Source organism: Streptomyces sp. NPDC028907 (assembly GCF_055564995.1).
Window position 1 is genome coordinate 226,209 of record NZ_JBVHVE010000014.1, and the last position, 46,058, is coordinate 272,266.

Below are 46,058 nucleotides of genomic sequence, written 5' to 3' on the forward strand. Positions count from 1 at the left end.
CCGGCTTGGGCCGTACTCGACTGCCCCGCCGCCCGGCCGTCTCGATGACCCCGCGCTCGCGCAGGATGCGGTAGGCGGCCGCCACGGTGTTGGGGTTCACGCCTAGCTCGACCGCCAACTCCCGCATAGGTGGAAGGAGTTGACCCGGTTCCAGCTCACCGGCACCCACCGCACGCTCGACGCTCGCCGCAATCTCCGCTGCGCGTCGCCCTTCGATCCGATATCCTCCTAGCACAAAGCAGATTATGCACTAGTGCAATGAACAGTGCAAGAGCGCACCAGAACCCAAGGGAGACCGTCATGCAGGGGACCGAGACGTCGACATCGACGGCCGCCGCCTACACGCCGACCGATCGCACCGTCCCCACCCGTTCCCCGAACCGGGCGTCGTACGACAAGGAACTGGTGCACGCGATACTCGACGAGGCCTACGTCTGCCACCTCGGCTTCGTCCGCGACGGCGCGCCGGTCGTGCTGCCCACGCTGTACGGCCGGGTCGGCGAGACGCTCTACGTGCACGGCTCGACGGGCTCGCGCCCGCTGCGGATGACCGGGCAGGCGGACCCGGGGCTTTCGGTGTGTCTGACGGTCACACATGTCGACGCGCTGATCCTGGCCCGCTCGGCGTTCCACCACTCGATCAACTACCGCTCGGTGGTGGTGCACGGCACCGCGTACGACGTGACGGACCCGGAGGAGAAGCGGGTGGCGTTGGACGCGCTGGTCGATCACGTCGTCGCGGGCCGCTCCCGTGACTCGCGGCCCGCCAACAAGAAGGAGCTGGCCGCCACCGCCGTCATCCGCCTCGACCTGAACGAGGTCTCCGCCAAGCTCCGCACCGGCGGCGTCAACGACGAGCCCGAGGACCTGGCCCTTCCCCACTGGGCCGGCGTCGTCCCGCTGCGCAAGGGGTACGACACGCCGGTCGGCGACCCCGACCTGGCCCCCGGCACCGAGCTCCCCGCCTACCTGGGGGCCCTGTGATGCTGATCCACCCCTGGGACGCGCCCCACGACGACGCCGAGTGGCAGCGGTGGCTGGCCGACCACGACTTCGGGCAGCTCGTCGTCAACGGCCTGGACGGCGAACCGCCGCACGTCCAGCCGCTGCACTTCGCGTACGACGGCGAGCGCGGCGAGGCCGTCACCCATCTCGCCCGGCCCAACCCGATGTGGCCCGCGCTGCTGGCGAACCCCGAGGTCGTGCTGAGCGTGGTCGACGACTACGTCTATGTGCCCGGCCCTTGGCAGGCGGACCCTGACGTCCCGTCCGAGCACGGTGTGCCGACCAGCTTCTACGCGGCCGTCCAACTCCGCTGCCGCGCCCATGTCGTGGACGACCCGGCCGAGAAGGCCGAGCTGCTCAACCACCAGGTCGGCCACTTCCAGCCCGAGGGCGGCTCGGTTGAAGTGGCGGTCGGTGAGGCTCCGTTCGGCCGTCTCCTGTCCGGCATTCGAGGCCTCCGCCTCGAAGTCACCGGCGTCCGCGCCAAGTTCAAGTACGCGGGCAAGCGGACGGAGGACGTCCAGGACCGGATCGCGGTGCGGCTGACACAGCGGGCCGGCCCGGGTGACGTCGAGGCGCGCGAGCATCTGCTTCGCCGACGCCCGGCCTGAGCGAAGGGGCTCAGCAGCGCGTTGCGGGTCGTCGACGGCACGCGAGGAGCCCCACACCCGTGGGGTGCGGGGCTCCTCGGGCGTCACGCCGGCAACTGCCTCGCGCCCCGCGCCTCCGCCACGGCCAGCCCTGTGACCGACCCCAGCATCAGCAGGGTGCCCGCCAGGGTCGGGGTCGTCAGGTGTTCGCCGAGGAGGACGACGGCCAGCACCGTCGCGCTGACCGGCTCCAGCAGCATGATCACGGACACGGTGGCCGACCGTACGGCGGCCGCGCCCGCGAAGTAGAGGGCGTACGCGAGAGCCGTGGGGACCGCCGCGATGTACGTCAGGAGCCAGACGAGCCGGACGGGTTCGGTGGTGTGCGGCACGAGGCCTTCGGCGAGAGCGAAGGGCAGCAGGCTCAGGCTGGTGACCGCGAAGGCCCACAGCGACGTACTGGCGGCGTCGGCCCCGCCGTCGCGGCCCCACTTGCGGGTCAGCAGGGTCATCGCGGAGTAAGCGGCCGCCGACACCAGCGCCAGCAGCACACCCCACGGCCGTACGGTCGCGCCCTCGCCGCCGAGTGCCAGCACCGCGAGACCGGTGAGCGCGCCGGCGACGGCCGCTACGCCGCCACGGCCGAGCAGCTCGCCCAGGGCCAGCCGGGCGCCGAGCGCGATGAACACGGGGCCGGCGCCGAGGGTGACGACGGTGCCGACGGCGAGCCCGGTGACGTCGACGGCGGCGAAGTACGCCGTCTGGAACACGGCGAGCCCGATGCCCGTGACCCCGGCCCGCAGCGCCTTGCGGCCGAAGGGCTCGGACACACCCGTGACCCGAAGGCGGCGCGGGCGCAGAAGGTGGACGGCGAGCAGCAGCGCGAAGCCGGCCGCGCAGCGCCAGAAGGACAGGGCGATCGGCCCCATGTCACTGGCCCGGTAGACCAGGGAGGCGGCGGCGCCCGCGGTGCCCCAGGCGGCACCTGCGACGATCAGACAGAGAAGGCCACGCCCGATGGGCAGGCCGGAGACAGCAGCGTTCGACACGAGTTTCTCTCCGCAGACATGCAGAAGTTCTGGAAGGACCGCGGCTCAGCGGGGTCCGTGGACTTCGTCTGCGGGCAGCACCGTTCCGCCCGGCGTGATGCCGGGCGTGTTCCGGAGGGCCCGCCTCAGGCGGCCGGAGGCGGAAGAACGAGCGTCGAAGGCATGTTCGGCACCTTATGCGAGCGTCGAGCGGGTGGACAAATCCCTTTCCGGCCCGCCGCTCGCCACCGGCTCGGGGGAGCCCTTAGCGGGCGCCGACGACTGCGCGATGAAGGCGCCGGCCAGGACGATCGCCCCGCCGACCAGCTGCGGGGCGGAGAGGTGCTCGCCGAGCAGGATCCAGGCGAGGACGGTCGCGATGACCGCTTCGAGGCAGGCGACGACACCGGCGACCTGCGGCGAGAGCCTGCGTACGGAGACGACGCCGGTGACGTAGGCGATGACGGTCGCGACCAGGACGATCCAGGACAGCAACAGGGGCGCCGCGACCGGGGTGCCGTTCATCTGGGCGGTGCCGCCCAGCACGGACCAGTCCATCGTCCAGGGGCGTGCCACGACCGTGAGGACGCCCGCGCCTACCAGGAGGCCGTACGCGATGACGCCCAGCGGGTCGGGGGCGTCGGCGCCGGAGTCGCTGCCCTGGTCGGACAGGACGAAGTAGCCGACCTGGCAGCAGGCGGCGCCGAGCGCGAGAAGCAGGCCGAGCGCGTCGAAGCTCAGCCCCGACCAGACCTCGACGACACAGGCGAGCCCGCCGACCGCGAGGACGACACCGAGCGCGGCGGCGGGCGTGACGGGCCGTCGCTGCACGAACCGCACCCAGCCGAGGACGAGCGCCGGGGCGAGGTACTCGACGAGCAGCGCGACACCGACCGGGATGCGGGATATCGAGGCGAAGTAGAAGGCCTGGACGCCGGCCACGCCGAGCAGTCCGAACCCGGCGAGCAGCGCGGGCCTGCGACGCAGAAGTGCCCGATGGCGCACGGCGAGCGGCAGCATCACGAGAGCCGCGCCCGCCACACGCAGCCACACCACGTGGAGCGGGTCGAGCCCCGCCTCGATCAGCGGCTTGGCCGCGACCCCGGATCCACCGAAGGCGACCGCCGAACCCATCGCCAGACCTAGCCCGACGCCCTTGCCCCGGCCGGCCCCACTGCTCTCAGACATGCGCACGGGCACATGATGACAGGCGATGACATGAGCGTCATCCCCAATGGCACCTGTCTCGCCGAGTGGACAGGGAGGGCGAGGGACGTCGCCCCTAGCGAGCCGTGTCGCCGCCCCCGGCCCCGCCATCGCCGACGCCACCGCCGCCGACGTACTCGTCACGTGGTTCGCCGGTCCGCGCCCGCAGCGCGGTCGTGTCGACGCCGGCCCGGGTGAGCACCTCGACGGCACGCGCCTGCGGGTCCGCCACGATCGCCGCGAGCAGGTCGACGCCGCGGGCCTGCGGGTCACCGCGCCCAGCGGCCCGTCGGGAGGCGTGTTCCATCGCGCTCGCGGCCAGCGGGGAGAAGCCCTCGCCGTCCCTCATCACGGGTACGGCACCGGAGTCCTCGACGGTGCCCTGCCAGCGCAGGCCGTAGCCGATGGTGCGTTGCACGAGGTAGCCGAGGAGACGTGCGATCTGGGGGCCGTCACCGAGGACGGCGTAGACCTCGGGGTCGTGCTCCAGGAGCGAGTGCAGCAGATGGGCCGTGTCGATCTGCCGGTCCCCGTCCCTGACCGCCCGGCGACGGGCACCCGAGACCACCGCTGCCAGCTCGTCGCTGAGCCCGGCATCGTCCGCGGTGGCGGCCGGACGCCGAAAGTCCTGCTCCTGGGCCGACTGCCGGGGAATACGGGGTTGCACATCCCCTACCCCATCAACCACTTCGAGCCGGGTCATCCCCGGGAGGAAGCATTTTCGCGTCCCACACAGAGTGGACTCCGACGGCCGATATCTCCTCCCTACGGAGGAGATCACGCCGAACACCCCCAAGGGGCGCGCGCCGCCTTGCCCTGGACCCTCTGGGCGTCTCCACATTTTCTGACGGTTCATCAGTATTGAATGTTCCAGGCCCCAGGGCTACGTTCCGCGACACCGTAGCCCGAGACGAAGGGGTGGTCGCATGGCCGAAGTCAGCGCGGAGGCACGCATCGAGGCACCGGCCGAGAAGGTCTGGGCACAGCTGACGGACTGGTCGGCGTACGGCCAGTGGAACGCGACCCACACCAGCTTTCCGGGCGGCGGCCCCTCGGCCCTCGAAGTGGGCGGGACCTTCCAGGAGAACATGAAGCTGATGGGCTTCCCGGCCGAGGTCGAGTGGACCATCGAGGAACTTGAGTCGGCGCGGGTACTCGCCATACGCGGCAAGGGGCCGATGGCGGTGACCGTGGCCACGCGTTACACACTGACGCCGGTCGGCGACGGGGGCGCCACGACGGTGCGGATCGACGGGGAGTTCACGGGCGCGGCCGTGTCGCTGATGGCGGGCAAGCTCAAGGACTCGGCCACGGCGGCGCTGAACGAGTCACTGCGCAAGCTGGCGGGCCTGGTGACCTGAGCGCCCTCGGCGCACACCCCTGGCCCCGGCCGGCACTCACCCTGAACACCCTGGCCGCACACGCGGCACACCGCACACGAAGGCGCCCCGCGGTTCAGCCCACGGGGCGCCTTCACTCGGGGCGGACCGGCCGCCGACCTGGCTCAGTCCTCATCGGCGAGGATGAGGTACAGCCTCTTGCGGGCGTCGTTGATGACGGTGAGCGCCTTCTCGCGCTGCTCCTTGCTGCCCGTCTTCCAGACCTGCCCGAAGGCCTCCATCAGACCGAAGCCGGCCTGCCGGATCTCGCCGAGGGCCTCCCAGTCGACACCGCGGGAGGCTTCCTCCCAGGGCGCCTCGGGCCCCGCCTCGGCCGCCTCGCGGCCGGACTCCGTGAGCGAGAACAGCTTCTTGCCGCCTTCGCTCTCGCTGACGATCAGGCCCTCGTCCTCCAGCAGCTGGAGGGTGGGGTACACCGAGCCGGGACTGGGCTTCCACGCCCCGCCACTGCGCTCGGCGATCTCCTGGATCATCTCGTAGCCGTGCATGGGGCGGTCCTTCAGCAGAGCGAGGATCGAGGCACGCACATCACCGCGCCGCGCCCTCCCTCGCGGGCCACCGCCCCGGCCGCCCTTCGGCCCCCAGGGGCCGGGCCCGAATCCAGGCCCACCGAAACCACCCGGCCCGCCCGGACCGAAGGGCCCGAACGCACCGCGAAGGCCCTCGAAACCGCCTCGGCCGTGGTGACCGTGTCCACCATGCCCACGCTCGAATCCATGGGAACGCATCGCAATCACTCCATTCCATCGTTGATCTGTCGCGATGCCTCAACGATATATCGGAACAGCTCGCATAGCAAGACCCGCCGGCGTCCACGCCTGACGCGTGACAGCGATCTTGGGTCAGTTGTCACTGAAGCTGAGTCGACGACGGTTCGTGTCAGCGAAGATGGGCTACTGCTCTGTTTGTGACACCGAACATGGGCCACCTTCCTTTGCCTTCGGTTGTTCAGGCCATCCTCGGGACAGCCGGTAGCACGTGAGTGAGCACCAGCGCCGGTCCCTGCCGTCTGCGTGGCGTTCGAATGGCTTCTGGCATTGTTCGCAGATCAGCGGGTTGAAGAAGGTGGCCGGGTCGTGTCCGTGGGATGCCCATGTGCGGCATCGACGGCTGCACCAGCGTCGATGTGGGTCGGCCGGTGATTTTGTCGCCATTGGGCTTCCGCAGAACGCGCACGTTCCTGAGGGCAGAGGAAGCCCGTAGTCCTCGATCATCCAGCCCCAGCGGGTGACCTGGTCCTTGCACTTCTGTGAGCAGGTGCGTTCGGAGGCCGGGGAGTTCGACGGCAGGGGTTTCTCGCAGGCGTCGCAGATTGGGTGTTCGTCCTGCTCAGAGGCGTTCTTCTTGCGGAGTTGGCGTTCGATGTAGGCCGCTCGGCGGCAGGCGGAGGAACAGTACCGGTAGCGCTGGGCGAACTGGACCTTCATGGGCTGCTGGCAGATCCGGCAGGGTTCCATGAGCTGTGATCTGCGGACTCGGGCAGTGCGGCATCGAGCAGAGCAGTAGTGGGGCAGGTTGCCGTACGACCGGTTGACCTGGAAGGGGGAGTCGCACTCTTTGCACCTGATTGTGTCGAGGGTCTTCCGCAGCTGGCCGGCGTCACGGCCGGTGATGGCAGCGAGCCGTTCCCACGATGTGCCGCCGCGGATTCCGGGCATTCTTGCGAGGAAACGACGCAGGTAGGCGGGCGGGAGGCAGTTGGCGCGGGCGAGACGGACGATGAAGGCGGAGCAGCCTTCACCGGCGATCGGCCGGACCTGGAACGGGAGTCTTGCGACCGGCTCCCCGTTCGTGCCGGGCTGTGTCACGTGCTCGCGTCCGTGTCCGGGCGGCCGGGGCGTTTGCGGTGGGAGGCGATGTCCAGGTCGACGGCCAGGAGACCGGCTTTGGTGATCTTCTCGGTGCCGGTGAGGATGGCGTCGACGGCGGCTCCGCGGAGCTGATGGGACAGCGAGCCGATCATGCCGCTGGTGCGGGTGTGGAGGAAGCGGTCCAGGCGGGACAGGGTGCCGCGTTTGTGCTGGTGAAGGAGAAGGGTGGCTTCCATCTGTGCGACCAGCGCTTTCCATTCCGCGTTGTAGGGGAAGGGGTGGGTGGCGACCGAAGTGAAGCGGGCGGCGATCTGGTCGCCGCGGGTGCCGGACAGCAGACCGCCTTCCTCGATGTCGATGCCCGCGTAGGCGAAGGTCGCGGGGAGGCGCTCGGAGAAGTACTTGAGCGTGTCGGACGCCTCGGCTCCCGTGCGGGTGTGCAGGGAGATGTTGTGGATCTCGTCGACCAGGATGAGGCCGGTGCGGGCCTTGGTGCAGACGCCGACGACGGCTTCGGTGAGGTCGGTGATGTTGGAGGTTCGCAGGACGGGCAGCCCGAGGAAGCGGGCGAACTCGGCGGCGATCATGCGGGGCGTCGCGGCGGGCGGGACCGTGATGTAGATGACCGGTATGCGTTCGTCCTGGCCAGGGTGCCGACGGCGGTCCTGGAGTTCATGGGCCAGGCCGAGCTGGGTCAGAGCGATCGTCTTGCCCGTGTTTGCCGGCCCGGTGACCATCAGGCCGCGGCGGGCACTGACGGCACCGCGGTTGAGGATGACCAGGCGGCGGCCGCAGGTGACGGTGTGCCGGACCGTGGAGGTGGCGACGACCTGCAGGCGAGCGTGATGGCCGAGCCGGTCCTCGTCGTAGTCGTACTTCTCTTCTTTGCTCAGGGAGTCGTACTCGGCCTGCGTCAGCATGGCCATCGCCTCGCTCGTCGTCACCGCGACGAACTCGCGCCATCCGGGCAAAGTTGTCAGGTAGCGGCCGAGATCGTCGTCCGGCGGCGTGCTCACGGTCGTCTCCAGGGGTCCTCAAGCGGATCGAAGAGCCCCAGTGGGATCACTTCGGCCAGCGTCTCCTCGTCCTCCTCCGGCACTTCCGGTGAGGGCTCGTTCTTCGGCTCCGAAGGGGATGGTGCCGCTGCCGTCGGCGGCGCGGTGGCCTTGGTGCGTGCCGCGACACGACGGTCGCCCTTGGCCTGCTTGGTCTTCCCGTCCTTCTTCGGGGCCTGCTGGTCGGGACCGGCGTGGGCGCGGGTCAGCAGGGCCGCGACCGCCTTGGCGAGTTCTTCCTCGGTGGCCTTGGGCAGTTGGTGGCTGACGTGGTCCCAGGCCAGGTCACCGAAGGGGACCGGAGCCCGGTGCAGGTATTTCCAGGTCGCCTGGACCCATTCGCCGTCTCCGCGGTGGTTGCGTACCCAGACACGGGAGACGTCGTAGGGGTCGCGGTGGACCTCCCAGAGTCCGCGTTTGGCGGTGACGCCGGAGTTCCGCCGGCGCATCGGTCCGAGCTCGGGGGCGTCGTAGGTGCGGTTGTTGATGCGGATGCCGTAGGCGTTGACGGCCCGCCAGGCCGCGGGCAGCAGCTCGATGTAGTCCTGGCCGCCGAGCGCGACCGGAACATAGCCGGATGCCTCCACCAGGGCCGCGTACTTCTGGTTCGGCGTGAACAGCTTGCCGGGGTGATCAGGGTCGCGGAGTCCCTCGTGGGGGCGGTTCTGCCAGTGCGCGACGATCCATTCGTCGAGCAAGTCCTGGAGTTCGGGCAGCGACCACAGGTTCTCGCGTTCGGGGTGTCGGCCGCGGTGATCGGTGTTGCGTCCAGTGTGACCTGGCAGGAACTGCGCGAACAGCGTCGCGACGGAGCCCAGCATTTTTTCGATGTGGCCCTTCTCGAAGGGCGCGCCCTTGTGCGTGGGCTGGAAATCGATCTCCAGGAACCGGCAGGAGGCCCGGAAGTTGTGCGAGACGAACACCTTGCCGTGGTCGCAGACGATCATCTCGGGGACGATCACCGGCTTGGCCGCTGCGTGCTCCAGGCGTTCGTCCAGGGACAGCAGACGACGGTGTGGCAGCACCGACCTTGACATCTTCAGCACGTCCACCCAGCCCGGCCGCATCAGCTCCGGAGTGACTGTGCGGGCCAGTAGCACGCTGGCGTCCACCGACTTCGTCGAGGGCCGCAGCACCGCGGCCGACAGCGTCCTGGTCGCGACATCGATCATGCCGGTCAGTTCGACCTTGCCCACGACCCCGTTGTCGAGGCGGACCATCACGTCCATCGGGGTGGAGTCGATCTGCATGACCTCCCCCGGTGCCGTCACCGTCAGCTGCCCGAACGGTGCACCGGCTCCGTGTGCCTGTGAACGCCGGGTGACGGCGGACCCCGTCGTGTGGGTGCCCGAGGTGAGCTTCGCCAGCAGCCGGTAGAGGGTCCGCTGCGTCGGCAGCTCGATCGCCTCGCCGTCGGCCTCGCGGAGAATCTCGCCGGTCCGCCAGATCAGATAGGCCCCGTTGCGGGTCGAGGTGTCAGTGGCCTCGCCGATCGCCTGACGCATCGCGTCGACGACTGCGTCGGGGACCGAGCCGAATTCCCTGCGTTTGCGGACCGGGCGCAGGTCGACCAGGCCCACCAGGCCCTTTTCCTGGTAGCGGCGGCGCCGGTTGCCGACCGTCTTCGCCGCGACGCGGTGGCCGGCGGCGACCAGTTCCTCCGCTTTGACCCGTTCACGGGACGTCATGGACGTTCCCGGCCCGTAGCCGGGCCGCGGAGACGTGCCCGGTTCGGCGTCCGGCGGCAGTCCGTGCACGACCTCAAGGATGTGCTTCTCCCACCACAGAGCCTGTTTCACCGCCTCGGGCGGGAACGTCTCCAGCAGCCCGACCGGCGGCAGCGGCATGCGCTCGGGCTGGAACAGGACCTCGAAGTCCGCCGCCTCGAACAGCTCGATCAAGGCGACCACCCGGTGCGGTGTTTCCGTGTCCTCCAGCACCGCCGCCTGGGCCGTGACCCCGAGAACCGCTCTCACCTGGCCGTCGAACTGGACCCTCTGACCGGCCACAAGTGCCGACGGCCGCTTCAGCCTGCCCATCCGCTTCCTTCCGTCCAGACGAGACTGGTCCTCTCCATCAGCCCGCCCACCAGGTCCGTTCCCAACAAGCCGGACCACAGCAGATGGAAGAGCACCGGCAGCACCTGCAGCCGGTCACCCGCCAGTCCGGCCCCTTCCCACAAGCCCTTCGGCTCACGGAAGACTTCCGCAAGCCGGTCCGCCACCCAGTCGGGCCGGCCGCACCGGGCCCGCCGGTAACGGGCCAGCCAGCGGACATTCGCCATGAACACCGGATCGGGCCGCCCCGCCCACTCGAACTCCCAGCCCACCGCCCGGCAGGCGTCCTCGGTCGCGGCGAAGGCGTCGCGTGTGTCCTCGTCCATCTCGTCCGCGGCACGGACGTCAACGATCCGCCCCCGCCCGTCGGCCAGCCGGACGAAGTAATCGGGAGCATGACGGCGCTTCCTCGTGCCGTCGTGCCAGTGCAGCCAGAACGGCTGCGACGCGATGGCCACCACCTCCGGGGCCCGGTCCAGCAGGACCAGGCGGTCACGCTCCAGCCACGACTCATAGCCCACGTGATCCCGCGTGGTCACCGAGTAGTACCAGCCCGCGAACCCCCGGGCCTCCTTGCGCCAGCTGAACTCGCGTACGGGCTCAACCACCTCGAACTGCGTGTCCCAACATGAACGCAACGGCATACGCCGACGGACCCCGTCAGCCTGGAAGTCCAGCTCAAAAGCTGTCAGCGCAGCCTGATCGAACACACGGGCAGGAGCCCCCACTACATCCCCCACCTGGCATGACTCAAATACGGCCAACTTCGGTGTCACAAACTAGCGTTGGCCCAACTTCGATGACAACTCACCCAACATCGCTGTCACAGGTCAACGCCCTCCGTCGACGCCCACGCCCCCTCCCGTGCTCTACTGCCGCCATGGCGCTCCTGCTGCTGGACCTCGACAACACCCTGGTCGACCGGGACGCGGCGTTCCGCGACGCCGTCGCCGGCTTCCTCGCCGAGCACGGCCTGCCCGCCTCCGACCTCGGCTGGGTGACGGCCACGGACGCCGGCGGCTACACCCCGCGCCGCGAGCTGGCCGAGGCCATGACCGACCGATACGGGTGCGCGGTGCCGGACAGCGCCATCCGCTCGTTGCTCGACACGGGCGTCGCGGACCGCGTCGTCCTGGCGCACTCCACCCGCCGGGCACTGGCACGAGCCCGGGCCGCCGGCTGGACGTGTGTGGTCGTCACCAACGGGCGGGTCGTCCAGCAGGAGGCGAAGATCCGCAACACCGGGCTGGCTCAGCTGGTCCAGGGTTGGGTCGTCTCCGAAGCCGTGGGGCGCAAGAAGCCCGAACCGGAGATCTTCCGGGCGGCAGCCGCGACCGTCGGCGTCCCCCTGACCGGCGCCTGGGTCATCGGTGACTCACCGCACGCCGACATCGCCGGCGCGGACGCGCTCGGCCTGCGGAGCGTGTGGGTGGCGAACGGACGCGACTGGGCCGAGGACTCCTACCGGCCCACCCTGGTCGCCCAGGACGTCGCCTCCGCCGTCGGCCACGCCGTCACCGCGCCACGCTGAGGACTGGCGAGCGCACCCCGTCGGCACCCGTACGCCTCCCGAAATCGGTCCAGCGCCCCCGGATTGGCCTTGGCCGTCCCCTCCCCCGCACCCCTAGCGTCAGCGTCATGCGGATTCGAATCGTCGACGCCTTCACCGACCGTCCCTTCGCCGGAAACCCGGCCGGGGTCCTGCTTCTCGACGACTTCCCGGACGACGGCTGGCTCCAGAACGTGGCCATGGAGGTCAATCACGCCGAGACGGCGTTCGCGCACCGGCTGCCCGAAGGCGGGGAGGCGGACTGGGCGCTGCGGTGGTTCACGCCGGTCGCCGAGGTGGCGATGTGCGGCCACGCCACCCTCGCCACGGCCCATGTGCTGCACAGCGGCGGCGCCCACGAGGGACGCGTGCGGTTCGCCACCCGCAGCGGGGTTCTGGTTGCCACACCCGGCGAGGACGGCTCGATCACGCTGGACTTCCCGACCGCCCCGCTCACGCCCGTCGAGATACCGGCCGGGGTCGCGCAGGCGCTGGGCGCCGAGCCGCTCGTCGCCTTCGACACCGGCCCGAACGTCGGCGACCTGCTCGTCGAACTCGCCGACGAGAAGACCGTCCACGCCCTGTCGCCCGACTTCAGGGCCCTCGGCGCCTACTCCGAGCGCGGCATCATCGCCACCGCCCGCGCCGAGGAGCCCGCGCGGGGCCACGACTTCGTCTCCCGTTGCTTCTTCCCGAACGTCGGCATCGACGAGGACCCGGTCACCGGCAGCGCCCACACCGCCCTCGCCCCCTTCTGGTCCGAGCGCCTCGGCCGGGCCGGCCTCACCGGCCTCCAGGCCTCTCCCCGCTCCGGCCGCGTCCGCACGGAGCTGCGCGGCGACCGCACGCTGCTGAGCGGGCGTGCGGTGACCGTGATCGAGGGGGAGCTGCTCGCCTGAGCCGGCTCACGCCGTCGGGAGCCACCCGACCTTCCCGGCCAGCAGCGCATACCCGACGAATGCCCCTATGTCGAGCAGGGAGTGCGCCACGACCAGTGGGCCGACCCGGCCCCAGCGCCGGTACAGGTACACGAACACCACGCCCATCGCCATGTTGCCGATGAAGCCGCCGATGCCCTGGTAGAGGTGGTACGAGCCGCGCAGTACGGAGCTGGCCACCAGCGCGGTGCCGGGCGTCCAGCCCAACTGGCCCAGCCGGCGCAGCAGATAGCCGACGACGATGACCTCTTCCAGGATGGCGTTCTGCAGGGCGGAGAGGATCAGTACCGGGTACTTCCACCACACGTCGGGCAGCGCCTCGGGCACCACGGTGAGGTTGAAGCCGAGGCCGCGGGCGGCCAGGTAGAAGGCGATTCCGGTGCTGCCGATCACCGCGGCGACGGCCGCTCCCCGGCCGAGGTCCGGCCAGGGCCGGGTGCGGTCGAAGCCGAGGGTGCGCAGGCTCCGGCCCTCGCGCAGCAGGAAGTGCGCGACGAGGGCGACGGGGATCAGGGCTGTGGTGATCCCGAACAGCTGCCACGCGAGATCGAGCCAGGGGCGGCCGGGCGCGGCCGAGGCGTTGAGCGTGGCCGCCTGGTCCTTGAGTCCGCCCGGCTTGGTGACCGAGCCGACAAAGCTGATCAGGGCGGACACGCCGCTCGCACCGAGCGACAGGCCCAGGACGAGCAGCGTCTCGTCACGGAGGATCCGTCGCGAGGGCCGCTCATACGGAAAAGATTCGGCCATGGGGCCTGCCTCGCCCTGCACACCTGCCTCCAGTGAGTTTTTCCGCCTCATCCGCGACAGGGAGGGGCACCACCGTCATGGGACGTCACAGCTTGCCCGATCAGTATGGGCCGGGCGACGTCGACCCCCTCGACGCGACGGTGCGCAGGACGCGAGGCACCCCCTGCGCACCGCTCCGCGCCGGTCGTCACCCCAGCGGCACCGGCTCCAGCAGACCGACCGGCCAGGTGTGGACCGGATCGCCGCGGTGCATGAGCTCGCGGTAGCGGCGGGTCGTCGCCGCCAAGGCCGCGTCCCTGCTCAGGCCCGTCTCCAGGGCCTGGTGGAAGGTGGCCGCCTGCCACGACGCGCCGTTCGTCCGCCTGCGGCACCGCTCCTCGATGACGCCCAGGTAGAAGTCGCGGTCGGCGCGCTCGACGCCCCACGCGTCGAGGCCGACCTCGGCCAGCGGCAGCAGCTCGTCACGTACGAGGCTCACCGCGTCGACCTCGGTCGTCCCGCCGTACCGTCCGCGCCGGGGCCAGCGCAGCCGCGCGTCGATGCCGTGCTTGCACGCCGCGTCGAAGTTGACGGCGGCCGCCTCGAAGGGGAGCCGGGTCCACGCGGGCCGTGACTCCTCGGCGAGGGCGCGGACGACGCCGTAGTAGAAGGCCGTGTTGGCGATGACGTCCGTGACGGTCGGGCCTGCGGGCAGGACGCGGTTCTCGACGCGCAGGTGCGGGACGCCGTCGGCGACGCCGTAGACGGGCCGGTTCCAGCGGTAGACGGTGCCGTTGTGCAGGACGAGCTCGGCGAGCGTCGGGGTGCCTCCGGCGTCGATGACCTCAAGGGGATCCTCGTCGTCGCAGATCGGCAGCAGGGCCGGGAAGAACCGCAGGTTCTCCTCGAAGAGGTCGTACGCCGAGGTGATCCACCGCTCCCCGAACCAGGTGCGCGGCCGTACGCCCTGGGCCTGGAGCTCGGGCGGGCGGGTGTCGGTGGACTGCTGGAACAGCGGTGGGCGCGACTCCCGCCACAGCTCGCGTCCGAACAGGAACGGCGAGTTGGCGCCCACGGCGACCTGCGCGGCGGCGACCGCCTGGGCGGCGTTCCAGACGTCCGCGAAGCGGCCCGGGGTGACCTGGAGGTGCAGCTGTACGGAGGTGCAGGCGGCCTCGGGTGCGATGGAGCCGGAGGTGCAGGTCAGGTGCTCCACGCCGTCGATGTCGAGCGTGAAGTCCTCGCCGCGGGCGGCCACGATCTGGTCGTTGAGGAGGGTGTAGCGGTCGACGGCGGAGAGGTTCGAGGAGACCAGGTCGTCCCGGTCGAGGGTCGGCAGAATGCCGATCATCACGATTCCCGCGTCGAGCTCACCGGCTTTTCGGTCGGCATATGCCAGTGACGTACGGAGTTCCTCCGCGAGCTGGTCGAATACCCGGCCCTCGAGCCGGTGTGGAGCTATGTTGACTTCCAGATTGAACATGGCGAGTTCTGTTTGGAAATCGCGGCTCGCGATCCGCTCCAGCACCTGCATGTTCAGCATTTTCGGCATGCCGTCGGCGCCGGTGAGGTTCAATTCGATCTCCAGCCCCATCAGGTTCTTGGGGCGGTCGAACCGCTTCTCCTCCAGCAACCGCTCCAGGCCCGTCAGACACCGCCGCAGCTTCTCGCGGTAGTGCTGGCGATCGGACAGATCGAACCGACCTGCCACGACCTTCTCCCCCATCGAAGCTTCCCTCCTCGGATGGGCGGGCCGAGTTACGGCCGCCGGTCTCCCGGGTCAGGTGGGATGATGCCCAGCCGAAGCGATCGATAACGTCCCGCTTCTGCCCGGTGCCCGCTACTCTGGCGGACGTGACCGGCGGCACATTCACCAGGCATGCGGCACTCCGCAGTTGCGGACTCCTCATGAACTCGTGAAAAACGCCGACGAGAATTGGCCGTCCGCGCCCGGGGTATTTTTCGAGGTCATCGCCGTATGATCGGTCGGCAATCAGGATGATTCCCGCATATCACCGGCCGAATGAACCCTTGCCGGGTGCACCGATATCGGCTAGATGAAACATCGTCTGAACACTCGTCGTATAAACTCCGCAATCAAGGCAGAGGGTTGGCGCCCACGGTCCCAGGAGTCCTGCCGTCACGTCACGTACGGCAGACCCCACTCACCCCCCTCGCGCTTCCCGACCCGGCCCCCGCCTCTCTGACCTTGGTGAGCAGACAGCGCCGTCCGCCCCCGCCACGCCCTCGCGCCACCGGCTCTCCGAATGAGAGGCGACCCACCATGCCGCTGCATGTTCCCCCGGCCCCCGCGCCCGCACTTCGCTCCGTCCTCACCGCCCTCGGCTCGCCCACCGCGGTAAGTGAGGCCCGAACGCCCTCCCTGCGCGCCGCCCAGGGGCCCGCCACACCCGAACTACCGCTGCCCTTGCACGTCCTGGACGAGATCACCCCGGCCGGTGTGACCGCGACCCGGCTGGCCGGCTGGCGCTTTCTGATCCGCTGCGGGGAACGCGCGGTGGCCGCGGCCGAGACCCGGCTGACCCCGGACGGCTGGGCCTTCTCGCACTTCTTCGAGGGGCCCTACGTCGCGTCCACCGAACGGGCGCTCCAGCAGGCCGAGACGATCGCACAGCCCTACCAGCCGCGCCTGCTGTCGTTCCCCGGCCTCTACATGCTCACCCTGTGGCTGCACGGCGACTGCACCGCGGACGGCGCCACCGGCCACCCCGCCGCCACGGACATCCTCGTGCCGCTGGCCCCGGCACCGCCCGGCATCGCGGCCCACCTGCCGCTCCGGGTCGCCGAACTCCTCCCGGTGCTGACCCACCGGGCGACGCCGGCCCCCCTGCCGCCGCTGCCTCCGCTGCTGGGCTCCCCCGCCTGACAGCGCACGGCGCGAGCGTCTCCGTACCCCGTCACCCCATTCCGGGCGGCGGGGTACGCCTCTGCTCGCCCCGGGATTAGGCTCGTATCGGACAACACGAAATCGAGCCACACAAACACTCAAGGGTTTCGCTCGCGCGAGCGACAATACGCTCGAACGAGCTTCTCACAGCCTCCGTGCCACCCGGACTAGCCCTATCCGACCACTGCGAACCATCCGAAGTGACAGTGGAGTTGGGATGAACCGTCCGCGCCGGCGATGCGTCATCAACCTGTAAGAAAGCGGTGCTGCGAAATCCCTGCGGATTGACGCCCGTGGGGCAACACTGGGTTCCGACCGACTAATCACAACGGGGGGCGGCCATGAACGAAGCTTCACGCCGCGAAACAGACACGACGACCGTCACTACGGACACGACAGTCACCTCACACATCACAACACAGCGAAAGATCCCTTCCATGTGCCAGCACCAGCCACCGTGCCCCTCAGCCGACTCCGCCGACCGGGAATCCGCCCGTCTCGTGGCGCACCACCCGGAGCAGGGATGGAGCCTGCTGTGCAACGGTGTTCTGCTCTTCGAGGACACCGGTGAGCTCCTGCCGGACGGCCAGATCATCGCCCCGCACCGTCCGCTGGGCACCGGCAAGGTGATGACCGCCGCATAGCACCACCACCGGGCGGAGTGACGAACGCCCGGCGTACTCCCAGGGGCCGGTCGCAGACCCTGACTGCGAGCCGGCCCCCACGTGTGTCGGGAGACGGTCACTCACCGTAGCCGGAAGCTACTTCAGTGCTTCCCGCAGCGCGAAGTACGCCGGCTTCGGGCGCAGCTGTTCGTCCCACGGCAGCGCCGCGCCCTCGCCCGGGAAGAACGCCGGGATCCAGCTGTACTTGTCCGTGTAGTCCCAGACGGTGATTCCCACGCACCGGCGCACCGCCAGACAGGCCTCGGTCATGTCCCGGTACCAGTCGGCCTGCCGGGCCAGCTTCTCCTCGGTCGCGGGCAGCTGCATCCGTACGTCCACCTCGGTGAGCGCCGTGTCGAGGCCGAGCCGGGAGAAGCGGCGGAGGTTGTCCTCCAGGGTGGTCGGATAGCCGTACTGCAGTGCCAGATGGGTCTGGAGGCCGAACCCGTGCAGCGGGACCCCCTGGGCCCTCAGTTCCTTGGCCAGCTTGTAGTAGGCGTCGCTCTTGGGGCCGATCGCCTCGACGTTGTAGTCGTTCAGGTACAGCCTGGCCTTCGGGTCGGCCTGGTGGGCCCAGCGCAGGGCGTCGGCGATGTAGCCGGGGCCGAGCGTCTTGTAGAAGACCGTCTCACGGTACGTGCCGTCCTCGTTGAAGGCCTCGTTGACGACGTCCCAGGCGTAGATCTTGCCCCGGTAGTGCCGCACCTCGGTCTGGATGTGCTTCTTCAGTACGGCCCGCAGTTCGGGCGCCGTCCACTCGCGGCCGGTGAGCCAGCCGGGCAGCTGGCTGTGCCAGACGAGGGTGTGGCCACGCACCTTCTGGCGGTGGGCGCGGGCGAGGTCCACGATCTCGTCGCCCTTGGTGAAGTCGAACACGCCCTGCTCGGGCTCGGTGGCGTACCACTTCATGCCGTTGCCCGGTGTGATCTGGTCGAACTCGCTGCCGAGGAGCGCCTTGTACGGCTCGTCGACGAGTTCGGGGTTGTCGGTCGCGCTGCCGAAGTAGCGGCCGTGGCGCTGGGCGAGGTCGGCGAGGGTGGGCGGCTCGTGCCGTGCCTGGGCGGGCGGGCCCGCGCCGATCCCGGCGGCGACCAGGAGCGCGGCGAGGGCGCCGACGAGTCTGAGACGGTTCTTGCGCATGGTGCGACTCCTCACGTTGCGGATGTGTGGGCAGCCGTACGTCCGCCTGCGCGCGTCACCCCTTGGTGGCGCCGGCGGTGAGGCCGCCGACGAGCTGGCGCTCGGCGACCGAGTAGAAGGCGAGGGCGGGGACCATGGCCAGTACCAGGTAGGCGAAGACGCGGGCGTAGTCCGCGGAGTACTGGCCCTGGAACTGCTGGACGCCGATCGGGATGGTCCACCAGGTGGAGTCGGTGAACACCAGCAGCGGCAGGAAGAAGTTGTTCCAGCTGGTGACGACGGCGAGGACCGAGACGGTGCCCAGCGCGGGCCGCGCCATCGGCAGCAGCACGCGCCAGAAGAACCCGAAGGAGCTGCACCCGTCGAGCGTGGCCGCCTCCTCCAACTCGCCCGGGATCTCCCGGAAGAAGCCGCGCAGGATGATGATGGTCATCGGCAGTCCGAAGGCGGCCTGCGGAAGGATCACGCCGAGCGGATTGTCCAGCAGACCCATGGAGCGCAGCAGCAGGAACAGGGGCAGGGCCGCCACCGCGAACGGGAACATCAGGCCCATCGTGAAGAGGGTGAACAGCCCTTCCCGACCGCGGAAGGCGAACCGCGCGAAGGAGAACGCCGAGAGCGCGGACACGGCCACGACCAGGACGGTCGTACCGATCGCGATCAGCGTGCTGTTGCCGACCAGCCGCCAGAAGTCCCCCGAGCCCAGGATGTCCGTGTAGTTGCCGGTCACCCAGGACTCGGGCAGGCCGACCGGGTTGCGGGAGAGCTCGTCGGTGGACTTGAAGCCGGACAGCACGGCGTAGAGCAGCGGCACGACCATCACCGCGCCGACGAACACGAGGATCACGTGCAGCGGCAGGTTCTTCCTGTACCGCCTGTCCGGCCTTGCCGTCACTTGCCGCCTCCCCGCATCGTCGTGGTGGCTCCCTGGAGGTCGCGGCGGAGCACGAACCGCTGGTAGGCGAGGGCGAAGACGAGGCTGATGCCGAACATGGCCACGCTGATCGCGCTGGCGTAGCCGACCTGGTAGCGCTTGAAGCCGTACTGGAACAGGGTCACGGCCATCGTCTCGGAGTGGTGGTCGGGGCCGCCCGCGGTGGTCACCCAGACCAGGTCGAAGAGCTGGATCGACCCGATGACGGACAGGAACACGCTGATCCGCAGGGTGGGTGCGAGGAGTGGCAGGGTGACGTTGCGGAAGCGCTGCCAGGCGCTCGCGCCGTCGATGAGCGCGGCCTCGGTCAACTCCCGGGGGATGGACTGGAGTCCGGCCAGGTAGAGCATCATGTGGAAGCCGAAGTACTTCCACGTCATGACCAGGAACAGGGTGGCCATCACGGTGGACGGGTCGGCGAACCACTCGCCGCCGAGCCCGTCGAGGCCGACGCCGCCGAGGATCTGGTCGGCGAGGCCGTCGTCGGGGGCGAAGATCATCCCGAACAGGACGCCGGTGATCGCCTCGGACAGGACGTACGGGCCGAAGAACAGCATCCGGTAGACGGCCCGGCCGCGCAGCCTCTGGTTGAGGAGTACGGCCATGGCGAGCGCGAACGGCAGCTGGATCGCGAGGGACAGGACGACCAGGACCAGGCAGCGCCACAGGTCGCCGAGGAAGACGGGGTCGTCGAGGAGACGGGTGAAGTTTTCGGCGCCGATGTAGTCGGACGGCATGCCGAAGCCGCCCCAGCGGAAGAAGGCCGCGTACAGGGCGAACAGCATCGGCAGCAGGACCAGGACGAGGAAGAGCACCAGCGCGGGCACCTGGAAGCCGACCGCGGTGAGCCAGTGCAGCAGCCGGCGCCGGACCCGCCCCCGGGCCGCTCCGGCCGCCGGGGGCGGGAGGACGACGCCGGGGCCGGGCTGCTTGTCGGCGGACGGCAGGAACGTGGAGGTCATCGCCGGCTACTGCTCTTCCTTCGCGGTCTTCGTGATCGACTCGGCGACCTGCTGCGGGGACTTGGACCCCGCGATGAGCCCGGCGACGCTGTCGTTGACCTCCTGGCCGACGGCGGGCGCGTAGGCCTGGTCGAGATAGAGCTGGAAGCCGGTGGCGGCCTTCAACTGGGCCTGTACGGCCTTGATGTTGGGGTCGGTGAGGGCGCTCTCGGCCGCCGGGACCACCGGGATGACTCCGGTCTTCTTGACCAGTTCCACGTCCGTGGCCTCGGAGGCGAAGAACTTCAGGAAGTCGACGGCCTCCTGCGGGGCCCCGCTGCGCAGGGCGTGCCCGCCACCACCGCCGAACACCTCGGTGATCGTGCCCTCGCCGCCCTCGACCGCCGGGAACGGGAAGAAGCCGAGGTCGTCGCCGAGGCCCTTGCCGCTGTCCGCCTGGACGACCGGGGCCCACTGGCCCATGAGTTCCATCGCCGCCTTGCCGTTGCCGACGGTCGCGGCCTGCCCGGTGGGGCTGGAGTAGGCGGCGCCGAGGAAGCCCTTCTGGAACGGCTGGAGGTCGACGAGCTCCTGGAGGTGCTGTCCGGCCTGGACGAAGGCGTCGCCGGTGAAGTCCTTGTCGTCGTACGCCTTCTGGAGGGCGGAGGCGCCCGCGGTGCGCATCGAGAGGTAGGCCCAGTAGTACATGCCGGGCCACTTCTCCTTGCCTGCCAGGGCGAGCGGGGTGACGCCCTTCGCCTTCAACTTCCGTACGGCGTCGAGGAATCCGCTCCAAGTGGCCGGCGGCTCGGCTATGCCCGCGTCCTTGAAGAGCGCCTTGTTGTACCAGAATCCGATCATGCCGATGTCGAACGGGATGCCGTACACCTTGTCGTCGAGGAGGTACGGCTCCTTGGCGACCGGCAGCAGGCCCTCGGCGAAGTCCTTGGTGCGGTCGGTGAGGTCCTCGACGAGACCGGCGTCGACCTGCTGCTGGAGGACGCCGCCGCCCCAGGTGTGGAAGATGTCGGGGAGCTTCCCGGAGGCGGTCAGCGCCGTCATCTTCGATTTGTAGGCGTCGTTCTCCATCTGGACGATCTTCACCTTGACCTTGGGGTTCTGGGCCTCGAATTTCTTGGCCAGTGCCGCCCAGACGCCCTTCGTCGGCTCGGTCGTGGAGATGTTCCACCACTCGATCGTGGTCGTGCCGTCCGACGACCCTCCGTCCGAGTCGCCACCGCAACCGCTCAGTGCCGTCATGCCCACACCGGCTGCGGCGGAGACCGCCAGGAAGCCTCTGCGGGACAGTCCCGGGTCGCCCATGATGCGCTCCTCGAAAGTTTCGGTCCTGATCCAGAAAGCTGCGCTGCTGCCGCACCCTAGAGACAGCCCTCAAAGGGTGGCAACCCCTTGGACAAGGTGAATCTGTCGCTGATCGTCAAGACAGAGTCGGCCGCTGAGGAGTGAACGAAACATTCGGTCCAGCTGGCGAACCTTACGACCATCTCTACAGCCGCACATCGCGGCCACGGATGTCTTCCAGGGACTCACGGAGGATCAGCAGCCAGGCCCGGCCGTGGTCCCGGCGACCACCGACGGGGGGCGAGGGATGCGGTCAGGGCGCGCAGGGCCGGCTCGGCGAGCCGGATCCAGGGCTGGACGGGGCCGTGGGGCGCGGTGGGTCGCCGCACCGAAGTAGATCCGGAGCTGGCCGCGTGCCGTCTTCACCCTTCCGCGACCAGCACGCGGTCATCAATAAGTCGCCCTCGGTCAATTCCCCTCCGGTCAGTCCCCCTCCGGTCAGTCCCCCTCGGTCAGTTCCCTGAGCGCGACGTTGAGTTCGAGGACGTTCACGCGCGGCTCCCCGATGAAGCCGAGGGTGCGTCCGTCGGTGTGCTTCTCGACCAGCGTCCGCACCTGGGCGACGGTGAGGCCGTTCCGCTCGGCGACCCGGTGGACCTGGAGGTCCGCGTACCGGGGCGAGATGTCGGGGTCGAGTCCGGAGCCGGAGGACGTGACCGCGTCGGCGGGCACTTCGGCCGGCGTGACCTTGTAGTCGGCGGTGGAGTTGTCCTCGACGACCTTGGCCTTCGCCTCCTTCACCCACTTGATCAGCTCGGGGTTGTCACCGGAGCGGTTCGTGGCGCCGGAAAGGATCAGCCGGTACTGGGTGTTGACCGAGTTCACACCCAGTCCCTTGGCCGGGCGGGGCTGGAAGTAGTCCAGGCTGTAGCCCTGTTGACCGATGAGCGAGGAGCCGACGACCTTGCCCTCCACCTTGATCTCCGAGCCGTTCGCCTGGCTGTCGAAGAGGGCTTGGGCCACGCCTGTGACGGCCAGCGGATAGAGCACGCCTGTGAGCACGGTCAACGCCAGTAGCGCCCGCAGGCCCGCGGCCAGCAACCGGCCGGTGTTCACAACGGAGTTGTTCATGATGGTGGTTCACCACGCTTCTGAGGAGTCACAGGCCGGGGAGCAGAGAGATGAGCAGGTCGATGAGCTTGATGCCGACGAAGGGCGCGACCAGGCCGCCCAGCCCGTAGACGGTGAGGTTCCGGCGCAGCAGGCGGTCCGCGCTGACCGGCCGGTACCGCACGCCCTTCAGTGACAGCGGCACCAGCGCGACGATGATCAGCGCGTTGAAGACGACCGCCGACAGGATCGCCGAGTCCGGCGAGGACAGGCCCATGATGTTGAGCTTGTCGAGCCCCGGGTGGACGGCCGCGAACAGTGCCGGGATGATCGCGAAGTACTTGGCGACGTCGTTGGCGATGGAGAACGTCGTCAGCGCACCGCGCGTGATCAGCAGCTGCTTGCCGATCTCCACGATCTCGATGAGCTTGGTCGGGTCGGAGTCGAGGTCGACCATGTTGCCGGCCTCCTTGGCGGCCGACGTGCCGGTGTTCATCGCCACGCCGACGTCGGCCTGCGCGAGGGCGGGCGCGTCGTTCGTGCCGTCCCCGGTCATCGCGACCAGCTTGCCGCCGGCCTGCTCCCGCTTGATCAGCGCCATCTTGTCCTCGGGGGTCGCCTCCGCGAGGAAGTCGTCGACACCCGCCTCCTCGGCGATGGCCTTGGCGGTCAGCGGGTTGTCGCCCGTGATCATGACGGTCCTGATGCCCATGCGGCGCAGTTCCTCGAACCGCTCCCGCATGCCCTCCTTGACGACGTCCTTGAGGTGGATGACGCCCAACACCCGTGCTCCGTCGGCGTCCTCGACCGCGACCAGCAGCGGGGTGCCCCCGGCCTCGGCGATGCGGCCGGCGAGCCGGTCCGCGTCCTCGGCGACCGTGCCGCCCTGCTCGCGCACCCAGGCGACGACCGAGCCGGCGGCGCCCTTGCGGATCTTGCGCCCGTCGACGTCCACACCGGACATCCGGGTCTGCGCGGTGAAGGCGATCCACTCGGCACCGGTCAACTCGCCCTGATGGCGCTCGCGCAGACCGTACTCGTCCTTCGCCAGTACGACGACGGAACGGCCCTCGGGCGTCTCGTCCGCCAGCGACGACAGCTGCGCGGCGTCGGCGACCTCGGCGGCCGTCGTCCCGCTCACCGGCACGAACTCGGCCGCCCGGCGGTTGCCGAGCGTGATGGTGCCGGTCTTGTCGAGCAGCAGCGTGGAGACGTCACCGGCGGCCTCGACGGCCCGGCCCGACATGGCGAGGACGTTGCGCTGCACCAGCCGGTCCATGCCCGCGATGCCGATGGCGGAGAGCAGCGCGCCGATGGTCGTGGGAATCAGGCAGACCAGCAGGGCGACCAGCACGACCATCGTCAGCTTCGTGCCCGCGTGGTCCGCGAGCGGCGGCAGCGTGGCGCAGGCGAGCAGGAAGACGATCGTCAGGGACGCGAGCAGGATGTTCAGCGCGACCTCGTTGGGCGTCTTCTGCCGGGCCGCGCCCTCGACGAGGTTGATCATCCGGTCGATGAAGGTCTCGCCCGGCTTCGTCGTGATCTTGATGACGATCCGGTCGGAGAGGACCTTCGTGCCGCCGGTGACGGCCGAACGGTCGCCGCCGGACTCCCGGATGACGGGCGCCGACTCACCGGTGATCGCCGACTCGTCGACGGACGCGACCCCCTCGACGACATCGCCGTCGCCGGGGATGACGTCGCCCGCCTCACAGACGACCAGGTCACCGATCCGCAACTCGGTGCCGGGCACGCGCTCTTCGACCGCCCCGTCGAGCCGCCTGGCGACGGTGTCGGTCTTGGCCTTGCGCAGGGTGTCGGCCTGGGCCTTGCCGCGGCCCTCGGCGACGGCCTCCGCCAGGTTGGCGAAGAGCACCGTCAGCCACAGCCAGACACTGATCGTCCAGCCGAACCAATCGCCCGGGTCGGTGAAGGAGAAGACCGTGGTCAGTACGGACCCGATCCACACCACGAACATCACGGGCGACTTGACCATCACCCGCGGATCGAGCTTGCGGAAGGCGTCCGGCAGCGACCTGACCAGCTGCTTCGGCTCGAAGAGGCCCGCGCCGACACGGCCTTCGGAGGACTTGTGCCCGGTGGGTACGTCGCTGTGCGGCGCCCGGGTGGGAGTGACTGTGGACATGGAGTCCTCGTGGTTCGTTACGTCGGTGCTCATCACGCCAGCCCTTCGGCCAGCGGACCCAGCGCCAGGGCGGGGAAGTACGTCAGACCGGTGACGACGATGATCGTGCCGACCAGCAGACCCGAGTACAGGGGCTTGTCGGTGCGCAGCGTGCCCGCGGTGGCCGGAACCGGCCTCTGCTCGGCGAGCGAGCCGGCCAGCGCCAGCACGAACACCATCGGCAGGAAGCGGCCGAACAGCATGCACAGGCCGAGCGTGCTGTTGAACCACTGCGTGTCCGCGTTCAGTCCGGCGAAGGCCGAGCCGTTGTTGTTGGAGGCGGACGAATAGGCGTAGAGGATCTCGGAGAATCCGTGCGCCCCGCTGTTGGTCATGGAGTTCGCCGGGGTCGGCAGGGCCATCGCGAGCGCGGTGAACACGAGCACCAGCGCCGGGGTGATCAGGATGTAGCAGGCCGCGAGCTTGATCTCGCGGGAGCCGATCTTCTTGCCCAGGTACTCGGGTGTACGGCCGACCATCAGGCCGGCGATGAACACCGCGATGACCGCCATGATCAGCATGCCGTAGAGGCCGGAGCCGGTACCGCCGGGCGCGATCTCGCCCAGCATCATCCCGAGCATGGCGACGCCGCCGCCAAGCCCCGTGAACGACGAATGGGAGGCGTCCACCGCGCCGGTGGAGGTGAGCGTGGTCGAGGTCGCGAAGATCGAGGAGGCACCGACGCCGAAGCGCACCTCCTTGCCCTCGTACGCCCCGCCCGCGAGGTCGAACGCCGGGCCGTGGTGGGCGAACTCGGTCCACATCATCAGGGAGGTGAAGCCGACCCAGATGGTGCCCATCGTGGCGAGGATCGCGTAACCCTGCCTGACCGATCCGACCATGAGGCCGAAGGTGCGGGTCAGGGCGAACGGGATCACGAGGATCAGGAAGATCTCGAAGAGGTTCGAGAACGGGGTGGGGTTCTCGAATGGGTGGGCGCTGTTGGCGTTGAAGTAGCCGCCCCCGTTGGTGCCGAGCTCCTTGATGGCCTCCTGCGAGGCGACCGCGCCGCCGTTCCACTGCTGGGAGCCACCCATGAACTGCCCGACCTCGTGGATGCCGGAGAAGTTCTGGAGCGCACCGCACGCCACCAGCACGACCGCGGCGATCACGGCCAACGGGACCAGGACGCGTACGACGCCGCGTACCAAGTCGGCCCAGAAGTTGCCGAGTTCACCGGTACGTGAGCGTGCGAACCCGCGCACGAGGGCCACCGCGACGGCGATGCCCACGGCCGCGGACACGAAGTTCTGCACGGCGAGACCGGCCGTCTGGACGACGTGGCCCATGGCCTGCTCGCCGTAGTACGACTGCCAATTCGTGTTGGTGACGAACGAGACGGCGGTGTTGAACGCCTGGTCCGGGTCGATGGACCGGAAACCGAGCGAACCGGGCAGGACGCCCTGGAGCCGCTGCAACAGATAGAGGAAGAGCACACCGGCGACGGAGAAGGCGAGCACGCCGCGCAGATACGCGGGCCAGCGCATCTCGGTGTCGGGGTCGGCTCCGATGCCCTTGTAGATCCACCTCTCGACGCGCCAGTGCCGGTCGGAGCAGTAGACCCTGGCCATGTGATGGCCCAGGGGTATGTAGGCCAGGGCCAGCGCGCCGATCAGGGCGAGCAGTTGGAGGACGCCCGCGGTTACGGAACCCATGGCTGCGCTCAGAACCTCTCCGGGAAGATCAGGGCGAGGACGAGATAGCCCAGCAGGGCGACGGCCACGACGAGGCCGACGACGTTCTCGGCGGTCACAGCTTGGTCACCCCCTTGGCGACGACAGCCACCATCGCGAAGCACGCGATCGTGACGACGACGAAGGCCAGATCGGCCATCGTGGACTCCTGGAGTGAGGTTCGGTCGTACAGGGACGTTCAGAGGAAACAGCTCGCCTGGCCGGATTCGGCCGCCGTTGACGGGTCCCTTACGGCGCTCTGCGCGGCTTTGACGCGACTCATACGCGGCCCCGAGAGCAGGTCGAGGCAGGGGCACTGTCAGGGCAGGCGGAACCAAGGCCGGCAAACCACCGCGTCTCCCGCCGCAGGGCCTGGACCACCAAGGCACCCCGCTGTTCTGGAGGAGCCGCTGCAGCCGTTGCCCCATTTCCCCTCGGCAACTGGCCGACCTTGATGCCACGTTGCCCCCGCCCCGCCCCCGGTCCGCGACCGGTCGGCCGTCTACCCGATCGGGACCCACCGCCCGAGCCCCCTCCCGCCCCGCCCCGCCCCGCCCCGGCTGGAAGCACACACCATGACGCTGCGTATCCACCCCCAGGCCGACCACCCATCACCCCATAGCAACCCGACCATGCCGCACCACCCCACCACCCCCACCACCTCCGTCCCCCGACCAGCACCGGACCGCGCATCTCATGGCGCGGCCACGGCCCGCATGCCGAGTCTTAACGGAAGCTTGACGCCCGCAGCGCACAGATCCGTGGGTCTGTACGTCACTCTCTGCTTACGCTGGTGCCGCCGTCCGCGTGATGGCCGGAACCCCGCGCCGACCCGCACATCAGGAGCACGTCGATGGCCACGACCGAACACCCGCCGCCCGGTCGCCTGCGCGCCTGGATGCTGGAGGGCCTGTCCGACATGGGCAAGGGCCACGGCCGCGAGCAACAGCAGGCCGAGACCGAGTCCGAGCCGGAGCACAAGGGCCAGCCGTGGTACCGCGTCATGTGCCTCACCGGCGTCGACTACTTCTCGACCCTCGGCTACCAGCCGGGCATCGCGGCCCTCGCGGCCGGCCTGCTGTCACCCGTCGCCACGATCGTGCTCGTGATCGTCACCCTGGCGGGAGCCCTGCCCGTGTACCGGCGCGTGGCCGAGGAGAGTCCCCACGGCCAGGGCTCGATCGCGATGCTGGAGCGGCTCCTGACCTTCTGGAAGGGCAAGCTCTTCGTCCTGACCCTGCTCGGTTTCGCCGCCACCGACTTCCTGATCACCATCACCCTGTCGGCGGCCGACGCCTCGACGCACCTGGTCGAGAACCCGCATCTGAACAGCGCCCTGCACGACAAGCAGATGCTGATCACCCTCATCCTCGTGGCGCTGCTCGGCGCGGTCTTCCTCAAGGGCTTCCTGGAGGCGATCGGCGTCGCCGTGGCCCTGGTCGGCGCCTACCTCGCGCTGAACGCCGTCGTGGTGGCCGTCGGCCTGTACCACGTCGTCACCGAGGGACATGTCGTCACCGACTGGTCCAACGCCCTCACGGCCGAGCACGGCAACATCTTCGTCATGATCGGCGTCGCCCTGATCGTCTTCCCCAAACTCGCGCTCGGCCTCTCCGGCTTCGAGACCGGCGTCGCGGTGATGCCGCACGTCAAGGGCGCCCCGGGGGAGACGGACGAGAACCCTGCGGGCCGGATCCGGGACACGAAGAAGCTGCTCACCACCGCCGCGCTGATCATGAGCTGCTTCCTGATCGCGACAAGCTTCATCACCACGCTGCTGATCCCCGCGAAGGAGTTCGAGTCGGGCGGGCAGGCCAACGGCCGCGCGCTCGCCTTCCTTGCCCACGAGTACCTCGGTGGCGCCTTCGGCACGGTCTACGACGCCTCGACGATCGCCATCCTGTGGTTCGCCGGCGCCTCCGCCATGGCCGGCCTGCTCAACCTGATGCCGCGCTATCTCCCCCGCTACGGCATGGCCCCGCACTGGGCGAGGGCGGTCCGCCCGATGGTCGTCGTCTTCACCCTCGTCGCCTTCCTGGTCACCTGGATCTTCGACGCCGACGTCGATGCGCAGGGCGGCGCCTACGCCACCGGCGTGCTGGTCCTCATCAGCTCCGCCGCCATCGCCGTGACCATCGCGGCCCGCGAGGCCGGTCAGCGGAACTGGTTCATCGGCTTCGCCGTCATCTCGGCGGTGTTCCTCTACACCACCGTCGTGAACGTCTTCGAGCGCCCCGACGGCGTGAAGATCGGCGCCTGCTTCATCGCCGGCATCATCCTGGTCTCACTCCTGTCCCGGCTGGCCCGTGCCTTCGAGCTCCGCGTGACGGACGTGACGCTCGATGACATGGCGGAACGTTTCGTCCGAGACATGGCCAGCCGCAAGATCCGCTTCATCGCCAATGAGCCCGACCAGCGGGACAAGGCCGAGTACCACGACAAGATCGAGCAGATCCGGGCCGACAACGACATCCCGGACCAGGAGGACTTCGTCTTCGTCGAGGTGACGGTCACCGACCCGTCCGAGTTCGAGGCCGGCCTGGCCGTACGCGGCGAGGTCCTGCACCACCGCTACCGCGTCCTGACCCTGGAGTCCTCCTCCATCCCCAACGCCCTGGCCGCCCTGCTCCTCCACGTCCGCGACAGCACCGACCGGATACCCCACATCTACTTCGAGTGGACCGAGGGCAACCCCTTCACCAACTTCCTGCGCTTCTTGCTCTTCGGCCAAGGCGAGGTCGCCCCGGTCACCCGAGAGGTACTGCGCGAGGCCGAGCCGGACCGGGAACGCCGGCCCCGCGTGCACACCGGCTGAAACAGCCCCGCCCATCAGGATCGCGTCAAGGTTGCGACCGTAAGGCGTCAGAGCAACGCGGGCTCGGGGTCGTCCGGGCGCCTTGCCCCTACCGTCTGCACTGTGCAGGGATACGGACCGCGTCCGACCCCGACCGTCGACCGCCACTGGCGTGGCGGTGCCCGGTTCGCCCTGGGCTGCGCTCTGCTCTTCCTCGGCATGACCCTCCTGGTCGACCTGGACGGGGAAACCCTCACCCCGGCCCGCGCCCTCCTCTGGCTGGCCCTGACCGCGCTGCTCTTCACGATCCTCTTCCCCCAGCGCGTCACCGCGGGCCCGGGCTGGCTGGAAGTACGCGGCCTCGTACGCCGCCGGACAGTGCGCACAGACGAGCTCGTCGCCGTGCGTCAACACGGCCGCGTCACCGCCCTCCTCACTCTCCGCGACACAGGCGGCTACCGCCTGGACCTGGACCCCCGCATCCTGATCGCCAACCCGTTCCTCTGGCACGAACTCGACACCGGAGTCCGCCGCTCCCGCGAACGCGGCACCCTCCTCGAAGGCACGGACGTACTGGAGCGACTGGCCCACCAGATCGACGACGCCACGACCCAGGCCGTACTCAGAGCCTCAGACTTCTCCTGATGCCGCCACGCCAGCCACTTCCAGCCCATCCGGCGCTCGAGAACGAGGGCTCAGGCTTCACCGGCCCAGCCACCTCCAGCTCGCCCCGCGCTTGAGAACGAGGCCTTAGGCTTCACCGGCCCAGCCACTGCAAGCCCGTCCGGCGTTTGAGGACGAGGCCCGGAGGGCCGATGGCGGGGGTCCAGGGGGCGGCAGCTCCCTGGCGGGGTCGAAGGGGCGGAGCCCCTGGGGATGGGACGGGTAGGGGCGGCGGGGGCGATAAAACCGCCCGTCGCGACCGACCAGCAGCCCTACACGCTCGGCCAGGCGACGCCCCTGCTCAACCCGAGCCCAACTACGGTAGGCCCACAACCCCCGAACCAATACAAACCAGACACCCGAACGCTCCAATTCCCCCCACCGTCAACGAGGCACCCCCATGAGCCTGAGCATCCGCAACCAACTCCCCGGCACCATCACGGCCATCACCCGAGGCGAAGCCATGGCCACCCTCAAGATCCACCTCTCCGGCGGCCAGCCCCTCACCGCAGCAATCACCTTGGACGCCCTCAAGGACCTGGCCCTCACCGAAGAAACCCCCGTAACCGCTCTGGTCAAAGCCACGGACATCTCCCTCGCCACCACCCCGATCAAGGGCCTGTCCATCCGCAACCAACTCCCCGGCACGATCACCGGCATCGCCACAGGCCCCGCAATGACATCAGTCAAGATCGCCGTGGACGGCGCAGCCCTGACGGCGGCCATCACCACCGACGCCACCACCGACCTCGCCCTGACCCCCGGAATGCCCGTCACCGCACTGATCAAGGCGACAGAGGTAGCACTGACAACAACGTGAACCACACAAGGGCCCCGCCCCGGCCAACCACGACCGGGACGGAGCCCTCCTCACACCTACCCCCGCAGCGCTACAGGCCCCGCGAGCGCACCCCGCAGACGTCAGCCCTCATAGGCATCCATCGGCGGACAGGAACACACGAGATTCCGATCCCCGAAGGCCTGATCAATCCGCCGCACCGGCGGCCAGTACTTGTCGGCAACCGACACCCCGGCCGGGAACACAGCCTCCTCGCGGCTGTAAGCGTGCCCCCACTCCCCACCCAGCGCACCGGCGGTATGCGGAGCATTCCGCAGCGGATTGTCCTCGGCAGGCCACTCACCCGCCCCGACCTTCTCGATCTCCGCCCGAATAGCGATCATCGCCTCGCAGAACCGGTCGAGTTCACTCAGATCCTCGGACTCGGTCGGCTCGATCATCAGCGTCCCCGCCACGGGGAACGACATCGTCGGCGCATGGAAGCCGAAGTCGATGAGCCGCTTGGCCACATCGTCGACGCTCACCCCGGTCGCCTTGGTCAGCGGCCGCAGATCGATGATGCACTCGTGCGCGACGAGCCCGCCCGGCCCCGTGTAGAGCACCGGGTAGTGCGGCTCCAGCCGCTTGGCGATGTAGTTGGCGGACAGCACGGCCACCTGCGTGGCCCGCTTCAGCCCCTCGCCGCCCATGAGCCGTACATACGCCCAGGAGATCGGCAGGATCCCGGCGGAACCCCAGGGCGCGGCCGAGATCGGTCCGACACCCGTCTCCGGCCCGGCGGCGGGCTGCATCGGGTGGTTCGGCAGATACGGCGCCAGATGCGCCCGCACACCGACCGGCCCGACACCCGGACCGCCGCCACCGTGCGGAATGCAGAAGGTCTTGTGCAGATTCAGATGCGAGACGTCACCGCCGAAGTGCCCCGGCTTGGCCAGCCCCACCAGCGCGTTGAGGTTGGCGCCGTCGACGTACACCTGCCCGCCGGCCTCGTGCACCTGCGCACAGATGTCGGCGACATGCTCCTCGAACACACCGTGCGTCGACGGATACGTGATCATCAGCACCGACAGCTCGTCCCGGTGCTTCTCGATCTTCACCCGCAGATCCTCGACGTCGATCTCACCGTCCTCGGCGGTCCTGACGACGACGACCTTCATGCCGGCCATGACAGCGCTGGCGGCATTGGTCCCATGAGCGGAGGACGGAATCAGACACACGGTCCGCTGCTCGTCCCCGTTGGCCCGGTGGTACCCGCGTACAGCGAGCAGCCCGGCCAGCTCACCCTGCGACCCGGCGTTGGGCTGCAACGACACCTTGTCGTACCCGGTGACCTCGGCGAGACGTTCCTCCAGCTCACGGATGAGCGTCAGATAGCCCTGCACCTGCTCGGCGGGCGCGAAGGGGTGCAGCTGCCCGAACTCCGGCCAGGTGACCGGCTCCATCTCGGTGGTCGCGTTGAGCTTCATCGTGCAGGACCCCAGCGGGATCATGCCGCGGTCCAGCGCGTAGTCGCGGTCGGCGAGCCTGCGCAGGTAGCGCAGCATCGCGGTCTCGGAACGGTACTGGTGGAACACGGGGTGCGTGAGGTACTCGTCGCCGCGCAGCAGCCCCTCCGCCAGCGCGTCCTCGGTCACCGCGTCCAGCGCCTCGATGTCCCCCTCGACCCCGAACGCCGTCCATACGGCACCCAGCTGGGCCCGGTTCGTGGTCTCGTCGCAGGCGACGGAGACGTGGTCCGCGTCGACGAGATGCAGGTTGACGCCGTTCTGCCGGGCCGCGGCAACGACCTCGGCGGCCTTCCCCGGCACCCGCACGGTCAGCGTGTCGAAGTACGAGCCGTGCACGACCTCGACCCCGCCGGCAGCGAGCCCGGCGGCCAGGACGGAGGCGTACCGGTGCGTGCGCCGGGCAATGCCGCGCAGCCCCTCGGGCCCGTGGTACACGGCGTACATCCCGGCCATCACGGCGAGCAGCACCTGAGCCGTGCAGATGTTGCTGGTGGCCTTCTCCCGCCGGATGTGCTGCTCACGCGTCTGCAGGGCCAGCCGGTACGCCTTGTTCCCGTCCGCGTCCACGGACACACCGACGAGCCGCCCGGGCAGGCTGCGCGCGAACTTCTCGTGCACGGCCATGTATCCGGCATGCGGACCGCCGAAGCCCATGGGAACACCGAACCGCTGCGTCGTCCCGACCGCGATGTCCGCCCCGAGCTCACCGGGCGACTTCAGCAGCGTGAGCGCGAGCAGATCGGCGGCGACGGTGACAAGGGCGCCGAGCTCGTGGGCCTGCTCGATGACGGCCTTGATATCGCGTACGACACCGGAAGCTCCCGGGTACTGAAGGAGCACGCCGTTGATCTCACGGGAGGCGACGTCCGCCGGGATCCCCTCACTGAGGTCGGCGACGACGACCTCGACCCCCGTCGGCTCGGCCCGGGTCTCGATCACGGCGATGGTCTGCGGAAGCACATCCGCGTCGACCAGGAACAGCCCCTTCTTGTTCTTGCCCATACGCCGGGACAGGGCCATGGCCTCGGCCGCGGCGGTTCCCTCGTCGAGCAGCGAGGCACCGGAGGTCGGCAGCCCGGTCAGGTCGGCGACCATGGTCTGGAAGTTGAGCAGCGCCTCGAGCCGCCCCTGCGAGATCTCGGGCTGATACGGCGTGTAGGCCGTGTACCAGGCCGGATTCTCCATGACGTTCCGCAGGATGACCGGCGGCGTGAAGGTCCCGTAGTACCCGAGCCCGATCATGGAGTCGAGCACCTGATTGCGATCGGCGAGCGACCGCAGCTCGGCGAGCACCTCGGCCTCGGTACGCGCCCCCGGCAGGTCGAGGGAGTCGGCGTTCTTGATCACATCCGGCACCGCGGCGGCGGTGAGCTCGTCGAGCGAGCCGTACCCGACGTGGGCGAGCATCTTGGCCCGAGCCTCATGGTCAGGACCGATATGACGCTGCTCGAAAGGGATCCCCTGTTCGAGCTCGGAGAGCGGAATGCGATGGGCGGTCATTACGGAGGCCTCCTGGTCTGACACGACCTTCGAGGGGCACCACGGCGCGGGTACCCGGACGGCCTCCCCCTCTGTCATCTCAACCTGAGAGCTTCACCGGGTCGCACAGAGCGCCCGGCTTTCACCGTCGGTGAGAGCGGAAGCCGTCGACACCCGCCCTGCTTTCCAGAGTGACCTCGTCCGTGCGGTACGTGTGCCTGAGAGATTCCGGGGAGGATTTGCTCCTTCGGCGCCTCCGGATGGTGTCCGGAGGACTCTCCCGCACGGGGTCAGCAGCCGCTAGCCAGCCTACCAGCGGGGTCAACGCACGGACCTTCGAGTGGCCGCGCTCACCAATCTGCCTTTTCGTAGTGCTTACGACTGCTTCCAGATGAGTTGCGACCAAGTGGAGGGCCCGTGCAGACCGACATCGATCCGCGCAATCTGATCGGCCGCAAGGCCTTCGACCGCAACGGCACCAAGATCGGCACCATCGACGAGGTCTACCTCGACGACGCGACCGGAGTGCCGGAATGGGCAGCGATACGCACGGGCCTGTTCTCCCGCGACGCCTTCGTCCCCCTTGAGCCCAGCGAGCTCGTAGAAGGCAGCCTCCACATCCCCTTCGACCGCGCCCTGATCAAGGACGCCCCCGACTTCGGCGTAGGCCGCCACCTCTCCCCCGAACAAGAACTCCAGCTCTACCACCACTACGGCCTCGACGTAGCCCCTCCACCCTCACCCCCGGACCGGGACTTCGGCAACATCGCAGGCCTGGAAACCCCGGAAGACAACGGCCCCAGACCAACCCGCCCCCACTCCTGACCCCCCGCCACCGACACAGCACGAGCGCCCCTCAAGGCTGGACGCCCTCCCGGTAAAGCCCCTGACACCGCCTCCGAATGCCCAGCCCGCGGGCATTCCGCAGCGCCTCCCCCACCGCCGACCAGCACCATCGGCACACCATCAAGGGCCACGCAAACGAAGCCCGGGACGCGACCTCAGCATGACTCCCGACTCCACATCAGGCAGATCCGCCCACCGGCAGCGGCGACAGCGCCCAAGCCGGGACGAGGCACCCTCGCGAACGCAGCTCAGAACGATTCGCCCTGCCGGCACATCAGCGGACTCCTCTGCCAGGAGCTGCGGAAGCCCCTATCGCGCGACCAGCGCCACCGGCACCCGCACGCCACCCACGACAGCCGGGCCACCACCACCCATGCAGAAGCAGCGGCACGCACGCCCCGCACACCCAGAGGATCAATTCCAAGGGATGCCTGCGGAGGGTGTGGGGTGGGCGGCGGCCGAAGCCATCGCGAGACGGTCAGGCGGCGGGCTGCCAGCCCTGGTTGTCGAGGTGGCAGTAGGCGGTCAGGCGTCAGGGTCGACTTCGGGGTGCGTGAACCGCACGGGCTTGCCCAGCGACCGGGCGTAGGCGATTTCGGCTCGGGTGCTGTCTCCGATGTAGTCGCCGACTACGAGCACCTCATCAGCGAGCCGGATCTTCGCCCGGTGCAGATCGTCGAGTCGAACCTTCAGCTCCTCGGCCTCGACAGGATCGGACCAAAGTTCGTGCGGCGACTTCATGTCACAGCCCGGTTTGACGACAATCCTTCCGGCTTTGGTCTCCCGCAGATCGGCCTCGTTCATCTCGGTCATGAAGCGGGTGGAGCCGCAGATCACGACGATACTCGGGAGGCTCAACAGCTTCTTCGCGTCGGCGAGCTTCTCCTCAGGGGTGAGCAGTCGCGGGTATGACACTGGTTCCTCCTGGTGGTGTGGTCCAAGGGGTGCCTGCGGAGACAAGAACGAGGGTGTCCAGGATCGTTTTGTGACGAACGGCGTGGAGCCACCGGTCCGATGCGAAAACGTCAACCGGATCCTGGCCACCACCACCTCGGTGTGGAGCGACGACGTATGGGTCGTGGACTCCACCCCGGTGGAGCGCGGCCGCTCCCGCGAGACCGTAAAGCGCTCCGACTTGGCAGGTTGGGCCGAATACGGCTACTGCGCCGGTCACAGCCGCTTCTTCTGGGGCCTGCACCTGGACCGGGGCCAAGGCAATCACCGACCCCTTGGAATAGATCATCCAGGCGCAGCGGCAACCCCGCCAGCCGCTAACCAGGCGCCACAGGCATGTCCCCCACTTCCCCCTCCCCCGCCTCCTCCACCAGTTCGGCCCCCTTCCCTTTCACCTCAGAGGCCCCACCAGCCCCAGACCCACCAGATTCCCCACCTCCCCCGGCCACTCCAGCCGCTCCGGGCCCTGCCGGCCTGGCCTTCACCAACGGCAACGGCTCCGCCCCCTCCAGCCCCGGATCATCAACCCGAAACGTCCGCACCCGCCCCGGCTCAGACGACTCGGGCGTCTCGAAGCGCACGGTCACCCGCCCAACCCCACTCCCCTGCACCCACCCATGCCCGTACTCGACGTGCCGCACATCGTGCCCCGCGACCCACCGCCGCTCCACAGGCGCCTCCACTCGCTGCTCACCAGCCGGTTCCTCCTCGCCGTCCTCCACGAAGTGCTCCGCGCCCTCCCCCGCCACCTGTGCGAACAGGTCCTCCTGCGTGTAGTCGGCCAGCCCGCTGACCCCCACCCCCAACAGCCGCACGCCACCCGTCGTGTCCACAGAATCCAGCAACCGAGCCGCAGCCTCCCGCACCACCGCCGGATCGTCCGTAGGTCCGCGCATCGTCTCGGAACGGGTCAGCGTGGAGAAGTCGTATCTGCGCACCTTCAAGACGATGGTCCGCCCCGACAACCCGGCCCCCCGCAACCGCCGCACACACCGGTCGGCCAGCCGCTGCACCTCCAGACCCACCCGCACCCGGTCATGGATGTCCACGTCGTACGTGTCCTCGACCGACACCGACTTGGCCTCCCGCTCGGCCACCACAGGCCGATCGTCGTGGGCCAGCGCCATGGCATACAGGGCATGGCCATGAGCCTTGCCCAGCAGCCGTACGAGTTCGTCCTCCCCCGCCTCGGCGATCTCGTCCACCGTGTGGATCCCGGCCCGTCGCAGATGGTCCCCGGTCGCCGGCCCCACTCCCGGCAATGTCCGCACCGACATCGGCCCGAGCAACTCGCGCTCCGTCCCCGGCTCGATCACCACCAGCCCATCGGGCTTGGCCTGCTCCGAGGCGATCTTCGCGAGCATCTTGGACCCGGCCAGCCCCACGGACCCCGCGAGCCCCGTGACAGCCCGTATGTCGGCACGCAACCTCGCCCCCACCAACCGCGCCGACTCCTCGTCCCAGGCCGCACCGCCCGCTTCCAGATCCACGAAGGCCTCATCCAGGCTCAACGGCTCCACCAGCGGCGACAAATCCCGCAGCAACGCCATGACCTGCTCGCTGATGTCCCGGTAGATCCCGAAGCGCGGCACGAGATACGCGGCATTCGGCGCCAGCCGACGCGCCTGGGCCATGGGCATCGCCGAGTGCACCCCGAACACCCGAGCCTCATAGGACGCGGTGGCGACGACTCCCCGCGGCCCGAGCCCGCCCACGACCACGGCCTTCCCGCGCAGGCTCGGCTTGGATGCCTGCTCCACCGAGGCGTAGAAGGCATCCATGTCGAGATGCAGGATCGTAGGCGCGTTCCTCACATCTCCGATGCTGCCTCACGCCACTGACAATGCCCTGCTACGACGACCGCGTGATCCACGGCCCTCGCCACCACCCACCGCCCTCGAACCGGCCGGGCTGGGGGTGCGCCTGCGCCGAAGGAGCTCAGACCGCCCGGTTGCGCCGCCGAGCCAGCTCGTCCGCCGGATTGTGCCCGACCAGCGTCTCCCCGGTGTCGATCCGCTCCCCGTGCAGCTGCGACAAGGCACTCTCGACGTCCCGCCACACCACACCCACGGCGATCCCGAAGATCCCCTGCCCACCCTGAAGCAGCGCGTGCACCTCGTCCGGGGACGTGCACTCGTACACCGTCGCGCCGTCACTCATCAGCGTCATGCGCTCCAGATCGCTGAAGCCCCGCTCCCGCAGATGCTGAACGGCGGTGCGGATGTTCTGCAACGACACACCTGTGTCGAGGAACCGCTTGACGATCTTCAGGACGACGACGTCCCGGAAGCTGTACAGCCGCTGCGTCCCCGACCCGTATGCGGGCCGCACACTGGGCTCGACGAGGCCTGTACGCGCCCAGTAGTCCAATTGCCGATAGGTGATGCCGGCGGCCGCACACGCCGTCGGACCCCGGTAGCCGATCTGCTCGGTCTCCATGGACGCCGCCCCTCCGCCGCTGCTCGGCACGGCCGTCGGTCGCTGCGGAGCGTGATCGGCCGCGGTGCCCTGGAGCGGGCTGCCGTGAAGCGGGTACGGGCCGCTCGCCCCGAGACGTCCGGGGGCACCCCCAGCCGTACCGTCGCCGCTGCTTCTCACGCCGACCTCCGTCCTTGACCTGCCTTCTCGACGGTAGGCAGTCACCAGGGGTGCGTCAACGATCGCCACACTCGGCACGCCGAGTGATAATCACCCTAGGAGTGGTTTCCCGTGCCCCACCGCGGGGAAAGGCTAGCCGAATGCGCTCGAAGCGGGCCGCAGGACGCTCTCCCTGGCCGCTGGCAAATGCCGGCATTTGAGTTGTAACCGACTGTGGGCCGCGCCACCACGGTCCGCAAGTCCGCCGGCCCGCCGCCCACGTCTCCTCTCTGGCGTCGAGTCCTCACTGGCTGCTGGTGCCGAAGTCCTCGGGCGAGATCTGGTCGAGGAACTCGCGGAACTTCTCCACCTCGTCCTCCTGCTCGTCCGGGATCGCGATGCCCGCGTCGTCGAGGACCCCGTCGCTGCCGTAGATCGGCGTTCCGGTGCGCAGGGCCAGCGCTATGGCATCGGACGGGCGGGCGCTCACCTCGACGCCGCTGGCGAAGACCAGCTCGGCGTAGAAGACACCCTCACGCAGGTCAGTGATGCGCACTTCGGTGAGCTCCTGGCCGACGGCCTCCAACACGTCCTTGAACAGGTCGTGGGTCAGCGGTCGCGCGGGGGCCATGCCCTGCTGGGCGAAGGCGATGGCCGTAGCCTCCCCCGGCCCGATCCAGATGGGGAGGTAGCGGTCGCCTCCCACTTCACGCAGGAGCACGATCGGTTGGTTGGAGGGCATCTCGACCCGGACACCTACGACATCGAGCTCGTTCACACAGCAACCCTAGGCCGTGCTCGGGACGTTTGGGTAGTCGGGCAGAGAACGGGTGGCCGATCCGGCCTTCCTGTGCATGCCCCGCTCAGGGCAGCCGCACCCCGAGAGCGGTCTGCACGAGCGCGGCGTGCAGCTTCACGGTGAGGCCCGCCAGCTCCTTGGCCCGCGCCTCGGCGTGAGCCCTGGTCTGCGGGTTGCGGTGCCGTCTCAGCGGCGCCACGACCTGGTCGACGAGCCCGGCCTCACGGTCGGCGGCGCCCTTCATCACCCGTAGATGCCTTGGCTCGATCCCGAACCGCCCGAGCTCGGCGACGAGCCCGGCCACCGTGACCGCCTCCGCGTCGTACGCCCCGTCCGGCAACGGAGTGATCAGGCCGTACGACTCCCACTCCGCGAGCTCCTGCTCGCCGATCTCGGCCGCGGCGAGCAGCGCGGCACGCCCGATCCGGGCCGCCGTGGGCGCCTCGACGGCCTCCAGGACCGTTTCTCCATCACGCTGGCGGCACACGGTCGGCAGCGCGGCGGCCTCACCACGCTCCATCGCGTCCAGGTGCTCACGGATCACCTTGAGCGGCAGATAGTGGTCCCGCTGCATCCGCAGCACGTGGCCGAGCCGCTCGACGTCCCGCGCGCTGAACTTGCGATACCCCGAGGGCGTCCGCTGCGGCTCGACGAGACCCTCCGACTCCAGGAAACGGATCTTGGAGATGGTGATGTCAGGGAACTCCTCGCGCAGCACGTTCAGCACCGCGCCGATGCTCAGCAGCCGACCGTCCGTGGCGGCGATGCCGTGCCCGGCACCGCCGCTCGGTGTTTTCAGCATGGACCTTCCCTGGTTCTCCCCGGACGGGCTCCGGGGGAGGGTCAGTAGCCCCGCTGGCTCGCGTAGAAGACCAGCCGGTACTTGCCGATCTGCACCTCGTCGCCGTTGTTCAGAGCGACCTGGTCGATCCGCTCACGGTTGACGTACGTGCCGTTCAGACTGCCGACGTCGGCCACCGTGAACGAGCCGTCCTGCGCCCTGCGGAACTCCACGTGCCGACGCGAGACCGTGACGTCGTCCAGGAAGATGTCACTCTGCGGGTGACGCCCGGCCGTGGTCAGATCGCCGTCCAGCAGGAAGCGGCTGCCCGAGTTCGGCCCACGGCGCACCACCAGGAGCGCGGAGCCCAGCGGCAGCGCGTCCACGGCGGCCTGCGCCTCGGGGGACAGCGCCGGGATCGGAGTCTGACCGGTGGTCTCGGCGTCGTAGGCCTCCAGACCGGAGATGGAGATCGTGGAGGTCGTCTCGGACGGACGCTCGGGCGCCGCACCGGCCCGCAGCGGCGCGCCACAGTTGGAACAGAAGCGGCTGTTCTCCGCGTTGCGGTTACCGCACCTCGTACACACCAGGGCCGACATCGGGGAAAACCCTCCACCCGTACTTGAGGTTGACGGTTGCCCGAAACCTATGCCGCCGGACTGGCCAGGGTCAACCGACGGCGCGCCCTGACCTCCGGAAATGTCACCGCCCGGCCCAGACACCTGGTCCCGGAACAGGGGGCGCTGGCCCTCTTCGTCCCCCTGTGCGCGGTGACGAGCGGTCGCGTTGTCGCTACCCTCTCGCGCGCTCTTGCCGAACAACTTCGCAAACAACTTCACGGGCGATTCCCCTTGACCGAAACAGACCCGCCCGTGGGGCAGGACGAACCCTGACTGCACTCTCTGACCGACCCGGACATCCTCACAACGTCCGTCTCCACCAGACAGTTTCCACCACGCACCACCCAATCGGTGCGCCGACCCCCCGCAACCTCATGCCCTCGCCGGACGTCCCCCATGCACCCCCGGTTCACTGCGAGGACGACCGAGCGTAGTCAGGCCGCTTCGCCGCTCGCAAGGCGTCCACGACGATCTTGTCGGACCGCTCGATGGTCACGGTGGCCTGCTCCTTCTCGAAGGTCTGCACCACGCCTCCAGGGATGTTGAGCGCCGGTTCGAGATCCTGTGGCTTGCCGATGACCTTGAAACGAACAGGAGCGTTGATCTTGTTCCCGTCGACGCTCACGCTGTTGCCCGAATCGGTCAGATAGGTGTCGGCGACGACGCGCACACCGTTCACCTGGATCGCTTCCGCGCCGGCGGCGCGCAGCTCCTGGATCGCGTCGAGCAGCATGTCCGCTTCGACCGTCCCCTTCGTGTCCTCGATGGTCATCGTGATGCCGGGTCCCTGCGCGGCCACCGTGCCCGCCAGAATGCCGAGTTGCTTCTCCTTCTCGACCGTCTGCCTGCGGGCCTCCTCAGCCTGGTTCGAACTGTTCTCCAGCTCGTCCCGCTGCTTCTCGAGACCTTGCTTCTCGTCCTCAAGACGCTGAGTACGGTCATCCAGTTCATCGAGGATGCGAACGAGATCTTCCTGACGTGCGCCGCGCAGCGCACTGTCACCGTCGCTGTTCGACGCGACCTGGACGGCCAGACCGAAGCCGAGGCCGAACAGCAGCAGGGCGACGATGAGTTGGGCCCTGGTGACCCGGGGCGGCCACAGCCCCTTCGCCAACCGCTGCCGACCGGTCAACTGGGACGACTGCTCCTCGGAAGCACTGTCCGCGGCCTCCGTCGCCTCCGTGGCCGGGACCTCCTCGGGCAGCTCCTTGCGCAGCCTGTTCTTTGCGCTCTCCTCGTGGTTGCTCATCGGCCTCACGCCCGGAACACGTGCCGGCGAATGGCCGCGGCGTTCGAGAAGATACGAATGCCGAGCACGACGACGACACCGGTGGAGAGCTGGGCTCCCACGCCCAACTTGTCGCCGAGGAACACGATCAGCGCGGCCACGACCACGTTGGACAGGAACGACACGACGAAGACCTTGTCGTCGAAGATGCCGTCGAGCATGGCCCGCAGGCCGCCGAACACGGCATCCAGAGCCGCCACGACGGCAATCGGCAGATAAGGCTCGACGACCGCCGGAACCTCAGGCCGGACCAACAGGCCGGCCACGACTCCCACGACGAGGCCCAGTACGGCGATCACGATGTGCCCTTCTCGGTCTTCTCGGTGTTCGGCTGTGCGGTACGCACGATCACACTCGGTGCGGCGGGCAACCGGAGGTCGTCCTCAACGGAGATGCCGGTGCGGATCCCGTACTCCTCGCGCAGTGCATCCAGGTACAGCCCGTTGGCGCTCGCCTGGAACCTGTCACGGAGCCCCTCCCCGTCCCCCACCGCAAGCACCGTGTACGGCGGGACCAGCGGTTTGTTGTCGACCAGTATCGCGTCGCCCGCCGCCCTGATCGCGGAGAGCGCGGTCAGCCGCTGCCCGTTGATGGCGATGGCCTCGGCACCGGACTCCCACAGCCCGTTGACCACGCGCTGCATGTCCCGGTCCTTCACCCGGCCGACATCGGAGAATCCCGACGTCCCGCGCGGGTCGCCGTCGCCGCCGGCATCGGCCTCCTTGGCGTCGTTCACGACCAGCTTCACCCCGGGCCCGTGCACCTCGACGGAGCCCGCCAGGATGCCCACGAGATCCGCCTGGTCGCTGTCGCCGGTGGCCTTCAGGGCCTCTCGTTGCCGCGCGCTCACATCGTCGCGCAGTTTGTCGACGCTCTCCTCCAGCCGGTCCGCCGCCGCGGTCTCACGGTCGATACGGTCGATCAGCTCCTCGCGTTCCTTGGCCACGACGGGCGCCGCGACCCGCGCCTGCGCGGCGCCCACAGTCACCACCAGCGCGGCGAGGACCAGCCCGGCCGCGAGCCCCAGCTTCGCCCTGAGCGTCTTCGGCAGGCCGCCCTCGCCAGCGGCCTTCCTACGGGCGGCTGCTTCGGCGTAGCCGTCGTCGAGGCTGTGATCCATGACGTTGGTGAGCAACGACATGGACGCGTCCGGACGCGTGGGGCGCGTAGGTGTGCTCCGAACGGGGGGCTGCGGCATGCCGCACATCGTCGCACGTCGCCACCCATACCTCCGAATGGCCCCACCGGCGTGCCCGACGGGCCTCTCGTGGAGGCCCGTCAGGCACGCGCGCGTGGCCGTGCCTCAGCGGCCGGCGCTGTCCACGACGGCCGCCCATTCATCGAGCAGGGCCTGCGCGGACGCGTCGTCCGGCCCCTCCGCCCACAGATGCGTGACCGCTTCTGCCGGGTCGGGCAGGACCATCACCCAGCGCCCGTCGGTCTCCACGACCCGCACACCATCCGTCGTGTCGACAAAGCGATCTCCGGCCGCCTCCACGACCCGCCGCATCACGAGCCCCTTGACGGCCCACGGAGTCGCAAGATCCCGCTTGATGACGTGCGCCCGCGGAATCCGAGCGTCGATCTGGCTGAGCGTGAGCTGCGTACGCGCCACCAGGCCGATCAGTCGCACAAAGGCCGCCGTACCGTCGAAGACGCTGCTGAACTCCGGGACGATGAACCCGCCCTTGCCGTCACCACCGAAGATCGTCGTGTCGTCGCGCCCTACCCGGGTCAGGTCGTCCGGCGAGGTCGTCGTCCACTCCACCTGAGTCCCGTGGTAGGCCGCCACCTGCTCGGCGATCCTCGTGGTGGTCACCGGCAGCGCCACACGCCCACTGCGCCGCTCTGCGGCCACGAGGTCCAGCATGACGAGCAGGGCACGGTCGTCCTCGACGATCCGCCCCTTCTCATCGACCAGCGACAGCCGCTCGCCGACCGGGTCGAACCGCACGCCGAACGCCGCCCGTGCGGACGCCACGATCTCTCCCAGCCGCACCAGCCCCGACCGTCGCGCATCCGCCGACTCCGTGGGCCTGGACTCGTCGAGCCCGGGATTGATGGTCAGAGAGTCCACGCCGAGCTTGCCGAGCAGACTGGGCAGCACCAGCCCCGCGCTACCGTTCGAGGCGTCGACGACGACCTTGAGCCCCGACTCCGAAATCCCCGTCGTATCGACGTTCCGCAGCAACGACCCGGTGTAGGAGTCGAAAACACTCGCAGGGAAATGCAGGTCGCCGATCTCACCCGGGAAGGCACGCCGGTACTCCTGCCGCGCGAACACCCGGTCCAGCTTCCGCTGACTGGCCTGCGACAGGTCGGCTCCCCGCCCGTCGAAGAACATGATGTCCACGGAATCCGGCACGCCTGGCGTCGTCCGGATCATGATCCCGCCGGCACTGCCCCGCGCGGTCTGCTGCCGCGCCACAGGCAGCGGTACGTTCTCCAAGTCGCGTACGTCGATGGCGCTGGCCTGCAAAGCGGAGATCACGGCCCGCTTCAGCGCCCGGGCGCCCCGGGAGTGGTCGCGGGCCGTCGTGACAGTGGACCCCTTCTTCAGGGTCGTCGCATACGCACCGGCGAGGCGCACGGCGAGTTCGGGCGTGATCTCGACGTTCAGGATCCCGGAGACACCTCGGGCACCGAAGAGATGCGCCTGGCCCCTCGACTCCCAGATCACCGAGGTGTTGACGAAAGCGCCGGCCTCGATGGTCTTGAACGGATAGACGCGTACGTTGCCCTGGACGATCGATTCTTCACCGATCAGGCACTCGTCCCCGATGACCGCGCCGTCCTCGATCCGGGCAGCGCGCATGATGTCGGTGTTCTTTCCGACGACGCAACCCCGCAGATTGCTGTGCTGCCCGATGTACACGTTGTCATGGACGACGGCCTTGTGTAGAAAGGCGCCGCTCTTCACAACCACGTTCGAGCCGACGACGGTGTGCTCCCGGATTTCCGCACCGGCCTCGACCTTGGCGTAGTCCCCGATGTAGAGAGGCCCACGCAGAACGGCATCCGGATGCACCTCGGCGCCTTCCGCCACCCACACACCCGGGGAGATCTCGAAGCCGTCGATCTCGACGTCGACCTTGCCCTCGAGGACGTCGGCCTGCGCCTTCACGTAGCTCTCGTGAGTACCGACATCCTCCCAATAGCCCTCCGCGACATACCCGTAGATCGGTTTGCCTTCCTTCATCAACTGCGGGAAGACATCGCCGGACCAGTCCACGGGAACGTCGGCCTCGACATAATCGAAGACCTCGGGTTCCATGACGTAGATGCCGGTGTTCACGGTGTCCGAGAAGACCTGCCCCCAGGTCGGCTTCTCAAGGAAGCGCTCGACCTGACCTTCCTCATCCACGATCGTGATACCGAATTCCAGTGGATTGGGCACACGCGTCAGGCAGACCGTGACCAGCGCACCCTTTTCCTTGTGGAAATTGATCAGCTCGGTGAGGTCGAAGTCGGTCAGGGCATCACCGGAGATGACGAGGAAAGCATCGTCCTTCAACGCCTCTTCGGCGTTCTTGACGCTTCCGGCGGTACCGAGTGGCTTCTCCTCGTTGGCATAGCTGAGCTCCATTCCGAGCTCTTCGCCGTCACCGAAGTAGTTCTTGACCAGAGAGGCCAGGAACTGAACTGTCACGACGGTCTCATTCAGACCATGCCTTTTGAGCAGCCTCAGAACGTGCTCCATGATGGGCCGGTTGGCCACCGGCAGGAGCGGCTTGGGCATGCTTGAGGTCATGGGACGAAGGCGTGTACCTTCGCCCCCGGCCATCACGACGGCCTTCATGTCGGAAGCGTCCTCCTCTAAGAGACGACGGTCTAGCCGACTTCACCCGTCCAGATTGTCCCGCACTTTTCCACTGCGGGCCATCGAGCCGCTACGGCCGCTTCAATCCACGAGTTCAATCGGCCATGGCGTCCGCACGGACCAGGCGGCGGACCTGTACCACGTAGAGGACTCCTGCCCACCAGTACAGCGTCGTACCCCATCCGGCGAACGCCCATCCGAAAATAGCAGCCAGTGACGGGATCCATCCACTTCCGTCACTGAGCAGCAACAGCGGGAAGGCATACATCAGGTTGAAGGTGGCCGCCTTCCCGAGGAAGTTCACTTGCGGCGGCGGATAGCCATGCCGCCTGAGGATGCCCACCATGACCAGCAGAACCAGCTCGCGGGCCAAAAGTACAGCGGTCAACCAGACGGGCAGAATCTCGCGCCAAGTGAGACCGACCAACGTCGAGAGAATGTAGAGCCTGTCGGCCGCGGGGTCGAGAAGCCGGCCGAGGCTGCTGATCTGGTTCCAGCGCCGCGCGAGCTTGCCGTCCAGGTAGTCACTGACGCCACTGAGAGCCAGCACCAGAAGCGCCCAGCCGTCACTCTCCGGCCCACCGAACTCAGGCCTGAGAATCAGCCACAGGAAGAGCGGCACGCCAAGCAGCCGCGCCATGCTGAGGATGTTGGGGATGGTGAGCACTCGGTCCGTCTGAACGCGAGTCTCCTGGACCTCCACCCGGGGGCCTCCTGTGGGAAACGTACTTACGATGCCCCCTGACCCTACCTCAACGCAAAAAAGCTCTGGCTCTCGGGCTGTATGCCCAAGAGCCAGAGCTCTAAAAGGAGTTCGGCGGCGTCCTACTCTCCCACAGGGTCCCCCCTGCAGTACCATCGGCGCTGTAAGGCTTAGCTTCCGGGTTCGGAATGTAACCGGGCGTTT

41 protein-coding genes, 1 rRNA gene, 1 pseudogene and 1 riboswitch (1 of these 44 only partly in view) are annotated in these 46,058 nt (G+C 68.8%); of the genes and pseudogenes, 12 read left to right on the forward strand and 31 right to left on the reverse strand.

What is annotated here, in order from left to right; translation table 11 throughout:
* Positions 1-235: the 5' portion of an aminotransferase class I/II-fold pyridoxal phosphate-dependent enzyme gene (locus tag ACZ4UU_RS35490; protein ID WP_471907505.1), read on the reverse strand. It extends 1,097 nt beyond the left edge of the window; the window shows 235 of its 1,332 coding nt (coding positions 1-235); it begins with the start codon at positions 233-235; its stop codon lies off the left edge, out of view.
* A 65-nt stretch (positions 236-300) separates the two neighbouring features.
* Between ACZ4UU_RS35490 and ACZ4UU_RS35495 the strand changes: the two genes are divergently transcribed.
* Positions 301-984, forward strand: coding sequence for a pyridoxamine 5'-phosphate oxidase family protein (locus ACZ4UU_RS35495; RefSeq protein WP_471907506.1), 684 nt, complete (start codon positions 301-303; stop codon positions 982-984).
* Positions 984-1,616 (forward strand): FMN-binding negative transcriptional regulator, encoded by a 633-nt coding sequence (locus ACZ4UU_RS35500; protein ID WP_471907507.1) that lies wholly within the window; start codon positions 984-986, stop codon positions 1,614-1,616. Before ACZ4UU_RS35495 ends, ACZ4UU_RS35500 begins: the two co-directional genes overlap by 1 nt.
* A gap of 83 nt (positions 1,617-1,699) precedes the next feature.
* Here the strand turns inward: ACZ4UU_RS35500 and ACZ4UU_RS35505 are convergent, their stop codons facing one another.
* The 3 genes from ACZ4UU_RS35505 to ACZ4UU_RS35515 form a co-directional block, all read right to left on the reverse strand.
* Positions 1,700-2,644: a DMT family transporter gene (locus ACZ4UU_RS35505; protein ID WP_471907508.1), complete on the reverse strand. Its 945-nt coding sequence runs from the start codon at positions 2,642-2,644 to the stop codon at positions 1,700-1,702.
* A gap of 174 nt (positions 2,645-2,818) precedes the next feature.
* Positions 2,819-3,811, reverse strand: coding sequence for an EamA family transporter (locus ACZ4UU_RS35510; RefSeq protein ID WP_471907509.1), 993 nt, complete (start codon positions 3,809-3,811; stop codon positions 2,819-2,821).
* Between the two features lie 94 nt (positions 3,812-3,905).
* Positions 3,906-4,496 carry a peptidase gene (locus ACZ4UU_RS35515; RefSeq protein ID WP_471907510.1) on the reverse strand — a complete coding sequence of 197 codons (591 nt, stop codon included), beginning with the start codon at positions 4,494-4,496 and terminating at the stop codon, positions 3,906-3,908.
* A gap of 259 nt (positions 4,497-4,755) precedes the next feature.
* On the opposite strand from ACZ4UU_RS35515, the gene ACZ4UU_RS35520 reads away from it, so the two are divergent.
* Positions 4,756-5,190 (forward strand): type II toxin-antitoxin system Rv0910 family toxin, encoded by a 435-nt coding sequence (locus tag ACZ4UU_RS35520; RefSeq protein ID WP_471907511.1) that lies wholly within the window; start codon positions 4,756-4,758, stop codon positions 5,188-5,190.
* Between the two features lie 143 nt (positions 5,191-5,333).
* On the opposite strand, the gene ACZ4UU_RS35525 is transcribed toward ACZ4UU_RS35520, so the two are convergent.
* From ACZ4UU_RS35525 to ACZ4UU_RS35540, 4 genes are all read right to left on the reverse strand, one after another.
* Positions 5,334-5,957, reverse strand: a complete 624-nt coding sequence (locus ACZ4UU_RS35525; protein ID WP_062723029.1) for a PadR family transcriptional regulator — start codon at positions 5,955-5,957, stop codon at positions 5,334-5,336.
* A gap of 1,076 nt (positions 5,958-7,033) precedes the next feature.
* The gene (locus ACZ4UU_RS35530) at positions 7,034-8,056 is read right to left on the reverse strand and encodes a TniB family NTP-binding protein (protein ID WP_471907512.1); all 1,023 of its coding nucleotides are present in this window, start codon (positions 8,054-8,056) and stop codon (positions 7,034-7,036) included.
* Complete coding sequence (locus ACZ4UU_RS35535) at positions 8,053-10,134, reverse strand: transposase (protein ID WP_471907513.1); 2,082 nt, start codon at positions 10,132-10,134, stop codon at positions 8,053-8,055. Before ACZ4UU_RS35535 ends, ACZ4UU_RS35530 begins: the two co-directional genes overlap by 4 nt.
* Positions 10,122-10,796 (reverse strand): TnsA-like heteromeric transposase endonuclease subunit, encoded by a 675-nt coding sequence (locus tag ACZ4UU_RS35540; protein WP_471907514.1) that lies wholly within the window; start codon positions 10,794-10,796, stop codon positions 10,122-10,124. The genes ACZ4UU_RS35535 and ACZ4UU_RS35540 overlap by 13 nt, the downstream gene beginning before the upstream one ends.
* Before the next feature lie 236 nt (positions 10,797-11,032).
* Between ACZ4UU_RS35540 and ACZ4UU_RS35545 the strand changes: the two genes are divergently transcribed.
* Both ACZ4UU_RS35545 and ACZ4UU_RS35550 read left to right on the forward strand, forming a co-directional pair.
* Complete coding sequence (locus ACZ4UU_RS35545) at positions 11,033-11,683, forward strand: HAD family hydrolase (RefSeq protein ID WP_471907515.1); 651 nt, start codon at positions 11,033-11,035, stop codon at positions 11,681-11,683.
* A 107-nt stretch (positions 11,684-11,790) separates the two neighbouring features.
* The gene (locus ACZ4UU_RS35550; protein ID WP_471907516.1) at positions 11,791-12,600 is read left to right on the forward strand and encodes a PhzF family phenazine biosynthesis protein; all 810 of its coding nucleotides are present in this window, start codon (positions 11,791-11,793) and stop codon (positions 12,598-12,600) included.
* Positions 12,601-12,606: 6 nt separating this feature from the next.
* On the opposite strand, the gene ACZ4UU_RS35555 is transcribed toward ACZ4UU_RS35550, so the two are convergent.
* Positions 12,607-13,386: a CPBP family intramembrane glutamic endopeptidase gene (locus tag ACZ4UU_RS35555; RefSeq protein WP_471907517.1), complete on the reverse strand. Its 780-nt coding sequence runs from the start codon at positions 13,384-13,386 to the stop codon at positions 12,607-12,609.
* A 187-nt stretch (positions 13,387-13,573) separates the two neighbouring features.
* Positions 13,574-15,091 (reverse strand): glutamate-cysteine ligase family protein, encoded by a 1,518-nt coding sequence (locus ACZ4UU_RS35560; protein WP_471907518.1) that lies wholly within the window; start codon positions 15,089-15,091, stop codon positions 13,574-13,576.
* A 558-nt stretch (positions 15,092-15,649) separates the two neighbouring features.
* Here ACZ4UU_RS35560 and ACZ4UU_RS35565 point away from each other — a divergent pair.
* Complete coding sequence (locus tag ACZ4UU_RS35565; RefSeq protein ID WP_471907519.1) at positions 15,650-16,252, forward strand: hypothetical protein; 603 nt, start codon at positions 15,650-15,652, stop codon at positions 16,250-16,252.
* A 458-nt stretch (positions 16,253-16,710) separates the two neighbouring features.
* On the forward strand, positions 16,711-16,917 hold the full coding sequence (locus ACZ4UU_RS35570) for a DUF5999 family protein (RefSeq protein ID WP_030053671.1): 207 nt from the start codon (positions 16,711-16,713) through the stop codon (positions 16,915-16,917).
* A gap of 117 nt (positions 16,918-17,034) precedes the next feature.
* On the opposite strand, the gene ACZ4UU_RS35575 is transcribed toward ACZ4UU_RS35570, so the two are convergent.
* From ACZ4UU_RS35575 to kdpF, 8 genes are all read right to left on the reverse strand, one after another.
* Positions 17,035-18,078: an endo-1,4-beta-xylanase gene (locus ACZ4UU_RS35575; RefSeq protein WP_471907520.1), complete on the reverse strand. Its 1,044-nt coding sequence runs from the start codon at positions 18,076-18,078 to the stop codon at positions 17,035-17,037.
* Between the two features lie 55 nt (positions 18,079-18,133).
* Positions 18,134-18,898 carry a carbohydrate ABC transporter permease gene (locus tag ACZ4UU_RS35580; protein WP_471907547.1) on the reverse strand — a complete coding sequence of 255 codons (765 nt, stop codon included), beginning with the start codon at positions 18,896-18,898 and terminating at the stop codon, positions 18,134-18,136.
* Between the two features lie 71 nt (positions 18,899-18,969).
* Positions 18,970-19,974: a carbohydrate ABC transporter permease gene (locus ACZ4UU_RS35585; protein ID WP_471907521.1), complete on the reverse strand. Its 1,005-nt coding sequence runs from the start codon at positions 19,972-19,974 to the stop codon at positions 18,970-18,972.
* A gap of 6 nt (positions 19,975-19,980) precedes the next feature.
* Entirely contained in the window at positions 19,981-21,276 is a 1,296-nt protein-coding gene (locus tag ACZ4UU_RS35590; RefSeq protein ID WP_471907522.1) for an extracellular solute-binding protein, read from the reverse strand.
* A 477-nt stretch (positions 21,277-21,753) separates the two neighbouring features.
* Entirely contained in the window at positions 21,754-22,386 is a 633-nt protein-coding gene (locus tag ACZ4UU_RS35595; protein WP_471907523.1) for a potassium-transporting ATPase subunit C, read from the reverse strand.
* 28 nt (positions 22,387-22,414) lie between these two features.
* On the reverse strand, positions 22,415-24,544 hold the full coding sequence (kdpB, locus tag ACZ4UU_RS35600) for a potassium-transporting ATPase subunit KdpB (RefSeq protein ID WP_471907524.1): 2,130 nt from the start codon (positions 24,542-24,544) through the stop codon (positions 22,415-22,417).
* Complete coding sequence (gene kdpA / locus ACZ4UU_RS35605) at positions 24,544-26,205, reverse strand: potassium-transporting ATPase subunit KdpA (protein WP_471907525.1); 1,662 nt, start codon at positions 26,203-26,205, stop codon at positions 24,544-24,546. The genes kdpB and kdpA overlap by 1 nt, the downstream gene beginning before the upstream one ends.
* Before the next feature lie 8 nt (positions 26,206-26,213).
* Positions 26,214-26,303 carry a K(+)-transporting ATPase subunit F gene (kdpF, locus tag ACZ4UU_RS35610; RefSeq protein ID WP_009326374.1) on the reverse strand — a complete coding sequence of 30 codons (90 nt, stop codon included), beginning with the start codon at positions 26,301-26,303 and terminating at the stop codon, positions 26,214-26,216.
* 773 nt (positions 26,304-27,076) lie between these two features.
* On the opposite strand from kdpF, the gene ACZ4UU_RS35615 reads away from it, so the two are divergent.
* From ACZ4UU_RS35615 to ACZ4UU_RS35625, 3 genes are all read left to right on the forward strand, one after another.
* Positions 27,077-29,038, forward strand: coding sequence for an APC family permease (locus ACZ4UU_RS35615; RefSeq protein WP_471907526.1), 1,962 nt, complete (start codon positions 27,077-27,079; stop codon positions 29,036-29,038).
* A 102-nt stretch (positions 29,039-29,140) separates the two neighbouring features.
* Entirely contained in the window at positions 29,141-29,662 is a 522-nt protein-coding gene (locus ACZ4UU_RS35620) for a hypothetical protein (protein ID WP_471907527.1), read from the forward strand.
* Positions 29,663-30,080: 418 nt separating this feature from the next.
* Positions 30,081-30,500 (forward strand): TOBE domain-containing protein, encoded by a 420-nt coding sequence (locus ACZ4UU_RS35625; protein ID WP_471907528.1) that lies wholly within the window; start codon positions 30,081-30,083, stop codon positions 30,498-30,500.
* A gap of 101 nt (positions 30,501-30,601) precedes the next feature.
* Here the strand turns inward: ACZ4UU_RS35625 and gcvP are convergent, their stop codons facing one another.
* Complete coding sequence (gcvP, locus tag ACZ4UU_RS35630) at positions 30,602-33,487, reverse strand: aminomethyl-transferring glycine dehydrogenase (RefSeq protein ID WP_471907529.1); 2,886 nt, start codon at positions 33,485-33,487, stop codon at positions 30,602-30,604.
* A 175-nt stretch (positions 33,488-33,662) separates the two neighbouring features.
* A riboswitch (glycine riboswitch) is annotated at positions 33,663-33,759 on the reverse strand.
* Between the two features lie 124 nt (positions 33,760-33,883).
* On the opposite strand from gcvP, the gene ACZ4UU_RS35635 reads away from it, so the two are divergent.
* A complete protein-coding gene (locus ACZ4UU_RS35635; RefSeq protein WP_471907530.1) occupies positions 33,884-34,291 on the forward strand; it encodes a PRC-barrel domain-containing protein in 408 nt (135 codons plus the stop codon).
* Positions 34,292-34,837: 546 nt separating this feature from the next.
* Here ACZ4UU_RS35635 and ACZ4UU_RS35640 read toward each other — a convergent pair.
* Positions 34,838-35,227 (reverse strand): hypothetical protein, encoded by a 390-nt coding sequence (locus tag ACZ4UU_RS35640; RefSeq protein WP_471907548.1) that lies wholly within the window; start codon positions 35,225-35,227, stop codon positions 34,838-34,840.
* A gap of 121 nt (positions 35,228-35,348) precedes the next feature.
* Between ACZ4UU_RS35640 and ACZ4UU_RS35645 the strand changes: the two are divergent.
* Positions 35,349-35,513 (forward strand): annotated as a pseudogene (locus ACZ4UU_RS35645) (IS982 family transposase); the annotation flags it as partial.
* A 70-nt stretch (positions 35,514-35,583) separates the two neighbouring features.
* On the opposite strand, the gene ACZ4UU_RS35650 reads toward ACZ4UU_RS35645, so the two are convergent.
* From ACZ4UU_RS35650 to rrf, 11 genes are all read right to left on the reverse strand, one after another.
* Entirely contained in the window at positions 35,584-37,080 is a 1,497-nt protein-coding gene (locus ACZ4UU_RS35650) for a DNA polymerase IV (RefSeq protein ID WP_471907531.1), read from the reverse strand.
* A 124-nt stretch (positions 37,081-37,204) separates the two neighbouring features.
* Positions 37,205-37,864, reverse strand: a complete 660-nt coding sequence (locus ACZ4UU_RS35655; RefSeq protein ID WP_471907532.1) for a MerR family transcriptional regulator — start codon at positions 37,862-37,864, stop codon at positions 37,205-37,207.
* Positions 37,865-38,147: 283 nt separating this feature from the next.
* Positions 38,148-38,621, reverse strand: a complete 474-nt coding sequence (locus ACZ4UU_RS35660) for a bifunctional nuclease family protein (RefSeq protein WP_004002801.1) — start codon at positions 38,619-38,621, stop codon at positions 38,148-38,150.
* Positions 38,622-38,706: 85 nt separating this feature from the next.
* Positions 38,707-39,444 carry a transcriptional regulator FtsR gene (gene ftsR / locus ACZ4UU_RS35665; protein ID WP_383453453.1) on the reverse strand — a complete coding sequence of 246 codons (738 nt, stop codon included), beginning with the start codon at positions 39,442-39,444 and terminating at the stop codon, positions 38,707-38,709.
* Positions 39,445-39,485: 41 nt separating this feature from the next.
* Complete coding sequence (locus ACZ4UU_RS35670; protein WP_471907533.1) at positions 39,486-40,391, reverse strand: FHA domain-containing protein; 906 nt, start codon at positions 40,389-40,391, stop codon at positions 39,486-39,488.
* Positions 40,392-40,452: 61 nt separating this feature from the next.
* The gene (locus ACZ4UU_RS35675) at positions 40,453-41,292 is read right to left on the reverse strand and encodes a DUF881 domain-containing protein (protein ID WP_471907534.1); all 840 of its coding nucleotides are present in this window, start codon (positions 41,290-41,292) and stop codon (positions 40,453-40,455) included.
* Positions 41,293-41,297: 5 nt separating this feature from the next.
* Positions 41,298-41,630, reverse strand: coding sequence for a small basic family protein (locus ACZ4UU_RS35680; RefSeq protein ID WP_003988855.1), 333 nt, complete (start codon positions 41,628-41,630; stop codon positions 41,298-41,300).
* Entirely contained in the window at positions 41,627-42,538 is a 912-nt protein-coding gene (locus tag ACZ4UU_RS35685) for a DUF881 domain-containing protein (RefSeq protein ID WP_471907535.1), read from the reverse strand. Before ACZ4UU_RS35685 ends, ACZ4UU_RS35680 begins: the two co-directional genes overlap by 4 nt.
* Positions 42,539-42,634: 96 nt before the next feature.
* The gene (locus ACZ4UU_RS35690; protein WP_234767518.1) at positions 42,635-45,130 is read right to left on the reverse strand and encodes a mannose-1-phosphate guanyltransferase; all 2,496 of its coding nucleotides are present in this window, start codon (positions 45,128-45,130) and stop codon (positions 42,635-42,637) included.
* A 115-nt stretch (positions 45,131-45,245) separates the two neighbouring features.
* On the reverse strand, positions 45,246-45,854 hold the full coding sequence (locus tag ACZ4UU_RS35695) for a CDP-alcohol phosphatidyltransferase family protein (protein ID WP_471907536.1): 609 nt from the start codon (positions 45,852-45,854) through the stop codon (positions 45,246-45,248).
* 109 nt (positions 45,855-45,963) lie between these two features.
* A 5S ribosomal RNA gene (rrf, locus tag ACZ4UU_RS35700) occupies positions 45,964-46,058 on the reverse strand; the annotation flags it as partial.

What these genes read in the sequence shown, in the direction of transcription:
- ACZ4UU_RS35495 (WP_471907506.1), top strand. Translation starts at nt 301, where the DNA reads ATGCAGGGGACCGAGACGTCGACATCGACGGCCGCCGCCTACACGCCG.
- ACZ4UU_RS35500 (WP_471907507.1), top strand. Translation starts at nt 984, where the DNA reads ATGCTGATCCACCCCTGGGACGCGCCCCACGACGACGCCGAGTGGCAG.
- ACZ4UU_RS35510 (WP_471907509.1), bottom strand. Translation starts at nt 3,811, where the DNA reads ATGTCTGAGAGCAGTGGGGCCGGCCGGGGCAAGGGCGTCGGGCTAGGT.
- ACZ4UU_RS35520 (WP_471907511.1), top strand. Translation starts at nt 4,756, where the DNA reads ATGGCCGAAGTCAGCGCGGAGGCACGCATCGAGGCACCGGCCGAGAAG.
- ACZ4UU_RS35525 (WP_062723029.1), bottom strand. Translation starts at nt 5,957, where the DNA reads ATGCGTTCCCATGGATTCGAGCGTGGGCATGGTGGACACGGTCACCAC.
- ACZ4UU_RS35535 (WP_471907513.1), bottom strand. Translation starts at nt 10,134, where the DNA reads ATGGGCAGGCTGAAGCGGCCGTCGGCACTTGTGGCCGGTCAGAGGGTC.
- ACZ4UU_RS35540 (WP_471907514.1), bottom strand. Translation starts at nt 10,796, where the DNA reads ATGCCGTTGCGTTCATGTTGGGACACGCAGTTCGAGGTGGTTGAGCCC.
- ACZ4UU_RS35545 (WP_471907515.1), top strand. Translation starts at nt 11,033, where the DNA reads ATGGCGCTCCTGCTGCTGGACCTCGACAACACCCTGGTCGACCGGGAC.
- ACZ4UU_RS35550 (WP_471907516.1), top strand. Translation starts at nt 11,791, where the DNA reads ATGCGGATTCGAATCGTCGACGCCTTCACCGACCGTCCCTTCGCCGGA.
- ACZ4UU_RS35555 (WP_471907517.1), bottom strand. Translation starts at nt 13,386, where the DNA reads ATGGCCGAATCTTTTCCGTATGAGCGGCCCTCGCGACGGATCCTCCGT.
- ACZ4UU_RS35560 (WP_471907518.1), bottom strand. Translation starts at nt 15,091, where the DNA reads ATGGGGGAGAAGGTCGTGGCAGGTCGGTTCGATCTGTCCGATCGCCAG.
- ACZ4UU_RS35565 (WP_471907519.1), top strand. Translation starts at nt 15,650, where the DNA reads ATGCCGCTGCATGTTCCCCCGGCCCCCGCGCCCGCACTTCGCTCCGTC.
- ACZ4UU_RS35570 (WP_030053671.1), top strand. Translation starts at nt 16,711, where the DNA reads ATGTGCCAGCACCAGCCACCGTGCCCCTCAGCCGACTCCGCCGACCGG.
- ACZ4UU_RS35575 (WP_471907520.1), bottom strand. Translation starts at nt 18,078, where the DNA reads ATGCGCAAGAACCGTCTCAGACTCGTCGGCGCCCTCGCCGCGCTCCTG.
- ACZ4UU_RS35580 (WP_471907547.1), bottom strand. Translation starts at nt 18,898, where the DNA reads ATGGTCGTGCCGCTGCTCTACGCCGTGCTGTCCGGCTTCAAGTCCACC.
- ACZ4UU_RS35585 (WP_471907521.1), bottom strand. Translation starts at nt 19,974, where the DNA reads ATGACCTCCACGTTCCTGCCGTCCGCCGACAAGCAGCCCGGCCCCGGC.
- ACZ4UU_RS35590 (WP_471907522.1), bottom strand. Translation starts at nt 21,276, where the DNA reads ATGGGCGACCCGGGACTGTCCCGCAGAGGCTTCCTGGCGGTCTCCGCC.
- ACZ4UU_RS35595 (WP_471907523.1), bottom strand. Translation starts at nt 22,386, where the DNA reads ATGAACAACTCCGTTGTGAACACCGGCCGGTTGCTGGCCGCGGGCCTG.
- kdpB (WP_471907524.1), bottom strand. Translation starts at nt 24,544, where the DNA reads ATGAGCACCGACGTAACGAACCACGAGGACTCCATGTCCACAGTCACT.
- kdpA (WP_471907525.1), bottom strand. Translation starts at nt 26,205, where the DNA reads ATGGGTTCCGTAACCGCGGGCGTCCTCCAACTGCTCGCCCTGATCGGC.
- ACZ4UU_RS35615 (WP_471907526.1), top strand. Translation starts at nt 27,077, where the DNA reads ATGGCCACGACCGAACACCCGCCGCCCGGTCGCCTGCGCGCCTGGATG.
- ACZ4UU_RS35625 (WP_471907528.1), top strand. Translation starts at nt 30,081, where the DNA reads ATGAGCCTGAGCATCCGCAACCAACTCCCCGGCACCATCACGGCCATC.
- gcvP (WP_471907529.1), bottom strand. Translation starts at nt 33,487, where the DNA reads ATGACCGCCCATCGCATTCCGCTCTCCGAGCTCGAACAGGGGATCCCT.
- ftsR (WP_383453453.1), bottom strand. Translation starts at nt 39,444, where the DNA reads ATGCTGAAAACACCGAGCGGCGGTGCCGGGCACGGCATCGCCGCCACG.
- ACZ4UU_RS35675 (WP_471907534.1), bottom strand. Translation starts at nt 41,292, where the DNA reads ATGAGCAACCACGAGGAGAGCGCAAAGAACAGGCTGCGCAAGGAGCTG.
- ACZ4UU_RS35685 (WP_471907535.1), bottom strand. Translation starts at nt 42,538, where the DNA reads ATGTGCGGCATGCCGCAGCCCCCCGTTCGGAGCACACCTACGCGCCCC.
- ACZ4UU_RS35690 (WP_234767518.1), bottom strand. Translation starts at nt 45,130, where the DNA reads ATGAAGGCCGTCGTGATGGCCGGGGGCGAAGGTACACGCCTTCGTCCC.